This window comes from Methylobacterium sp. WL64 (assembly GCF_008039945.1).
Lineage (GTDB): Bacteria > Pseudomonadota > Alphaproteobacteria > Rhizobiales > Beijerinckiaceae > Methylobacterium.
Genome location: NZ_VRVA01000001.1, coordinates 225,670 through 269,598, shown reverse-complemented (window position 1 = coordinate 269,598; position 43,929 = coordinate 225,670). Strand labels below are relative to the sequence as shown.

Annotated in this window: 38 protein-coding genes and 1 pseudogene; 16 read left to right on the top strand and 23 right to left on the bottom strand. The window is 69.7% G+C overall.

Going from position 1 to position 43,929, the window contains the following annotated elements; translation table 11 throughout:
* The first annotated feature begins 214 nt into the window (after positions 1 to 214).
* The 3 genes from FV242_RS01245 to FV242_RS01235 all read left to right on the top strand — a co-directional run bounded on the left by FV242_RS01245 (position 215) and on the right by FV242_RS01235 (position 3,213).
* On the top strand, positions 215 to 535 hold the full coding sequence (locus tag FV242_RS01245; protein WP_147908755.1) for a hypothetical protein: 321 nt from the start codon (positions 215 to 217) through the stop codon (positions 533 to 535).
* Between the two features lie 151 nt (positions 536 to 686).
* Complete coding sequence (locus FV242_RS01240; RefSeq protein ID WP_147908754.1) at positions 687 to 2,798, top strand: ABC transporter ATP-binding protein/permease; 2,112 nt, start codon at positions 687 to 689, stop codon at positions 2,796 to 2,798.
* Between the two features lie 118 nt (positions 2,799 to 2,916).
* Positions 2,917 to 3,213 (top strand): hypothetical protein, encoded by a 297-nt coding sequence (locus tag FV242_RS01235; protein ID WP_147908753.1) that lies wholly within the window; start codon positions 2,917 to 2,919, stop codon positions 3,211 to 3,213.
* Positions 3,214 to 3,288: 75 nt separating this feature from the next.
* Here FV242_RS01235 and eda read toward each other — a convergent pair whose 3' ends face one another.
* From eda to FV242_RS01220, 3 genes are all read right to left on the bottom strand, one after another.
* Positions 3,289 to 3,909, bottom strand: a complete 621-nt coding sequence (eda, locus tag FV242_RS01230) for a bifunctional 4-hydroxy-2-oxoglutarate aldolase/2-dehydro-3-deoxy-phosphogluconate aldolase (RefSeq protein ID WP_147937653.1) — start codon at positions 3,907 to 3,909, stop codon at positions 3,289 to 3,291.
* 32 nt (positions 3,910 to 3,941) lie between these two features.
* A complete protein-coding gene (gene edd, locus FV242_RS01225; protein ID WP_147937634.1) occupies positions 3,942 to 5,768 on the bottom strand; it encodes a phosphogluconate dehydratase in 1,827 nt (608 codons plus the stop codon).
* 305 nt (positions 5,769 to 6,073) lie between these two features.
* Positions 6,074 to 7,195, bottom strand: a complete 1,122-nt coding sequence (locus FV242_RS01220; RefSeq protein ID WP_147853624.1) for an asparaginase — start codon at positions 7,193 to 7,195, stop codon at positions 6,074 to 6,076.
* 168 nt (positions 7,196 to 7,363) lie between these two features.
* On the opposite strand from FV242_RS01220, the gene FV242_RS01215 reads away from it, so the two are divergent.
* A complete protein-coding gene (locus FV242_RS01215; RefSeq protein ID WP_147937633.1) occupies positions 7,364 to 7,591 on the top strand; it encodes a hypothetical protein in 228 nt (75 codons plus the stop codon).
* 37 nt (positions 7,592 to 7,628) lie between these two features.
* Here FV242_RS01215 and FV242_RS01210 read toward each other — a convergent pair whose 3' ends face one another.
* The 7 genes from FV242_RS01210 to FV242_RS01180 form a co-directional block, all read right to left on the bottom strand.
* The gene (locus FV242_RS01210) at positions 7,629 to 8,642 is read right to left on the bottom strand and encodes an acyltransferase (RefSeq protein WP_147908749.1); all 1,014 of its coding nucleotides are present in this window, start codon (positions 8,640 to 8,642) and stop codon (positions 7,629 to 7,631) included.
* Positions 8,643 to 8,970: 328 nt separating this feature from the next.
* Positions 8,971 to 9,909 carry a DMT family transporter gene (locus FV242_RS01205; protein ID WP_147937632.1) on the bottom strand — a complete coding sequence of 313 codons (939 nt, stop codon included), beginning with the start codon at positions 9,907 to 9,909 and terminating at the stop codon, positions 8,971 to 8,973.
* 73 nt (positions 9,910 to 9,982) lie between these two features.
* Positions 9,983 to 11,251, bottom strand: a complete 1,269-nt coding sequence (locus tag FV242_RS01200; RefSeq protein WP_147908747.1) for an arsenic transporter — start codon at positions 11,249 to 11,251, stop codon at positions 9,983 to 9,985.
* A gap of 51 nt (positions 11,252 to 11,302) precedes the next feature.
* Positions 11,303 to 12,604 (bottom strand): metallophosphoesterase, encoded by a 1,302-nt coding sequence (locus FV242_RS01195; RefSeq protein WP_147937631.1) that lies wholly within the window; start codon positions 12,602 to 12,604, stop codon positions 11,303 to 11,305.
* 20 nt (positions 12,605 to 12,624) lie between these two features.
* Positions 12,625 to 13,950, bottom strand: coding sequence for an MFS transporter (locus tag FV242_RS01190; protein WP_147937630.1), 1,326 nt, complete (start codon positions 13,948 to 13,950; stop codon positions 12,625 to 12,627).
* 147 nt (positions 13,951 to 14,097) lie between these two features.
* Positions 14,098 to 15,507, bottom strand: coding sequence for a sigma-54 dependent transcriptional regulator (locus tag FV242_RS01185; RefSeq protein WP_147937629.1), 1,410 nt, complete (start codon positions 15,505 to 15,507; stop codon positions 14,098 to 14,100).
* Entirely contained in the window at positions 15,492 to 16,955 is a 1,464-nt protein-coding gene (locus FV242_RS01180) for a sensor histidine kinase (protein ID WP_147937628.1), read from the bottom strand. Before FV242_RS01180 ends, FV242_RS01185 begins: the two co-directional genes overlap by 16 nt.
* A 165-nt stretch (positions 16,956 to 17,120) precedes the next feature.
* Between FV242_RS01180 and FV242_RS01175 the strand changes: the two genes are divergently transcribed.
* Entirely contained in the window at positions 17,121 to 17,468 is a 348-nt protein-coding gene (locus tag FV242_RS01175) for an Hpt domain-containing protein (RefSeq protein WP_246691979.1), read from the top strand.
* A gap of 397 nt (positions 17,469 to 17,865) precedes the next feature.
* Here the strand turns inward: FV242_RS01175 and FV242_RS35305 are convergent.
* The 8 genes and pseudogenes from FV242_RS35305 to FV242_RS01135 form a co-directional block, all read right to left on the bottom strand.
* Positions 17,866 to 18,420: pseudogene (locus tag FV242_RS35305) on the bottom strand (HWE histidine kinase domain-containing protein); the annotation flags it as partial.
* Between the two features lie 556 nt (positions 18,421 to 18,976).
* Positions 18,977 to 20,608: an AarF/ABC1/UbiB kinase family protein gene (locus FV242_RS01165; RefSeq protein WP_147908740.1), complete on the bottom strand. Its 1,632-nt coding sequence runs from the start codon at positions 20,606 to 20,608 to the stop codon at positions 18,977 to 18,979.
* A 449-nt stretch (positions 20,609 to 21,057) separates the two neighbouring features.
* A complete protein-coding gene (locus FV242_RS01160; protein WP_147908738.1) occupies positions 21,058 to 22,383 on the bottom strand; it encodes an MFS transporter in 1,326 nt (441 codons plus the stop codon).
* Between the two features lie 149 nt (positions 22,384 to 22,532).
* Positions 22,533 to 23,234 carry a substrate-binding domain-containing protein gene (locus FV242_RS01155; RefSeq protein ID WP_147937627.1) on the bottom strand — a complete coding sequence of 234 codons (702 nt, stop codon included), beginning with the start codon at positions 23,232 to 23,234 and terminating at the stop codon, positions 22,533 to 22,535.
* Between the two features lie 29 nt (positions 23,235 to 23,263).
* Positions 23,264 to 24,103: an NAD(P)-dependent oxidoreductase gene (locus tag FV242_RS01150; protein WP_147937626.1), complete on the bottom strand. Its 840-nt coding sequence runs from the start codon at positions 24,101 to 24,103 to the stop codon at positions 23,264 to 23,266.
* Between the two features lie 15 nt (positions 24,104 to 24,118).
* A complete protein-coding gene (locus FV242_RS01145; RefSeq protein WP_147937625.1) occupies positions 24,119 to 25,414 on the bottom strand; it encodes an MFS transporter in 1,296 nt (431 codons plus the stop codon).
* Between the two features lie 40 nt (positions 25,415 to 25,454).
* Positions 25,455 to 26,516 (bottom strand): lactonase family protein, encoded by a 1,062-nt coding sequence (locus FV242_RS01140; protein ID WP_147937624.1) that lies wholly within the window; start codon positions 26,514 to 26,516, stop codon positions 25,455 to 25,457.
* 13 nt (positions 26,517 to 26,529) lie between these two features.
* Entirely contained in the window at positions 26,530 to 27,837 is a 1,308-nt protein-coding gene (locus FV242_RS01135) for an alpha-hydroxy acid oxidase (RefSeq protein WP_147937623.1), read from the bottom strand.
* A gap of 157 nt (positions 27,838 to 27,994) precedes the next feature.
* Between FV242_RS01135 and FV242_RS01130 the strand changes: the two genes are divergently transcribed.
* From FV242_RS01130 to FV242_RS01120, 3 genes are all read left to right on the top strand, one after another.
* Positions 27,995 to 29,047, top strand: a complete 1,053-nt coding sequence (locus FV242_RS01130; RefSeq protein ID WP_147937622.1) for a LacI family DNA-binding transcriptional regulator — start codon at positions 27,995 to 27,997, stop codon at positions 29,045 to 29,047.
* Between the two features lie 95 nt (positions 29,048 to 29,142).
* Positions 29,143 to 29,814: an aspartate/glutamate racemase family protein gene (locus FV242_RS01125; protein ID WP_147937621.1), complete on the top strand. Its 672-nt coding sequence runs from the start codon at positions 29,143 to 29,145 to the stop codon at positions 29,812 to 29,814.
* Positions 29,815 to 29,817: 3 nt separating this feature from the next.
* Positions 29,818 to 30,615, top strand: a complete 798-nt coding sequence (locus FV242_RS01120; protein ID WP_147908730.1) for a hydroxypyruvate isomerase family protein — start codon at positions 29,818 to 29,820, stop codon at positions 30,613 to 30,615.
* Between the two features lie 12 nt (positions 30,616 to 30,627).
* Here the strand turns inward: FV242_RS01120 and FV242_RS01115 are convergent, their stop codons facing one another.
* The 3 genes from FV242_RS01115 to FV242_RS01105 all read right to left on the bottom strand — a co-directional run bounded on the left by FV242_RS01115 (position 30,628) and on the right by FV242_RS01105 (position 35,274).
* Positions 30,628 to 32,709 carry a TonB-dependent siderophore receptor gene (locus tag FV242_RS01115; protein ID WP_246692556.1) on the bottom strand — a complete coding sequence of 694 codons (2,082 nt, stop codon included), beginning with the start codon at positions 32,707 to 32,709 and terminating at the stop codon, positions 30,628 to 30,630.
* A gap of 317 nt (positions 32,710 to 33,026) precedes the next feature.
* A complete protein-coding gene (locus FV242_RS01110; RefSeq protein ID WP_147908729.1) occupies positions 33,027 to 34,064 on the bottom strand; it encodes a hydroxyacid dehydrogenase in 1,038 nt (345 codons plus the stop codon).
* Between the two features lie 4 nt (positions 34,065 to 34,068).
* The gene (locus FV242_RS01105; RefSeq protein ID WP_147937620.1) at positions 34,069 to 35,274 is read right to left on the bottom strand and encodes an amino acid aminotransferase; all 1,206 of its coding nucleotides are present in this window, start codon (positions 35,272 to 35,274) and stop codon (positions 34,069 to 34,071) included.
* 291 nt (positions 35,275 to 35,565) lie between these two features.
* On the opposite strand from FV242_RS01105, the gene FV242_RS01100 reads away from it, so the two are divergent.
* The 3 genes from FV242_RS01100 to FV242_RS01090 all read left to right on the top strand — a co-directional run bounded on the left by FV242_RS01100 (position 35,566) and on the right by FV242_RS01090 (position 38,261).
* Positions 35,566 to 36,708: a branched-chain amino acid ABC transporter substrate-binding protein gene (locus FV242_RS01100; RefSeq protein WP_147937619.1), complete on the top strand. Its 1,143-nt coding sequence runs from the start codon at positions 35,566 to 35,568 to the stop codon at positions 36,706 to 36,708.
* Between the two features lie 312 nt (positions 36,709 to 37,020).
* Complete coding sequence (gene infA, locus FV242_RS01095) at positions 37,021 to 37,296, top strand: translation initiation factor IF-1 (protein ID WP_007561169.1); 276 nt, start codon at positions 37,021 to 37,023, stop codon at positions 37,294 to 37,296.
* Positions 37,296 to 38,261, top strand: coding sequence for a DMT family transporter (locus FV242_RS01090; RefSeq protein ID WP_147937618.1), 966 nt, complete (start codon positions 37,296 to 37,298; stop codon positions 38,259 to 38,261). The genes infA and FV242_RS01090 overlap by 1 nt, the downstream gene beginning before the upstream one ends.
* On the opposite strand, the gene FV242_RS01085 is transcribed toward FV242_RS01090, so the two are convergent.
* The gene (locus FV242_RS01085) at positions 38,231 to 38,536 is read right to left on the bottom strand and encodes a hypothetical protein (protein ID WP_147937617.1); all 306 of its coding nucleotides are present in this window, start codon (positions 38,534 to 38,536) and stop codon (positions 38,231 to 38,233) included. The two genes, FV242_RS01090 and FV242_RS01085, sit on opposite strands and share 31 nt — an antisense overlap.
* A gap of 163 nt (positions 38,537 to 38,699) precedes the next feature.
* On the opposite strand from FV242_RS01085, the gene FV242_RS01080 reads away from it, so the two are divergent.
* Complete coding sequence (locus FV242_RS01080) at positions 38,700 to 39,305, top strand: sulfite oxidase-like oxidoreductase (protein WP_147937616.1); 606 nt, start codon at positions 38,700 to 38,702, stop codon at positions 39,303 to 39,305.
* Positions 39,298 to 40,017, top strand: a complete 720-nt coding sequence (locus tag FV242_RS01075) for an FAD-binding oxidoreductase (RefSeq protein WP_187278302.1) — start codon at positions 39,298 to 39,300, stop codon at positions 40,015 to 40,017. The genes FV242_RS01080 and FV242_RS01075 overlap by 8 nt, the downstream gene beginning before the upstream one ends.
* On the opposite strand, the gene FV242_RS01070 is transcribed toward FV242_RS01075, so the two are convergent.
* Positions 40,018 to 41,109, bottom strand: a complete 1,092-nt coding sequence (locus tag FV242_RS01070) for a calcium:proton antiporter (RefSeq protein ID WP_147937615.1) — start codon at positions 41,107 to 41,109, stop codon at positions 40,018 to 40,020.
* Between the two features lie 113 nt (positions 41,110 to 41,222).
* On the opposite strand from FV242_RS01070, the gene FV242_RS01065 reads away from it, so the two are divergent.
* The 3 genes from FV242_RS01065 (at position 41,223) to FV242_RS01055 (ending at position 43,797) form a co-directional block, all read left to right on the top strand.
* On the top strand, positions 41,223 to 41,480 hold the full coding sequence (locus tag FV242_RS01065; protein ID WP_147937614.1) for a type II toxin-antitoxin system Phd/YefM family antitoxin: 258 nt from the start codon (positions 41,223 to 41,225) through the stop codon (positions 41,478 to 41,480).
* Positions 41,477 to 41,863: a type II toxin-antitoxin system VapC family toxin gene (locus FV242_RS01060; RefSeq protein ID WP_147937613.1), complete on the top strand. Its 387-nt coding sequence runs from the start codon at positions 41,477 to 41,479 to the stop codon at positions 41,861 to 41,863. Before FV242_RS01065 ends, FV242_RS01060 begins: the two co-directional genes overlap by 4 nt.
* A gap of 149 nt (positions 41,864 to 42,012) precedes the next feature.
* Positions 42,013 to 43,797 carry a DEAD/DEAH box helicase gene (locus FV242_RS01055; protein ID WP_147937612.1) on the top strand — a complete coding sequence of 595 codons (1,785 nt, stop codon included), beginning with the start codon at positions 42,013 to 42,015 and terminating at the stop codon, positions 43,795 to 43,797.
* Positions 43,798 to 43,929 lie beyond the last annotated feature (132 nt).

The window sequence follows — 43,929 nt, the reverse complement described above, 5'->3', positions numbered from 1 at the left end:
GGGCGGGCCGGGCGCGCGCCTTGGGCGTCGGCGGTCACCAAATCTCGAGCGCTTTCCCTGATCCTGGAATCCCATAATCCGGTGATTGCGGCGGTCCAACGGCGAAAGCCGTGTGGTGGCGCATTCCGGTGACAGTCTCGGGCCGCCCGGCCGTGCAGGATGGCGCGATGCCCGAGGACTTTCTTCTCGGGTGCGTACCCGGAACCCGTCCGCGATGAGGCCGCTGGTCCTCGCCTTGCTGTGCGTTCACCTTGTCGCGATGGCGGCCGGGGTGAGCGCGTTCGCCCAATCGTCGCGGTCGTCGCGCCCCGCCGGGCCGGCGCGGATGAGCTGCGCCGAGGCGATGGCTCTCGTGAAGAGCGAGGGCGACGTGGTGATCGCCGGCGGTACCGTGCCGGAGCGTTTCGTCAGCGGCCCGGGCCAGTGCAGCGGCGGCGAGATCGCCGAACTGCGCTTCGTCCCCACCCGCGACAATCCGCAATGCCCGATCGGCTATCGCTGCCGCGAACCGGGCTTCGAGGAGTGGAACTGGTAGCGCGTGACCCGCCGTAGCGTGGCCTCGGCCGGATCGTGACGAAACTTTCACGTGACAGCGGCCGCGAAGTGCCACGTTCTCGCCATGACCCAGGGCCAAGGCCGCCGGGTTGCGTTCCCGAATGAACGCTCACGTTAGGCGGGAGACACGCGTGGCTTCACTCAGGACCGGGCTCGGGATCCAGGCCGTGCTCACGGCCGTGGCCGCGCTGATCCTGCTGGCGCTTCCGGGGATCCCCAGCCCACCGCTTTACGTCTCGCTCGCCGGCTTCGCGATGGCCGGTATCCTGATCGCCGCCAACGGCATCTCGGCCTACCTGAAGGTCTTCGTCTCGGTCTACGGGTTCGGCTACCTGCTGCTCGCCGGCCTGAAGACGAGCGCCGCCATGGGCCTGCTGCCCCCGGTGGTGGCCGCGCTGCTGCCGCCGGACTTCGCCGCCACCGGCGCGGTCGTGTTCGGCGCCATCGTGCTCGGCGTCTCGCATCTCGGTCCGATCCGCGCGATCACCGACATCGCCGACCCGTATTTCGCCAACCGCGACAAGCCGACCAAGGAGATCGGCCTGTTCCGCTGGTTCGGCAGCACCGAGGGCCGGATCGGCCGCAACCTGGTCGCGCTGTCGATCTTCGTGAACTTCGCCGACGTGGCGCTGACCCTGCGGTTCAACTTCTTCTACCGCGACATCTACAACGCGCTGCAGGAATACGACGCGACGGCGTTCTGGTACCAGTTGCTCTGGATCTTCGTCCCCCTGGCGACGCTCAACATCGCCATCGGCATGTTCGACCTATTCGTCGATTCCTCGCTGCACATCCGCTGGCGGACGTGGCTGACCCACAGCCTGTACGAGCGCTGGCTGGGCAACGGTACCCATTACCGCATCCCGTTCACCGACGAGGAAGCCGACAACCCGGATCAGCGGATCCAGGCCGACGTGAACCTGTTCATCCAGCAGACCGCGAGCCTGTCGATTCGGCTGCTGAGCCAGGCGGCGCAGCTCGTCTCGTTCATCGTGATCTTGTGGACCCTGTCGCGCGACTTCGTCGTGCCGTTCACCGATACGGTGATTCCAGGCTTCCTAGTCTGGCTGGTGATCGCCTACGCGGTGGTCGGCACCTGGCTCACCCACCTGATCGGCCGGCCCCTGATCGGGCTCAACTTCCGGCAGGAGCAGGTCGAGGCCGATTTCCGCTTCTCGCTGGCCCGCAACCGGATCTACTCGGAGCAGATTGCGCTGCTGCGCGGCGAGCGTGCGGAGGCGACGCGGCTCGGCTCGCTGTTCCATATGATCATCGACAACTACGTCGGCATCATCTTCCGGCGCATCAAGCTGATCGCCTTCACGTTCAGCTACCGGCAGGCCAGTGTGATCTTCCCGATGGTGCTGGCCGCGCCGTCGTTCTTCGCCAAGAAGATCACGCTCGGCGCTCTGCAGCAGACTTCGCAGGCGTTCTCGCAGGTTCAGAGCTCGCTGTCCTTCTTCGTGGACTCGTACACGACCCTCGCCTCGTACAAGGCCAACACCATCCGTCTCGGCTCCTTCCGCCGGGCGATGAGCAAGGCCGAGGCGCTGGAGACGGCGGGCTATGGTTTGATTCAGGGCAATGAGACCGCCAACGGCGTCACCGCCCGCGGGCTGGTACTCGCCCTGCCGGACGGCCGCGAGATCGTCTCGGCCCCGGAGCTGACCCTGCCGCAGGGCGGCGCCACCCTGGTCACCGGCCCCTCCGGCTCAGGCAAGTCGACGCTGTTCCGGGCGATCGCGGGCATCTGGCCGTTCGGCAAGGGCCGGGTGGACGTGCCGGCCGGGCAATCGACGCTGCTGTTGCCGCAACGGCCCTACATCCCGCAGGGGACGCTGCGCGGCGCCGTGGTCTACCCGAACACCGTCGATCAGTTCTCGGACGATGCGATCCGCGATGCCCTGACTGCGGCCCAGCTGCCGCACCTGATCGACCGCCTCGACGAGACCGACACCTGGGAGCGGCGACTGTCCGGCGGCGAGCAGCAGCGCCTCGCCATCGCCCGGGCGATCCTGGCCAAGCCCGCCTGGCTGTTCCTCGACGAGTCGACCGCGTCGCTCGACGAGCCGTCCGAGGCCAAAATCTACCGGATGCTGCGCGAGCGGCTGCCCGATACCACCATCGTATCGATCGGCCACCGCTCGACCCTCGACGCGTTCCACGACAAGCGTATCGTGCTGGAGCCGCAGGGCAACCTGTTCACGCCCCGGGAACGCCGGGAGCCGCAGCCGGCAGAATAAGTGCCATTTATCCCGGAAGCCCGGGGAAAATGCCCCGCAGAAGTTGCGCCTTGGAGATATTAAGGAACCTGTGACTGCGGGGTTCGTTTGTCATGCGATAAATAAATCGGAGGAACGCATGACCATGATCAAGACCCTCGCGGGCGCCGGCGCTCTCATCTTGATGTCGACTGCTGCTTTCGCGGCGCCTTGCGCGACCGGGACCACCGTGACGCGCGACAAGGAAGCCAGCAAGGCCTCGACCGTGGATCCGAGCGTGAAGACCCCGACCACCCCCGGCGCCAAGGCCGAGTCGCCCGGCACCGTCGGCGCCATGACCAATGCCGGCACCGCGACCTCGCCGTCGGACGTGCAGGCTCAGTCGCAGGGCAAGCCGACCGCTGCGCAGGCCGGCAAGGGCGGCGACGACTGCTGATCTGCTGTTGATCTGACGTGACGACGAACGCCCGCCCGGCCCTGCCGCGGCGGGCGTTCTCTTGAACGAAGACGCTTACGCAGTCCGGCGTAGCTTGGAGGCTGTCCGGGCCGCGCGGGTGGCGGCGTCGCGATCCAGGGCTCCGGGTTTCACGACCCAGCTGCCGCCGACGCACAACACCGACGGAACGGCCAGCCAATCCGGAGCGGTCGCCTCGGTGATGCCGCCGGTCGGGCAGAACTTCACCCGGCCGAACACGGAAGTCAGCGCCTTCAACGCCTTGATCCCGCCCGCCGCCTCGGCCGGGAAGAACTTGAACCGGTCGAGACCGTGGTCCAGGCCGCGCATGATGTCGGCGGCGGTGGCGATGCCCGGCAGGTAGGGCACGCCGTTGGCCTTTGCGGCATCGGTCAGCGGGTCCGTAAGCCCCGGCGAGACGATGAACTCCGCCCCGGCCGCCAGGGCGCTGTCGAGATCGCCGGGGTTCAGGACCGTGCCGGCCCCGACCACCGCCCCCTCGACCTGGGCCATCTCGCGGATCACCTCCAGCGCCGCGGGCGTCCGTAGGGTGACCTCGAGGGCCGTCAGCCCGCCCGCCACCAGCGCCTCGGCGATCGGCCGGGCCTGTGCGACATCCTCGATGACGAGGACCGGGATGACGGGCACGGAGCGCATCAGAGCGTCGATGCTGGTCAGATCGTTCATGATCGGCTTCTCCGGTTCGACGTTCAGAGGCCGGCCGCGGCGAGCATGGCGGAGGCGCCCCGCTCGGCGGTGTCGGCCCCTTGGCGCATGAAAGCGAACAGCTCCCGGCCGGTTCCGGCCTCGGGAACCGGCTGAACGGCCTCCTCGCGGGCGGCCAACTCGGCGTCGTCGACGAGGACCTCCAGGAGGCCCTCGGCGGCGCTGAGGCGGACGATGTCGCCGTCGCGGATCCGCCCGATGGCCCCACCGCCGAGCGCTTCCGGGCTCAAATGGATGGCCGCCGGCACCTTGCCGGAGGCGCCGGACATGCGCCCGTCCGTCACCAGGGCGACCTTATGGCCGCGATCCTGGAGCACGCCGAGCGGTGGCGTCAGCTTGTGCAGCTCGGGCATGCCGTTCGCGCGGGGGCCCTGGAATCGGACCACAACGACCACGTCGCGCTCCAATTCGCCGGCCTTGAACGCCTTAAGCACGTCGTCCTGGTCCGAGAACACCCGGGCCGGGGCCTCGATAGTCCGGCGGCTCTCTTCAACGGCGCTGGTCTTGAACGTCGCCCGGCCGAGGTTGCCGGTCACCAGCCGCATGCCGCCATCCGCCTGGAACGGGTTGCCCGGCCGGCGGATCATGGTGTCGTCCAGGCTCTCCGGCACGGCATCCTGGAAGGCGAGTTCGTCGCCGTCGAGCTTCGGGTCGCGGGCGTGGTCGCGCAGGGACTGGCCGGCCACCGTCAGGATGTCGTCGTGCAGCAGCCCGGCATCGAGCAGGGCCGCCATGACGAAGCTCATGCCGCCGGCGGCGTGGAAGTGGTTCACGTCGCCCGCGCCGTTCGGGTAGACCCGGGCGATCAGCGGCACGGCGTTGGACAGCTGGTCGATATCCTCCCAGTCGATCACGATGCCGGCGGCGCGCGCGATGGCCGGCAGGTGGATCGCGTGGTTGGTCGAGCCGCCGGTGGCGAGCAGGCCGACCGCGGCGTTCACGATCGCCTTCTCGTCCACGCACAGGCCGAGCGGCCTATAATCGTTGCCGTCCGCGCCGATCTCGGTGAGCCGATGGATCGCCGCCCGGGTCACGGCCTGGCGCAGCTTCGTGCCCGGATTGATGAACGAGGCGCCCGGCATGTGCAGGCCCATCATGTCCATCATCATCTGGTTCGAGTTGGCGGTGCCGTAGAACGTGCAGGTGCCGGCGCCGTGATAGGAGGCGGATTCGGATTCGAGCAGCTCCGCCCGGCCGACCTTGCCCTCGGCGTAGAGCTGGCGGATCCGCTGCTTCTCCTTGTTGGCGAGCCCAGAGGGCATCGGCCCCGCCGGGATCAGGATCGTCGGCAGGTGGCCGAAACGCAGCGCCCCGATCAGCAGGCCGGGCACGATCTTGTCGCAGATGCCCAGCAGCGCGGCGCCGTCGAACATGCCGTGGCTCAGCCCCACCGCGGTGGAGAGCGCGATCGTGTCGCGCGAGAACAGCGACAGCTCCATCCCTCGCTGCCCCTGGGTGACCCCGTCGCACATCGCCGGTGTGCCGCCGGCGACCTGCGCGGTGGCGCCGCGCTCCCGGGCGAACACCTTGATCTGATCGGGATAGCGCCCGTAGGGCTGATGCGCCGACAGCATGTCGTTGTAGGCGGTGACGATGCCGATGTTCATCACCGTCCGGCCGTCGCGAAGCGCCGGCTTGTCCTCGCCGGAGGCGGCGAAGCCGTGGGCGAGGTTGCCGCAGGCGAGCGTCGGCCGGTGCACGCCCGAATCGCGCTCCCGGGCGATCAGATCGAGATAGGTCCGCCGGGACTCGCGGGAGCGCGCCACGACGCGCTCGGTGACCGCCGCGACCTCGGGATGAAGCTCGGTCATGCTCGTTCCTCCGTCAGGGTGCCGGCGGATCGCAGGGCCGGCACTGATCCCGGCCGCGACCGCGTCGCACCGGGCTATCTAGGCGGTGCCCGGGACGATGTAACCCGGTTGCGGCGCAGGGCGGCCGAGCGCGGCTGCCGACGATGGCCGTCCCAATCACACCCTCATCCAGAGGCGCGAGCGCAGCGAGCCTCGAAGGATGTCTCCAGGGAGCGCGTCTGACTGGAGGGCTTCTTCGAGGGCGACGCTATGCGCCGCGACCTCCCGTTGAGGTCGCGGGTGGGAAGCTTGGGAATGACGGGTGTTCAATACTCCCAGAAGATGCGCTGCAGCTCCTTGGTGTCCTGCGTCTTGGTCAGTGCCACGGCGGCCAGGATCTTGGCCTTGGCCGGGTTGAGGTCGTGGGCGACCACCCAGTCGTATGTGTCGTCGGGCTGCTCGGCGTTGCGCAGGACCAGGCCGTCCGGCACCCGCGAGGAACGGATCACGATCGTACCCTTGGAGCGGATGTCCTTCAGCTTGTCCACGAGGTAGCCCGCCACCGAGCCGTTGCCGGTCCCGGCGTTGACGATCGCCTTAGCGCCGGCCTGAACCTCCGCGTCGTAGACGCCCGGGATCATGTTGCCTGAGCCGTACACGATACCCACCAGCGGCAGGCTGTCGATCTGGTCGATGTCGAATTCCGAACTCTTGTTGTGGCGCTTCGACAGGGAGCGGAAGAAGTAGGTCTTGCCCTCGATGACCATTCCGAGCGGCCCCCACTGGCTGTAGAAGGCGCTGGGGACGACGTTGGTCCGCTTATTCACGTCGCGGCCGGACTGGATCGTGTCGTTCATCGTGACGGTGACGCCCTGGCCGATCGCCTCCTTGCTGGCCGCGACCGTGACCGCATCGAGGAGGTTGAGGGCGCCGTCGGCCGAGATCGCCGTGCCCGGCCGCATGGAGCCGACGACGACGATCGGCTTGTCGCTCTTCACCACGAGGTCGAGGAAGAACGACGTCTCCTCGAGGGTGTCGGTGCCGTGGGTCACGACCACGCCATCGACGTCGTCCTGCTTCAGCAGGGCGGAGACCCGCTTGGCGAGCTGGACGAGCTGCGCGTCGGTGAAGCTTTCCGACGCAATCTGGAAGACCTGCTCGCCGCGCACGTTGGCGATGGTGTTCACCTGCGGCACCGCGGCAATCAGCTTGTCCACCGGCACCTTGGCGGCCGTGTACGTTGCGCTGTTGGCCGCGTCCGCCCCGGCGCCCGCGATCGTGCCACCGGTGGCCAGGATGACCACGTTCGGCTTCTTGACGGCCGCAGCGGTGCTGGAGTCGGTCATCTCGCGGGCGCCGGACGGGGTGGCCCCGATCGTGCCGGCCAACAACAGAGCCAGGGTCGCTCCGCGCAGGGAACAGGCCGCGCCGCTTCGGCAGGAGATCATCGGGGATCCTTGACGTCTGAAGAAGAATCGCGAGTCGGGCTCGCGTCCGGGATCGTAGACCCCGCTCGCCGGGAGGCAAGTTTCATGCAGCGACGACGCCGGCCGATGGATCCATTTCGTAAGCTTGGGCGTTCCATTGCGACGCTGTTCGTTCGGAGGTGGACCCCAATGCTGCATCTCGCCGGACTGCTCGACGAACTCGAGCGGAGCGAGCCCGCGCGGGCCGCGATGGCGATCCTCGAATCGGCGCTGGCCCGGCGGTCGGTCGAGGAGCAGACAGCGTTCTGGCGGGCCGTCGATCTCTATTACGTCTCGCGCAAAGCACCGCCGGAGCCCGTGGGTGCCGCCTTGGGGGTCGACCTAGGGGCCGAGCCGCAGATGGCTGTCGCCCTCTGAATTGACGCCGCGCGCTGCCCGGTTGGGCTCGATCGCTTCAAGGCGTCGCCAAGCGGTTCACGTCGCCAGCGCGCGGAACTGCCGACCTTCGGTCGAGCAGGCGGTTGAGATAGCGCCGCGCCGGCTGCTCGATCAGGAACAGACTCACGAGCCCCATGGCGATCGCGGGCAGGACCAGGGCCTTGCTGGCCGTCCCGCCGAGCCGATCGTGGAGCACGTAGAAGGGCTGCTGCCACAGGTAGATCGCGTACGACCACGCGCCGAACAGCAGCAGCGGTTTCGCGCTCAGGCCCCGGCGCAGGAGGGCCGGTGCGCTCGGCAACGAGGCCACCGCCAAGGCCAGGAGCGCGGAGCCCAGACTGTACTTGATCGGATCGGGGACGGCCGCGACGTTCAGGGCGAGGCCGGCCAGCGCCAGGAATGCCGGCCGCCACGACGTCCGCGGCGCGCTCCGGCCGACCGTCAGGTAGGCGGCAGCCCCGAACAGTATCGACGCCACCCGAACATCGCTGCGCCAGTAGACCGCCGTGTAATCGCCGCCCAGCGCAGTCGAGACCGCGCCGTTGAGGCTGGCGAGGGCTGCCAGGGCGGCGAGAACCGGGGCCACGGGAAACGCGTGCCGGCGGCTGAGGAGCGCGATCATCCCGAGCAGGATGTAGCCGTGCTCCTCGATGCAGAGCGACCAGATGTGGTCGACATTCGGCACCTCCGGAAACCACAAGTGGTAATAGTTGTAGGTCAGCGTCAGGGCTGCGACGCAGCCGTAGAACTGCTGGTCGTGGCCCGTGGCGAGGACGAGCCCGGTCATCGCCAGCACGAAGCAGATCAGCGCCGGATAGATCCGGGCGGCCCGGCGGAGGAAGAACGTCTTCAACGGCGTGCCGCGTTCGAACAGGATCTCGGCCATCAGGCGGCCGCTGAGCACGAAGAAGAACTCCACCCCGAAACGGCCGAGATTGATGCCGCGGGTCGTGCCGAAGTGGCCGACGAGCACGAGCAGGATCGCGCAGCCGCGCCACCCGTCGAGGAAAGGCCAATGACGCGGGGGCATGGTGCGCCTCTCGAACCTCAGGTTCGACAGTCTGGCGGCGCGCTGCCTTGGCTTTGCGAGATGACCTTAGGGGGTAGGTTCTTGAGGCGCGTGCCACCGGCGGTTCGAAAGGCGTAGGGTCATTGCGAGGCCCGATCCTGGACCGGTGCCGGTCCCGACCCACGCGGATGGGGCCGGGCTTCCGCTGGGCGACCTCGCAAGACGTTGAACGGTCATCGGTTCCGCGTTCGGCGTCGCGGCCCGGGAGGCCGTAGCGGCGGCCCGGGCCCCTGCGGAAGTCGAGCTTTCCGGCGCTCGGGTCAATCCGCGGCCGTTGCTCCGCGCGCGATCAAAACACCGAGATCAGCACGATGCCGGCTGCCATCAGCAAGCCGCCGATCAGCCGACCGATCCCGGCGCGGACGCGCTTCATGCCGAGCCAACCGAAATGGTCGATGGCGATGGAGGTGAACAGGTTGGCGGTGATCAGCAGACCGTTGAAGGCGCCGGCTCCGACCTTGTCGACGAACAGCAGGCCGGCGAACACCGCCACCGCCCCGGCGATGCCGCCCAGCGCGCCCCACCACGGCACCCGGGCTACGTCCGCCCGGGTCGGCAGCGGGGTCGGGCGGAGCAGGAACACGAACAGGAAGACCAACGCGACCGGGATGAATGACACGGTGGCGGCGAGCCAGGGATTCACCAGGGCGCCGCGCAGCTGCGCGTTGAGCACCACGCCGACGGCCTGGAGCGAGCCCGCGACCAGGATGAACGGGTAGAGCAACCGTGCCATCAGGCCGCCCTTGCCCGACTCGGCCTGCTCGTCGTCCGATTTCGGGCCGGTGGCGCGGGCGATGAACACGATGCCGACCACCATCAGCAGCCCGCCGAGCCACGGCATCGCCTTGAAGCCCCCGGCCTTCAGGCCGAACAGGCCGAGGCTGTCGAGCGCCAGGGAGGTCAGGATGTTGGCCGTGATGGTCAGGCCGTTGAACGGGCCGGCCCCGACCTTGTCGACGAAGGCGAGCCCGCCGAACACCGCCACCGCGCCGGCCACCCCGCCGAGCGGCGCGTACCAGGGCATCGTGCCGAGGGTCTCCAGCGTCGGCAGCGGCGTCGGCATGGTGAAGAACAGGATCGTGAACACGATCACGATCGGCATGAACGAGTAGGTCGCCGCGAGCCACGGGTTAACGAGCGCGTCGCGCAGGCGCGCGTTCATGGAATTGCCGAGCGCCTGCAAGGCGCCGGCGACCAGGATGAAGGGATAGAGCAGGGCGGCGTTCAAGATCGGGGTCTCCGGTCGTGGGAGGGCGAGGCGGTTTGGTGCGGCGTCGTCCTGGGAACCGGAGACCGGGCTCTCAGACGAGCAGCAGCGCGGCGAGGGCCAGCACGAGGGCGGGCGGCATCACCAGCAGGCCGAGCTTCAGGAACTGCCAAGCCGACACGTCCTCGCCCTCGCGGCGGATCGCGGTGAGCCAGAGGATCGTGGCGAGCGAGCCGGTGACCGACAGGTTCGGCCCGAGATCGACGCCGATCAGGATCGCGCCCGCGACCTTGTGGGAAACCTCGGCGGCCTGGACCGCAGCCCCAGCGAGCAGGCCGGCCGGCAAATTGTTCACGAGGTTGGTGCCGAAGGCGACGAGGGCGCCGCCCGCCCAGGCGGTGGCGGTGGGATCGCCCTGGGCGTAGCTCTTCAGGGTGTCGGCCAGCAGGGTCAGCACACCGGTCTTCTCCAGCGCCTCCACCAGCACGAACAGGCCCGCCACCAACGGCAGGACCGCCCAGGACACGTCCTTCACCACCTCGACCAGGCCGCCGCGGTTGAGCGCCACCACCAGCAGGGTCGTGGCGAGGCCGGCCACGAAGGTTGGCAGGCCGAGTTCGATGCCGGCGGCCGAGGCGCCGATCAGCGCGCCCGCGGTGGCGATAATGCCCAGGCCCGCGACCTTGCCGCCGAGGCCGAGCTGTACGGCCTCGACATCGGTCTTGATGGTCTGGCCCTTGAGCCGGCTGTTCTGGGTCAGCCGCAGCACCGCGTAGGTGGCGACGATCGCCAGCGCCGAGGGCAGTGCGAACGTGGCGAGCCACTGGCCGAGAGGCGGCATGTCGGTGGCGAACACCACCAGGTTGGCCGGGTTCGAGATCGGCAGCACAAAGCTCGCCGCGTTGGCGATGAAGGCGCAGATGAACAGGTAGGGCAGGGGCTCCGCGTCGGCGGCCTTGGCGGCGGCGTAGACCGCGGGCGTCAGCACCACCGCGCAGGCATCGTTGGACAGGAACACCGTCACCACGGTGCCGACAAGGTAGATCAACAGGAACAGCCGGGTCGGCGAGCCCTTGGCTGCCCGCACGGCGAGGCCGGCGAGCCAATCGAACAGCCCCTCCTTCCGGGCGATCTCGGCCAGCAGCATCATGCCGACCAGGAACAGGTAGACGTCGGTGCCCTTCAAGACGCCGTCGAGGGCGACATGCCAGGGCAGGAGGCCGAGCACGACCAGAAGGGCGGCGCCGAGCACCGCCCAGATCGCCTCCGGCCACGAGAACGGGCGCACGATCACGCCCAGGGTGGCGAGCGCGGCGATGCCCCAGGTCGCCAAATTCGGTGTCAGGCTCAATCCAGCGAACACGTCTAACGATCTCCCCCCGGAGGCGTGGCGAGGCTCACCACTTGGTCACGATCACCACTTGCGGCCGTAGCGGTTGGGTCCGAGCTGGTCGCCGCGGATACCCTTCCCGACCCAGCTCTGGATCCGGCCCGCGTCGCTACCCGGATTTTCCGGCATCGGCGGCGCGGCCGCATGGTCCGAAAAAGCGATTACCGGCTCGATCACGTCGGTGTCGACGTAGTCCGGGCCGTGCCCGGGCCAGCATTCATGCACCGCCTCGACCTGGATGCTGCGTCCGCCTCCGTCCCAGGACAGCGCCGCCGCATAGCAGCGCGCCCCCTCCGCCCGGTGCATCAGGATCCACGGGCCTGTATCGACCCGGCAATGGACGTAGCGCGGCGGTGCGTCCGAGAGCACGACGGCCCGGACGGCGATCCGCCCGTCGGCGTCGAGCGCCATGCCGCACGTCACATCCGTCGTCGGCAGCGTGGCGACGCGGCGGTCGGCCGGGCTTGTGATCAGCACGAACGGCGCGGTCCGGTCGAGGGCGCGGAACCGCCAGCTCGTCACCGGCCCATCGATCGCCGCGACCGCGTAACCGACCGAGCCGTCCTCGTTCTGCCCGACCGAGCGGGCGGCGGCGTAGAGGGTCCGGCCATCGGGTGCGAGCTCATTGTAGTGGGTGTGGCCCATCTCCACGAGGCGGACCCGGGTCGCCCAGACCAGACCTCCGATATCGAGACGGTCATCGGGCTCGCGCAGGTCGTCCGGATAGGCGTGCATGAACACGGCACACGGTATTTTCTTGTCGGCCGCGTCGGTGAGCTGATCGCTCAGCCACTGGGTCTGGCAACCGCCGAGCCGAAAATCGAGGCCGATGCCTTTCCGGCTGAAACCGGGGCTGATCATGTCGACGAACAGGCAGCGCACGCCCTGGATATCGGCGCTGGCGCAGTAATGCGGGATCGGCAGGACCGGCCAGGTCTCGGGACAGCCGGACGGCGGCTGTTCCAGCTCCCAGGTGATCGGTTCCGGCAACCGGGCCCCCAGGCTCGCCGCGAAGGCGTGGAACGCGTCCATCCGCCCGTGCTGGCGGTCGTGGTCGCCCGGGATCAATCGCAGCGGCAGGTGCGGATGCCGGTCGAGCGCGTCCTTCAGGATGCGGTATTCCGCGGCATAGCCGTTCTCGGCCAAATCGCCCGGCAGGTAGACGAAGTCGAACAGGTCCTGGGGGGCGATCGTCGCGATCTGATCGAGGATCGCGGCGAGGTCGCGGGCATTCTGCGCGTCGGGATCCTGCAGGTGCAGGTCGCCGACATGCAGGAAGACGAGCGGCTCGCGCGCAGGCGAGGACTGGTGGTCGGGGGCGGACATCGGAGGTTCCCGTCGGCGGTTCAGACGGCCGCCGGTACGGCCGGCGGAAGGCCGGAGCCGCTATCCGGTGTGCCGCTCGCGGCTTCCCCGCCCCGTGTCTCGGGCATCAGCGTCAGGTAGAGGACGAAGCCGAGCCCGGCGATCGCGGCCAGCGCCAGGAAGGCGGTGGAATAGCCGGCCGACACGATGATCAGTCCGGCCAGCGTCGCGCTCACCGAGGCGCCGACCCCCTGGGCCGTGGCCACCGCCCCCTGGGCTGCGTTGAACCGCCCGGCGCCCCGGGTCAGGTCGGCGACGACGATCGGGAACAGGGCGCCGTAGATGCCGGCCCCGACCCCGTCGAGGAGCTGGACGCCGACCAGCCAGAACGGGTTGTCCGAGAGCGTGTAGAGCACGCCGCGCAAAGCCAGCACGCCGAAGGCCGCCAGGAAGATCGGTTTGCGGCCGATGATGTCGGCCCGGGCGCCGACGAACACCGCCACCGGCACCATCACGCATTGTGCGGCGACGATGCACACGGCGATCAGCGACGTCGCGTGGTCCTTGCCGGAGAGATGGGTCAGCAGCTGCCCGACCGAGGTCAGCATCGCGGCGTTGGACAGGTGGAAGATCGCGCAGAGGACGGCGAACAGCATCAGCGGCTTGTTCTGCAGCAGCGTCTTGAGGCCGGAGGGCTGTTCGTCCGCCTTGGCCTCCGCCTCGGTCATGCCGCGGGCGAGGTCGTCGTCGATGGCATCGGCCGGGACCAGCAGCATGGCACCGATCGAGAGCGCGGCCAGCACGCCCATCAGCCAGAACACCACGATCGGACCGAAGAAGTAGGCCAAGCCGCCGGCGATGGCCGCGGAGGCGGCGTTGCCGGCATGGTTGAAGCCTTCGTTGCGGCCGATCCGCTTGGCGAACATCTTCGGGCCGACGACGCCGAGCGTGATCGCGGCCAGCGCCGGCGGGAAGATGGTGCCGGCCACGTGAGCGATCGATTGCGTGGCGGTCACGAGGTAGAAGTTCGAGATGAACGGCAGGATCAGGCAGCTCGCCGTGACCGCGATGGCACCCCCGATCACGATCGCCCGCTTGTGATTGGTGGCATCGATCAGCGCGCCGGCCGGCGTCTGCGCCACGAGACCCAGGATGCCCGCGATGGTCATCACAAGGCCGGTGGTGGCCTCGTTCCAACCCTGGTCCGGCCCCCGGACCGCGATCAGGTAGATCGCCAAATAGGGCCCGAGCCCGTCGCGCACGTCGGCGAGGAAGAAGTTGAGGGCGTCGAGGCCGCGCAACGCCTTGGTGGAGGGAGTCCGGACGGTCGCGCCGCGCGCCGCCGCTCCGGTATCGGTCCTGTCCATCCTGATCCTGGCCCCCGCCCGAATACCGCCGCGGCCGGACCCTGTCTGGGACGGCACGTGACGAGCTTGACGCCCGCTTAATCCATCTGTTCCCTGTAATTGTTCGAGAAGACTCGTTCGGGGACGATTCTCAGGCCTGTGAGTGGTTTACCCACCCTTGGCCTCGCCGGATGCGTCGGGATTCGCGACATCAACCGTCGCTTCTGCCGACAGGTCTGTTCCCGGAGCGGCGAGCCCGTAGCGCTCGATCTTGGCGTAGAGGAGCTGGCGCTGGATTCCGAGGCGGCGAGCGGCCCGGGCCCGGTTTCCGTCCGCTTCGCGAAGCGCCACGGCGATCATGGTCCGCTCCAGGCGGGCGACGGCGCCGGGCAGGTCGCCCGCGAGCCAGTCCGCCGGCCATCCCTCCGGGGCGCCCCCATCCCCGGAAAGCGGTGCGGCACGCGCCGTCGGGAGATCGATCGCGTCGGCCGCGATCACCCCGCAGCGCACCAGCACCGCGGCACGCTCGACGGTATTGCGCAATTCGCGGACATTGCCCGGCCAGCCATAGGCCAGCAGCCGGGACGCGGCGCCCGCGCTCAGCCGCTTGCCCGAGGGACCGAGAAAATGCTCGGCCAGCGGCACGATGTCGGCCAGGCGCTCGCGCAGGGGCGGCAGCAGGATCGGCACGACGTTGAGGCGGTAGTAGAGGTCGGCCCGGAACCGGCCCTGGTCCACCAGCACCGGCAGGTCGCGGTGGGTCGCGGCGATCAGGCGGACATCGACGCGCCCCGACCGGCCGCCGAGCGGCGTGACCATGCGGTCCTGGATCACCCGCAGGATCTTGGCCTGCATCGGCGGGGGCATGTCGCCGATCTCGTCGAGAAACAGCGTGCCGCCTTCAGCCTGATGGAAGGCGCCGGCCCGGTCGACGACCGCGCCCGTGAAGGCGCCGCGGACATGGCCGAACAGCTCGCTCTCCAGCAGGTCGGGTGGGATCGCGGCACAGTTGACCGGCACGAACGGCCGTCCCCGGCGGGCGGAATAGGCGTGGAGCGCGCGTGCCACCTCCTCCTTGCCGGTCCCGGTCTCGCCCTGGATCAGCACCGTGGAGTCGGTGTCGGCGACGAGACCGATCGTCTTCTGGACGCGGCGCATGCCGACACTCGAGCCGATCAGGCCACCCTCGAGATTGCCGTCGTCCGGATCCGGCCTGACGCTCGAGAGCATCGCATCGAGGGCGGCGGCGAGCTCGGAGCGCCCGACCGGCTTGGTGAGGTGGTCGTGGGCGCCGAGGCGCATCGCCTCGATCGTATTGGCCGGGCTCGCGAAGGCGGTGAGCACCGTCACGGGCGGCCTGGCCTTCAGGGCGCAGATCCGCGCCAGGGTCTCCATGCCGTCGAGGTCGCCCGGCATCCGCAGGTCGAGCAGCACAGCCGAAACCGGCTCCGTCTTCATAAGCGCCAGGGCCTCCGCCCCGGAGGCGGCCGGCAGGGGCCGGTGGCCGAGATCGGCCACGGTCTCGGCCAGCCCCTCGCGCAGGGCGGAATCGTCGTCGACGATCAGGATGGTCGCCATGGCAGGTCCAGCACGAAGGTGGTCTCGGGCGCGCCATCGATCAGCCTGACGGCGCCGCGATGCGCCAGAGCGATCTCACGCACGATTGCGAGACCGAGGCCGGTCCCGTCCGGCCGTCCGGTCACGAATGGCTCGAACAGCCCGGGGCGGATCGCGGGATCGATGCCGGGGCCGGTGTCGCTCACCCGCAGGTGCAGACGCACCGCGCCCTCGACCGCCACGCGTTCGGCAGTGAGGCGGACCCGGCCCCCCGGGGGCGTGTGCTGGAGCGCGTTGAGCAGCAGGTTGTCGAGGGCGCGGGCGATCTGGGCCCCGTCGATCTGCGGCCGGTCCGCTCCGCGCAACGCGTCCCCCTCGATCGCGATCCGCACGGCCCCGGCGCTCGCCAGATCCTCGTGCAGGCGCGCGCAATTGGACAGCAGCGCCGCGATGTCGGTGGGGCTGCGGGTGAGCGTGCGGGCCTGGGTGAGGTTCAGGAGGTCGCGCAGCAGGTGATCGACCCGGGCGATCTGGCCGAGCACGCTCTCCAGGGCCACGGTGGCCCGCTCCGGGGTGCCGCTGGCCAGGGCGTTCTCGGCCTTGAGCCGCATCGCCGCGATCGGATTGCGGATCTCGTGGGCGATACTGGCCGCGAGGCGCCCGACGGCCGCCAGGCGTTCCGCGGCCACGACCCGCGCCCGCGCCTCGCGGAGGCGCCCGCCCGCGGCGTTGAGCGCATCGACCAGCCGGTCGAGCTCGCGCTCGCCGGTCCGTTGCAACCGCGGCAGGTCCTCTCCGTCCGGCGGGGGCGCGGCCAGGGCGGCCTCCAACCGGGCGATCCGGCCCGAGAACCCGTACAGGAACCATCCGAGGAAGGCGGCCGAGCCCAGCACGGTCACGGCCAGGAAGCCGAGGCCCGCCAGGAAGCGTGTGTAGGCGGGCCCGTCGTTGACGTGAGCGCGGCCCATCGTCCAGGCGGTCAGCCCGGGTTCGGGTCCGTGCAGCGGGCAGCCCTGAACCAGTAGAACCTGCGTGCGGCTCGGCCGGCGGAACGCCACGGCGTGGTCCACCCGCAGGGCCTGGGCGTTCACCCCCGCGATGCTGTCGCGCTCGGCCTCGGGGAGGTCGGTCTTCGGCCCGGTGCCCTCGTAGGTCGGGTACGCGTAGGCGACCGGGCCGTCCGCGGCACTCCAGACACCGCCCTCGATGCCCGGGAAGAGTTCGAGCGCCGCCCCGACGGTGCCGCCGAGCTCGCTTCGCGGGATGGTACCCTTGGTGCGGCGGGTGAGAGCGGCGTAGCGGTCGATGATCTCCCGGCAGGCCCGCCCGACCGCGACCTCCGCCTGCGCGACCTGGACGGCCGTGGATTGGCTGTAGAAGCCGAACATCAGGTAGGCGGTGGCCGCCGCCGAGGCCAGCAGCAGGATCCAGAGGGCGAGCAGCCGGGCGCGCAGGCTATAGGCCGTCACGGCGCAGGGTCCTCCGGGGCGACCGTCGCCCCCGCTCAGCCGATATCCGGGTGGGCACGCTGTGGAAACGGTGGCACATACCGGTGTGATCGGAATCGGCCGCTGGACCTCGCGGCAATAGCGCGCTTTTGTCGAAGCGTTCCGCAAATCCGCTGCCGGAGACGGATGGTGTCACAGTCCCGCGTCGATCGGTCCGCGCTCGACGAACTCGAAGGTGTCATCGGCACCGAGAAGCTCGCGCGCCTGCTCGATCGCTTCGCCACCAGCCTCGCCACGGCGTTCGACGGCGCGGACCAGGGCGAGGCCGACTACGCCCGGGAAGCCCATACCCTGGTCTCGATGTCGGGGATGCTCGGCTGCTCGGACTTGTCCCAGGCTTGCCGCACCTTCGAACAGGCCGCGAAGCTCGGCGGCGGCGACCTCGCGGGGCAACTCGCACATCTCCGAAGCCTGCGCGACGAGACCATCGCGGCCCTGCGCGATCTGCGCGAAGCAACCCCCGCGGACCGCTGACCGTCAGCCGGCCGTCACGGCGGCCAGCGGCGCCTCGAAGGTCAGCACCGCGCCGGTCGGCGGGTAGCTCAACCGCGCCGTCCCCCCCGAAGCTGTGGGCCAGGCTGCGGGCGATCAGCCGCGTCCCGAACCCTGTCCGGGTCGGCGGTTCGACCAGCGGGCCGCCGACCTCCTCCCAGCGGAACCGCAGGGTGGCGCCGTCACCCGAGCCTGCGATGTCCCAGGCGATCAGCACCTGCCCGGTGGGCACCGAGAGCGCGCCGTACTTGGCGGCGTTGGTGCCGAGTTCGTGCAACATCAGCGCCAGCACCATGCCGTGGCGCGGGCCCAGGGTGAGGTCGTCGCCCTCGACCCGGAACCGGCCGGCGACGCCGTCGCCGTGCAGGGACACCGCCCCCTCGACCAGGCCGACCAGGGAGGCCGCCGCGAAGGAGCCTTGCAGCAACACGTCGTGGGCCTGGGCCAACGCCAGCAGCCGCGCGGCCAGAGCTTCCCCGGCCGCCTCCAGCGAGCCGGCGTTGCGCAGGGTCTGCGCCGCCACCGCCTGGACCATGGCCAGGGTGTTCTTCATTCGATGGGACAGCTCCTGCATCAGCAGGGTCTGGCGCGCCTCGGTGAGCTTCAGCTCTGTGATGTCCCGGGACGCGGCCAGGATCCGCTCGGGATGGCCGCGCTGGCCGCCCACGGGCGTGACCGCGATGTCCCACCACGTCACGGAACGGCTGGCCTCCAGCTTGGCCTGGAAGCGGCTCGCGCCGCCGAGGCGCGCCTTGTCCAGGGCCACTGCCACGGCCTCGCGGTCTTCCTCGCGGGTCCAGATATCGATCCAGGGACGACCGATCGTGTCCGCTGGGGTCCGGACACACAGGCAGGCCGGGCCGTTCTCGCCCGCGGTGATCACGCGCCCGTCGCGGTCGAGCACCTCGAGGACATCCGCGGCGGCCTGGAGCATCCCGGGGGCGGTCAGCTCACCGGCCCAAGACGGTGCCGACCACGCGGCGGCATCCTCCAGGGCGTGGTGGTGCAGCGATTGGCCCCCAGAGGCGTGGCGCGGCTCACGGCCGAGGCGACCGGCCTCGACGCGGCTCGCGGCCTCGATGATGCGGCCGAGGCGCCGGCTGCGCTGCCGTTCCGAATCCGCCTGGCCGGTGGCCTGCATCAGCAGGGCCCTCAGGCGGATGTTCTCCGCTTCGAGCGCGACCAGGCGTCGATCCGACCCGTCCGCGCGCGCCAGCATGAGGCCCGCATCCATCGCTCGCCCCCCATCTCAGCGTCCACCCCCGCGGCGCGCGCGCCATGGGGGACCCACCGAAGACGAGGTGCGGCGACGCGATGTCGAGGCCCGGAGGCGCCGGCGGATCGAACCGCTTCTGGTGGCGCACCCCGCTCGCAACCTCGCGAATCGAAGGGTTCTCGACGCTAGCACGAGATTCCGGATAATCAAACGAACTGTGTATTCGGCGTGGTCCGACAACTAGTTTCGCCGCCCACTAAGGCGGCGAAACCGATCACTTGTTCCGCATCAGCAGAACCAGCCAGCCGATGCCGAGGATGAAGATGACGAGGCCGATCGAGACGAAGACCGGCGTGCCGAGGTCGATCAGCCGAGGCGCCAACTGGGTGGCGAAGGCCGCCACCACCAACGCGACCGCGACCCGGGCGGCGGCCCGCTCGATGCCACGGGTGACCTTGTCCAGGCCCTTGATCTCGATCTCGACGGTGACGCGGCCCTGCTTCAGACGCACCAGCATCAGGTGGATCAGGGTCGGCAGCTCCGAGGCCGCGCCATAAAGGCCGACACCCAGGGCCTCGGCCTTCTGCTTGAGGGCGCCCAGCGAGAACTGCGTCTGCATGCTCGCCTTGACGGTCGGTCCGGCCGCCGCGAACAGGTCGAAATCCGGATCGAGGTGGCGCATCACGCCGTCGGCGGTGACCAGCCCCTTGAACAGGATCGCCAGGTCGGTGGGCATGGCGAGGTCGTTCTCGCGGGCCATGTTCATGAAGTCGGTGAGCACCAGCCCGAGGTTCAGCGGGATCGAGGAGTGGCTCTCGACGAAGGACGTGGCCGAGACCTGAAGCTTCGTGAGGTCCGGATTGCTGGTGCCGGTCCAGTCGAGCAGCACGGCCATCAGGCCGTCCGCGTCCTGCTTGAGCATCGCGCCGATCAGCACCAGCAGCTGCGAGCGCCGCCGCTGCGACAGCCGGCCGATGATGCCGAAATCGATGAAGCCGATCTTGTTGCCCGGCATCGCCAGCATGTTGCCGGGGTGCGGATCGGCGTGGAACACGCCCTCGATCAGCGCCATCTGCAGGAAGGCGTCGGTGCCCTTCTGGGCGAGCAGTTTCTTATCGAGCCCGGCCGCGCGGAGCGCCGCATCGTCGTTGGGCGGGATGCCGTGGATGAAGTCCTGGACCAGCACCCGCTCGGAGCAATACTCCCAGTGGATCTTCGGGAAGACGATGTCGTCGCGGTCCTCGAAAATCTGCGCCAGCAGCTCGCAATTGCGCGCCTCGTTGAGCAGGTCGAGCTCGCCGTTCAGGCCGTCGGCGAGGTGGCGCATCTGCTCCCGCGGCTGGTAGCGGGCCATGTCCGGCCACTCGTTCTCGACGATCCGGGCGCCGTGGGCCATCAGGCGCAGGTCCGCCTCGATGATCTTGCGCAGGTTCGGACGCAGCACCTTGACGATCACGTCCTCGCCCGTGTGCAGGCGCGCCCGGTAGACCTGCGCGATCGACGCGGAGGCGATCGGGTTGGTGTCGAACTCGGCGAACACCTCGTTGGGCGGGGCGCCGATATCCTGCTCGAGCTGCGGGCCGATCTGCTCCCACGACACCGGCACGACCTGGCTGTGGAGCTTCTGCAGCTCCTCGGTCCAGGTCGGCGACAGCAGGTCCGGGCGGCTCGCCAGCACCTGCCCGAACTTGATGAAGGTCGGGCCGAGCGCCTCGATCGCCCGGCGCAGGCGCTCGGGCTCGGACAGCCGGGTGACGTCGACCCGCGGCCGGCGGCGCGGCAGCAGCGGCAGGTAGCGCAGGCCGAGGCGGTCCACGACGCGCGTGACGCCGAAGCCGATCAGGATCGACGCGATCTCCGACAGCCTCTGACGGTCGCGGGCGGCAACGAAGGCTGTCTTCAGCATGAAGGGGGCGATCCGGTCGGACACGATTGGGCGTCCGGACAGCACGAGCATAAGGACTTTTTTGCGGTCGCGAGGCCCGGGCGCCTCCTGAAGGCGACAATAGAACCGCCTCTGGAAACATCCCACGGGCGTCAGCCCCGGGTAACGTCAAACGGCCGGTGATCGACCGCACGTCCGTTGGAGCGGACCCCGAGGGCCGACTTTAGATCAGGGCGCGCTCCCAATCCTGCCGGCCATGAAGCACGTGAACGATCCGGATTGCTGCGCCGTCCTCGATATCGGCGATCATTAGCGCCGCGTGCGTTGAAGCCGCATGGGCGGCTTCAACGCACGCCGCTCCCGGGCCATACGGGGATCGGCGGCCAGCATCCGGAACGTGTCGAACAGGCCGTTCCGATCGCGCTCGGCTTGGGTCAAGCCGAGACGGAGTGCGTCGGTCGCGCCCGCCGTCAGGTCCGGGGCGCCGCGGCCGGGATGGGCGCGACACCGGGCGACCGGCGGGCGTCGCCGAAGCGGGCGTTGACTACCAGCAGCGTCACCACCACGGCGGAGAGGGCGAGCGCGGCCAGGAAGTACAGGCCGGCCTCGAAGCTGCCGGTGGTCTCGCGGATCCATCCGACCATCGACGGGGCGACGAAGCCGCCCAGATTGCCGATGCAGTTGATCAGCGCGATTCCGCCCGCCGCCGCGCTGCCGCTCAGGAACACCGACGGGAGCGCCCAGAACGGCGCCTTGGCCCCGTAAAGCCCGGCGGCGGCGAGCGCCATGAACGCCACCGCCCAGAGCGAGCCGGTGGCGAAGCCGGCGAGCGCCAGCCCAGTCGCGGTAAGTCCGAGGGCTGTGGCGAGCGTCACCCGGCGGTCGTCGTACCGGTCCGAGATCCAGCCGACGGTGAGGCCGCCGACGACGCCGAAGATATAGGGAACGGCGGTCATCAGGCCGGTCTGCATGTCGGACAGGCCGGTGCTCTTGAGGATTTGCGGCAGGAAGAACGCCAGGCCGAGATTGGCGCCGGTGTTGGCGAAGTAGATGAAGGACAGCGCAATCAGCCGCGGATCCGAGAGGGCCGTGCGCAGGCTGGTCCCGTGGGTGCCGGCGACACTGCTCTGCTCGGAATCGATCAGAGTCTGCAGGGCCGTGCGGTCGGCCGGCGCGAGCCAATGCGCGTCCTTGGGCCGGTCCGGGATCAGGGCCAGGAACACGAAGCCGAACAGGGTGGTGGGAATGCCCTCCAACAGGAACAACCACTGCCAGCCCTTGAGGCCCAGGGTGCCGTCGAGCTGCATGATCGTGGTGGAGAGCGGCGCGCCGATCGCGAGCGAGACGGGGATTCCCACCGCGAAGGCACCGAAGATGCGGGCGCGATACGCCTTCGGGAACCAGTAGGTGAGATAGAGGATCACCCCCGGGTAGAACCCGGCCTCGGCCGCGCCGAGCAGGAAGCGCAGGACCAGGAAGCTGGTCGAGCCCTGTACGAACATCATCGCGGCCGAGAGCAGGCCCCAGGTGATCATGATCCGGGCGATCCAGCGCCGGGCGCCGACCTTCTCGAGGATCAGGTTGCTCGGTACCTCGAAGATGAAATAGCCGATGAAGAAGATCCCGGCACCCAACCCGAACACCGCCGGCCCGATGCCGAGATCGGCGTTCATCCGCAGGGCCGCGAAGCCGACGTTGATCCGGTCGATATAGGCCATGACGTAGCCGATGAAGAGTAGCGGCATCAGCCTGAAGAACACCTGCCGGACGATCCGGTCCTGTTCGCTGGCGATCATGGTTTCCTCGTTTTTGTGCTATTTTGTATTTGCATCGTCATCGCGAGGGTTGGCGAAGCGACCCGGTGCAGCGCGCGATCTTCGAACGATGCTCGTCCCTGGTCTGCTTGACTGCGCCCGCGATGACGCTGGGCTCGTTTCGAGCCTTCTCAGAATGCCGGCTCGAGGCCGCTGGCGCGGTAGGCGTCGGCGGCCTCCGGCGTGGTCAGCCCGGCCAGGAAGCGCAGGGCGCTGGCGCGGTCGGTGGCGCCGCGCAGGAGCGCGGCCGAGAAGGTCGTGACCTCCTGAACAGGCTCCGGGAACGGCCCGACCACCTCGATGCCCGGCACGACCATCAGTTCGCTGATCTGCTGGACCGCGATGTCGGCCTCGCCCGAAACGAGCTTTTCCGCCGTGAAACCCTGGGGGATGATCGTCGCCCGGGCGTTCACCGCCTCGGCGAGTCCGAGCCGCGGCAGCAGGCCAGCGAAGTAGATGCCGCTGGCACCGGTGCGCGAATAGGCGACGGAGCGCGCCTCCAGCAGTGTCCGCTTCAGCGCGTCGACACCGCCGATATCCGGATGCGCCGCCCCGGCCTTCACGGCGATGCCGTAGCGGGAGCGCACGGCATCGACCCGGGTGTCGGGCTCGACCTGTCCTGCGGCGATCAGCCGGTCCATCGCGTCGGACAGCACGAACACCGCGTCGGCGGTCTCGCCCGCCTCCAGCGCCTTCATGATCACCGCTGTCGGCGCCCAGTCGATCGCCGCCCGGCCGCCCGCCGCCTCGAAGGCGGGGACGACATGAGCGTCGAAGGCGCCTCGCACCACCAGGGCGCATTTCAGCCGGGTCGTTTCCTGGTCGTCCGCCATGCCGGCTCCGGTCGTCTCGAGGTCTGTCATCACCGGGCCGGCGGCGCGGCGCGGGAATAATCGAGGGCGGTGAAGCCGCCGCCCTGGTAGCGCTCGATCACAGGGTCGCCGCTGATCTTGCCCTCCAGGGCCGGGGCGTAGGAATCGGCACTGTCCTGAGGCGCCCAGCCGATGGTGTCGCGCCCGTCCCGGCGCCACCACGTCATGCGGCTGTTGTTCGAGGCGCCCCAGATCACCACCGATCCTTTCGGTCCGAGGGTCGGAGCCAGGGTGGCGCGGGTGATCAGCCGGGTCAGGTCGGCGTAGGACAGCCAGGTCGCGAGCATCCGCGCGTCGGTCGGCTCCGGGAAGCAGGAGCCGATGCGCAGGAAGACGCTCTCGACCCCGTGCTTGTCCCGGTACAGGCCGCCCATCATCTCGCCGTAGGCTTTCGACAGGCCGTAATAGCCGTCCGGCGCCAACGCGCAGTCGTCGTCCAGCACCTCGGTTCGCTCATGGAACCCGATCGTGTGGTTGGAGGAGGCGAACACCATGCGGGCGCGCTCCCGCCGGGCCGCCTCGTACGCGTGGTTGAGCCCGCGGATGTTCGGGCCGATCACCGTCTCGAACGGGTGCTCCACCGAGATCCCGCCGAAATGCAGGATCGTGCCGCAGCCCTCCGCCAGGCGCAGGATCGCCGGGCCGTCCTCCAGGTCGGCAACCTGGAAGCGCGCGCCCTCCGGCAGCGGATCGGGAAACGGCACCCGGTCTGTCAGGCGCAGCGTCCAGCCCTGCGCGCCGAGCGCCTTCGTCAGCACCCGGCCAAGCGCACCGGAGGCGCCGGTGAGGAGGATGGGCTTTTCGGGGATCGTGTCGGTGGGGGCGCTCATCGGTTCGCTCCGGGATCAGGCGGTTTTCACCGCGTTGAGAGGCGAGGCCGCCTGCGGGTCGTGCGGGCGCTTCACGAAGACCGCCATCGCGACGACGCCGGCCGCGGCAATCACGGCGGCGATCACGAAGGCGCTGGCGTAGCCGCCGAGATACTGCACCGCGAATCCCGTGGCGGTCGGCCCGATGATGCCCGAGATGTTGCTCAGCAGGTGGACGAATCCGCTCACGCCGCCGACCCGCGCCTCCGGCACCAGTTCGTGGATCGTCGCCCAGCACGATTGCACCGAACTCGTCAGCATCAGCACCGCCAGCGCGATCAGCGCGACCGCCGTCGGGGCGTTCGGTGCGGCGTTGACGGTGATCAGCGCGATGCCCGCGATGGCGAGCGGCACGATCGTGGTGATCTTCCGCGCCGCCAGCTTGTCGTCCATGCGCTTGTACAGGAGGTCGGCGACGATGCCGCCGCCGACATAGCCCACGAACCCGCAGGCCCAGGGGATCGAGGCTACGAACGCCATCTGCTGCACCGGCATGTGCAGGGCGTCGGTGAGGTAGCTCGGGAGCCACGAGAGGAAGATGTAGAGGGTGTAGTTCACCGCGAACATGCCGAGACCCAGCGACAGGGTGCTCGGCAGGAACAGGTAGCCGCGCAGCGACCGCTCGTGGTCGGAGGCGGCGAGATGCGACACGGCCCGGCTGCGCTCGACCAGTTCGATCTCCTCCGCGGAGACCCGGGGGTTGTCCCGGGGCCGGTCGGTCATGAAGATCCGCCACGCCACCACCCAGAGCAGGCCGACGGCGCCGATGGCGACGAACGCCACCCGCCAGCCGTACTGGATCGCCAGCAGACCGACGACGGGCGCCGCGATGGCACTGCCGACGGTCTGGCCCGAGAAGGTGACCCCGATGGTGCGCGCCGTTTCCTCTCGGGGAAACCACGTGGTGATGGTGCGGTTCGTGGTCGAGTTCATCGGCCCCTCGGCGAAACCGAACAGCGCGCGGACCACGAACATCTGGGCGAACCCGGTCACCGCGCCAGTGAGCATGCACAGGACCGACCAGGAGGTCGCCGCCCAGGTGTAGACGCTGCGCGGGCCGTAGCGGTCGGCGAGCTGGCCGCCCACGAAGGCGAACAGGGCGTAGCCGAAGAAGAAGGTGCTGAAGATCACCCCCAGCTCGGAGGGCGACAGGTTGAGGTCCTGCTTGACGAAGGGCGCGGCCACGCCAAGCGCGGCGCGGTCCATGTAGTTGATGATCCCGGCGATAAACAGCAGAGCTGCGATCAGGAACCTGTAGCGTTTGGAAAACATCGGGCTTCCTCCGGATTGTCCATTTTTTGTTTTGTATTTTTTACAAGAACGCGATCGTGCAGGGGCTCGAACTCTGGCGTGAGCCCGTCTGGGTGAGATCCCCGGATCCGGGGTCGATGGTGAATTCGGCCAGGCTGTCGCCCTGCTCGTTGGCGACCAGGAGGCGGACCCCGTCCGGCGCCAGCGTCATGAAGCGCGGGTCCCGGCCGCCGGATGGCGTCCAGCCGGCCGGTTCGAGGTGGGAGTCGGCCACGCGGAAGCGCGCGATCCCGTCCTGGCCACGGTTCGAGGCGTAGACGAAGCGCCCGTCGGGCGTGACCACGATCGCCGCCGCCGTGCTCGCTCCGAAGAAATCCGGCGGCAGCGTCGGGACGCAATGGAGCGGCGTGAGCGTCCCGGACGGCGCATCCCACCGGCAGGTGGCGACGGTGGAATCCAGTTCGTTGACCAGGAAGGCGAGGGCCCCGCCGGGATGGAACGCGATGTGGCGCGATCCGGCGCCTGGGCGCAGCACGGCTTCGGAGGCGATCTCCAGGCGGTCGCCGCCGATCCTGAGGATGAAGACCCGGTCGAGACCCTTGTCGGGCACCAGAACGTGGCGCCCGTCCGGCGACAGGACCACGTGGTGCGGGTGAGCGCTGGCCTGCTCGGTCCGGTGCGGGCCGGGCGCGCCGGGCATCGGGAGAACCTGCGCGGCCGGTTCCAGCCCGCCATCGGGCCGCACCGGCATCAGCGCGACCGAGCCGCTGGCGTAGTTCGCGACGATCAGGAACCGCCCGCTCGGGTCGAGCGCTTGGTGGACGCTGTTGGTGCCGCCGGTCTCCGCGCTGCCGAGGCTCCGCAGGGTGCCGTCCGGCGTGACCGTGAAGGCGGTGGCCGCCGCGCCGTCGCCCTGGACCGTGTAGAGCGCACCGCGGGTGGGATCGGTGACCAGGAAGGACGGGTTGTCCAGCCCGTCGACCCGGCCGAGATGGGTCCAATCGTCGAGCCCGGCTCCAACACGGTAGACGTCGATGCCCTGGCCACGCGCCCGGCGCCGCGCGGTGGTGAAGCAGCCGACGAAGGCGAGGCCGAGGGGGGAGCGGGGCGCGTCGTCGGTCATGCCGGTCTCCGGATCAGCTCCGCCGCAGGACGCGGCGCAGGAAGTCCGGGTTCAGCTCGGACAGGCGGTTCACCCCGATCAGCGCCATGTCGCGGTTGAGCTCCTCCTTGAGGATCCGCATGGCGTGCTCGACGCCCGCCGCACCGCCGAGCGCCGCGCCGAACATGAACGGCCGGCCGAGCAGGACGAAATCGGCGCCGAGCGCCAGGGCCTTCATCACGTCGGTGCCGCGGCGGATGCCGCTGTCGACGATGATCTTCAGGTTGCCCTTCCGGGCGGCGATCTCGGGCAGCACGTCCAGGGGTGCGATGGCGTGGTCGAGCTGGCGGCCGCCATGGGTCGACAGGATCACGCCGTCTGCGCCGCAGTCCTTCGCGATTTCAACATCCTCGGGGGCCAGGAGCCCCTTCACGACGAGGTTGCCGGACCACCGCTTGCGGATCGCCTCCAGGTTCTTCCAGGAGAGCTGGTCTCGCGCGATGGTGTTGCGCACCGCGCCCTGCGACATCATCGGGGGGCCGCGCTCGGCCTCGGTGTTCTCGAAATGCGGGGCGCCGTGCTTCAGGAATGTCCGGGCGACGGTGCCCAGCAGCCAGCGCGGATGGGCCGCGCTCTGCCACGCGACCTTGGGCGTGACCTTGATCGGCATCGAGAAGCCGCTGCGGGTGTTGTGCTCGCGGTTGCCCAGCGTCGGGGTGTCGGCCGTCACCACGAAGGTGCGATAGCCAGTGGCCGCGACCCGGTCGAGCAGGCGGTCGATCCGGGTCTGGTCCCCCGGCAGGTAGCCCTGGAACCAGGCCTGCGGGTTCTGGGCGTACACGTCCTCCAGTTTGATCAGCGAGGAGGCGCTGAGGATCATCGGCAGGTTCATCCGCCGGGCCGCCTCGGCGAGAACGATGTCGCCGCGATAGGCGATGAACGCCGCCCCGCCGAGCGGCCCGACCCCGAAGGGGGCCGCGTAGGTGTGGCCGAACAGGTCTGTGACGGTGTCGCGGCCGGAGGTGTCGCGCATCAGCCGCGGCACGAGCGCATAATCAGCGTAGGCACCGCGGCTATGGGCGAGCGCCGCCCCGGTCTCGGCCCCGCCGGCCACGTACTGGAAGATCATGTGCGGCAGCAGCCGTCGGGCCTGGCGCTCGAAATCGTCGAGTGCCAGCAGGTCGCGGAACCGATAGGGCGTGACCGCGTCGCTGCGCTTGAGGCTGGTGACGAGGGCCTGCGGGCCGGCGATGCCGGGGGCCGCGGTATCGGCCTGCCCCACCGTGGAGGCCTCGCGCTCGGGAGCCCCCAGGCCGGAAGCCGGCTGGTCGAACGTCGCCATCCGCTCCTCCCTGGTTTTCAGCGGACCCGGATGTCTGCGGGCCGGCAGTCGATTTGAAAGCGCTTTCAGATAGCCAGCAACGTTCGGGAGTGTCAATATACTGCCGGTCCAGGCAACGCTTAGGCTCGGACGCGTACCGGGGGAGAGTCGAATTTCCGTGTTGGATGGGCCGGGTGAGATCCTCGAACCGCCGTCGCGCAGCCCGGTGGCGCGGGACGTGGCCCATCGCGCCGGGGTCTCGACCGCGACGGTCTCCCGGGTGCTCAACGGCTCGGCCGGGGTCCGGGCCGACAAGCGGGACGCCGTGATGCGCGCCGCGCAGGATCTCGGCTTCGTTGCCAACGGCGCCGCGCGGGCCCTCTCGACCCGCCGGTTCATGGCCGTCGGGGCCGTGGTCCCCAACATCGAGAACGAAGCGTTCGTGCGCGTCCTGTCGAGCTTCCAGGAGCGGCTCCGACAGGCCGACTACACCCTGGTCGCCGCCAATGCCGGCTACGACCTCGAGGACGAGCTGCGCGAGGCGACCTTCCTGCTGGAACGCGGCGTCGACGGGCTGATGCTGGTCGGCGACATCCACCACCCGGATCTCCATGCCCGCATCGCCCGGCATGGCATCCCGATGGTGCAGACCTTCAGCCTGTCGCGGGAGCGTCCCTGCGTCGGCTTCGACAACGCCGCTTCCGCAGCCCGGGCGGCGAACTACCTGATCGATCTGGGCCATCGCCGGATCGGGGTGATCTCCGGCCTGCGCAAGGACAACGACCGCGGCGGCGCCCGCGTCACCGGCATCGCGCAGGCGCTGGCGGCGCGCGGCCTGACGCTCGCCCCCGGGCACGACATCGAGATCTCCTATGGCATCGGGGGCGGCCGCGACGGCTTCCGCCAGATGCTGGCGGGCGGGCGTCCGCCCACCGCGATCATCTGCGGCACCGACCAGATCGCCTTCGGGGCGATGATCGAGGCCCGGGCAAGGGGGCTCGACGTACCCGGAGACCTTTCGGTGATCGGCCACAACGATTCCGATTTCGCACCCTTCCTCGACCCGGCGCTGACCACCATCCGGATCCATTCCGCCGAGATCGGCCACGCTGCCGGGGACCACCTGATCGCCCGGATGCAGGGCCGCCCGATGGTGCGCCTGACCCAGATCGACGCCGAGCTGATCCTGCGCGCCAGCACGGCGCCGCCGCGCAAGCAGAACCTCGATTGAAGCGGATCAGCGATATCTTGCCACCGTTTTGAAATCGCTTACAACACCGTCATCGCCAAACGGACGCCCAACCGCGCCGCATCCCGGGAGACAACATGGCCCCGCGCATCGTCCTCCTGCACGCGACACCGGTCGCGATGGCTCCGATCCAGGCGGCCTTCACGGAGCGCTGGCCCGAGGCCGAGACGGTCAACCTGCTGGATGACGGCCTGTCCCTCGACCGGGCCAAGGAACCCGGCGAGATCTCGGAAGGGATGATCGACCGGTTCGTCCGGTTTGGGCGCTACGGTCACGACATGGGCGCCGACGGCATCCTGATCACCTGCTCGGCCTTCGGACCGGCCATCGACCGGCTGATCGGGTCCGTGCCGGTGCCGGTGCTCAAGCCGAACGAGGCGATGTTCCGGGCGGCGATTGCGCAAGGCGAGCGCATCGGCATGCTGGCGACCTTCGGCCCCTCGATCGGCACCATGACCGATGAGTTCGAGGAATTCGTCGGCCAGGCCGGCCGGCCGGCGAGCCTGCGGACGATCCTGGTGGACGACGCCATGGTGCGCCTGCGCGCCGGCGACGCCGAGACCCACAACCGGCTGATCGCGGCCCGCGCTTCGGAACTGTCCGACTGCGACGCGATCATGCTGGCGCATTTTTCGACCTCCCGGGCGGCCGAGGCCGTGCGCGCGGTGGTCGACGTCCCGGTCCTGACGGCGCCCCACGCGGCGGTGGACCGGATGCGCGCGATGATCGAGACGGCTGGGAGGGCCTGATCCATGAAGCTCGGTACCTTTTCCGACCGCCTCAGTGGCCATTGCGGGTTCCTGTTCACGGAGCGGCCGCTGGCGGAGCGGTTCGCCGCCGCGGCCCGAGCCGGGTTCCGGGCGGTGGAGCACCCCAACCTGTTCGCGACCCCGGCCCGGGACGTTGCGGCCTGGCTCGATCGGGCCGGCGTGCCGCTGGTTCAGACCGGCTTTCCGGCCGGCGACGCCTCCAAGGGGGAGAAGGGCTTCGCGGCCCTGCCGGACAAGGTCGCGTATTTCCGCTCCACCATCGAGCCGACCCTGGACTATGTCGCGCAGCTCGGCTGCCGGATGGTTCACCCGATGGCGGGCGTCCGGCCGGCCGGCGCTGAGCCCGCGCGGCTGTGGGACACCTATCTCGACAACCTCGCCTTCGCGGCCGACGCCGCCAAGGCCCGCGGCATGACGGTGATCGTCGAGCCGATCGGCCCGGGCTCCATCGCCGATTACGTGATCGACGACCCGCTCAAGGCCGTGGATGCGATCCGTGCCGTGGGCCGGGACAACGTCAAGCTGCTGTTCGACGCCTATCACTGCGTCTGCCTCGGCCATGACCCGGCGGCGCTGATCCGGGCACACGCACCGCTGATCGCCCATGTCCAGATCGCCGACAATCCCGGCCGGCACGAGCCCGGCACCGGTACCATCGCGTTCGACCCGATCCTCGAAGCGCTGGAAGCCGTTGGCTATGCCGGCTTCATCGGCTGCGAATATCACCCGGCCGCGGGCACAGAGGCGGGCCTCGGCTGGATGCGCGCAGCCTCGGCGTAGGGCCGGTGGCCGTCAGAACCGCGCTGCGACGCCGCCCATGATGGTGCGCGGCTGGCCCGGGGTGGCGTAGCGGTTCTGGAAGGCGCTGTCGTAGTAGATCGCGTCGAACAGGTTGTCGACGTTGAGGTAGACCCGGACATCCGGCGTGATCTGATAATACGATATCAAGTTCACCACCGTGTAGGCGGGCATCGTGAACGTCGACACGGCCGTCCCGGCGACGCGCTGGCCGACCACGTTGAGCCCGCCCCCGAAGCCGAGCCCCTTCAGGGCGCCGCCCTGGACCTCGTAGACCGCCTGCATGGCAAAGCTGTTGGCAGGAATGTTGGCCAGTCGGGTCCCGACCGGGATCGTGTTGTCCCGCGCCACCGCCGCATCGACATAGGTGTAGGTGCCGATCACGCGCAGGCCCGGCGCCAGCTCGCCTGCCAGGGTGAGATCGAAGCCGCGGCTCTGCACCACGCCGGCGGCGACGTTGAAGGCGGAATCGACCGGGTCCGTGGTCGGGACGTTGGTGCGCCGGATGTCGAACACGGCCGCGGTGGCGTTGAGCCGCCCTTCGAGCAGGCCGACCTTCACGCCGGCCTCGTAGCCCTCGCCGCCGTCGAAGGCGAGGGGCTGGCCGCGCCGGTCGAAGCCGGTGCTGGGCTTGAACGAGCGCGCGTAGTTTCCGTAGACCGCAACCGCGTCGGACAGATCGTAGACCAAGCCGAAGCGCGGCAGCGCCTCCGTGCCGCGCAGGTTCGTCGTGCGGTTATTGAGATAGGACGTCGAGTCCTGTCCGACATCCTCGACCCGGACCCCCACCAGGGCGTGCAGCTGAGGGGTGACGTCGATCTGGTCCTGGACGTAGCCCGCGTAGCTCTCCGTGTGCTGCAGGAAGTTGGTGATGGTGGGCAGGCTGCGCGGCAGCGCCTGGCCATAGCGCGGCGCCAGCAGGTCGAGCAGGAACGGATAGGTCGCGGCGTTCGAGCGGTCGAAGATCTCCCGGTAGCGGTAGCGGTCGTATTCGAGGCCGAGCAGCAGCGTGTGGTGCAGGAAGCCAGTGTCGAACTTGCCCGCCAAGTTGACCTGCACATCGGTGTCGGACCACGTCAGGTCGCGCCGTTCCAGGTTCCGGCGCAGGTTGCGGCCGTCCGGCAGGAAGCCGTTGGCGGCCGCGCCGACGCCCCAGCTCTTCAGGGACCCGCCGAGCACCTGCGCGCCGGCCGTGAGCACCCAGTCCTGGTCGAACCGGTGCTCGATCCGCAGCTGGCCCAGGGCGTCCTGGACCACGCTCTGCGGCAGGCCAGGCTCGCCGAGGAAGCGGGAGCGCGGGACGTTGCGCAGTCGGCCCTGGAGGGGGACAATGCCGCGATCGAAGGTCGTGCCGGTGCTGACGAAGGCGCCTTCCAGGGTGATCGTCGTGTCCGCGCTGGGCTTCCAGGCAAGGACGGGGGCGACGTGGTAGCGGTCGCCGCTCACGAAATCGCGAAAACTGCCGTTGTCCTCCACCGCGCCGGTGATGCGGGCGAGCACCTGGCCGTTTTCGTCGAGCGCCCCGGTGGCGTCGAAGGTGCTGCGCTTGGCGCCGTAGCTGCCGTACTGCGTGCCGATCGCCAGCGATCGCTCAGCCAAGGGCTGCTTGGTGACGATGTTGAAGGTGCCGCCGGGATCGCCGCGTCCGTACAGGAAGGCCGACGGACCCTTGAGCACTTCGATCCGCTCGATCGCGACGACGTCCGGCGCGTTCGGGTAGCCCCGACTGATCGGGAATCCGTTGCGATAATAGTCGAACACGGAGAAGCCGCGGATCGTGACTTCGGTCAGGCCGAGGCCGCCGAAACTGTTGGCGCGGCCGACGCCGGCCAGGTCGAGGGCGGTGTCGATCCGCGTGGCGGCCGCGTCCTCCAGCACCTGCCGGGTTACCGGCACGACCGTCTGCGGGACGTCGCGCAGGGGCGTATCGGTGCGGGTGGCGCTGATCGTGGTCGCGGGGGCGTAGCCCTCCGGGGCCCGGGACGGACCGCCCTGACCGGTGACCGAGAGTTCTTCGAGCTGGACCTCGTGATTCGCCTCGAATGCAGGTTCTGCCTGAGCCCGATCCGAGCTCATCACAGCAGAGTAGCCGATGATGAGCGCCGACGCAGCGAACTTTGCGCCCCGACAAGAAGTAATCGGTCCGGATTGTTTGAAGGTTTTCGCCACGTTCTCAAGCCAAGCTGCGTTCAGGCTGCCGGTATGGTTTCTGTGAACCAAAACGGTCAAGCTTGATCGCGGGCCTGTGCCCGGCGTAAAACTTGGAATGACTTTGAACTAGCTGTGGGATATCTTACGAGCGCTCAAAACTGCCCGCAGGCAGGGCCGGCGCGTTGCTGTCGCGCAACATCGCGGGCGGGCGGTTCGCGCGTGGCTTCGACGCCGCGGTCTGGCTACGGAGCCCCGAACAGCCGCGCCCGACGCTCCAGCACGGCCGGCCAGACTTCCGGGTTCACCAGGCGGGGCGGGGTCTCACCGCGCAGAAGGCCGATGATCTGCTCGGCGCCCCAGGAGGCCACGTTCCGGCGCGCCTCGTGGGTGACGCCGGCGGTGTGGTAGGTCGCCACCACGGTGTCGAGCTGCAGCAGGCCGGAATCACGGGGCGGGGGCTCCGGTGCCCACACGTCGAGGCCGGCCCCCGCGAGATGGCCGGCCGTGAGGGCATCGGCCAAAGCCGCCTCGTCGTGAACGCCGCCCCGGGCCGTGGTGATGAACAGCGCGCCGGACTTCATGGCCGCGAAGGTCGTGGCGTCGAAGCTGCCCCGGGTCGTGTCGTCGAGCGGGCAATGCAGGGACACGATGTCGGACTCGGCGAGCAGCCGCGCGCGATCCACCGGCTCTGCGCCGCGCGCTCGGATCTCGTCGGCCGCGAGCAGCGGGTCGTAGGCCAGGACCCGCATGTCGAACCCGCGGGCGAGCTTTGCGACCTCCCGGCCGGTATGGCCGATGCCGACGAGCCCGAGGGTCGCGCCGCCGATCTCGTGGCCCATCAGCGATTCCCGCGAGAAGCCCCGTTCCGTCCGCAGCAGCCGGTCCGAGACGCAGATCTTGCGCGAGACGGCGAGCATCAGGCCGATGGCAAGTTCCGCCACCGAGCGGGCATTGCCGCCGACCTGGTTGACCACGGCGACGCCCGCCCGGGTACAGGCGGCCGCGTCCACCGTGTCGAAGCCCGCCCCGCCGGACGACACCGCCAGCAGGTTCGGGCAGCCGGCCAGAAGGCCGTCGGTGACGTGCCAGCGGCGGGGCAGCTCGTCCCGTGCCGGGGAGACGTGGAAGACATGCGCCTGCGCCAGCAGGGCCTCGAGCGTTTCCGCCGGGCCCTGCAGGTCGCCGACCTGGAGGTCGATATCGGGCTCGGCCCTCAGCCGCGCATCGAAGACCGGGTTGATCCAGAGATTGAACCGGCAGACGCGCTTGAGGGCCGCCATCGGGTCAGCCCTTCACAACGGCGTCGATCGCATCGACCACGTGGTCGATGTTGTGGGTGTTGACCGCCGCCACGCAGATCCGGCCCGTCTCCAGGGCATAGACCTCGTGCTCGGTGCGCAGGCGGGTCGCCTCCTCGGGGCTCAGCCCGGTGTAGGAGAACATGCCCTTCTGCGTCTTGATCGCGTCGAAACCGCGCTCGGGGTGGCGCTGCTGCAGGCTGTCGGCCATGCGCACCCGCATGGAACGGATCCGCTCACGCATCTCGGCCAGCTCCCGCTCCCAGTCGGCGCGCAGCTCCGGATCGGTCAGCACCATCTCGACGATGGCCGCGCCGTGGGTCACAGGGTTCGAGTAGCTCGCCCGCACAAGCCGCTTGGCCAGGGACTCGACCTTGGTCTTCAAAGCCGGGGTCTCGGCGACGATCGTCAGCGCGCCGACGCGCTCGCCGTAGAGCGAGAACGACTTCGAGAACGACGAGGCGACGAAGAACTCCTGGCCCGACTCGGCGAACAGGCGCACCGGTGCGGCGTCCGGATCGAGGCCGTCGCCGAAGCCCTGGTAAGCGATGTCGAGGAACGGGATCAGGCCGCGCTCCGCGAGCAAGGGTGCGAGGTCGCGCCACTCGTCGGGTGTCAGGTCGGCGCCGGTCGGGTTGTGGCAGCAGGCGTGCAGCACCACGATCGAGCCCTTGGGCAGCGTCTCGAGGTAGGCGCGCATCGCCGGGTAGTCGACGCCGCCGGTCTCGGCCGAGAAATACGGGTAGTCGACGACGGTGAAGCCGGCCTGCGTGAACAGCGCCTTGTGGTTTTCCCAGCTCGGGTTGCTCACCGCCACGGTGGCGCCGGGATTGAGCAGCGCGAGCACGTCGGCGCCGGTCTTGAGGGCGCCGGTGCCGCCGATGCTCTGGAGCGTCGCGGTGCGGTTCTGCGTCAGGATCGGGGCGCCCGCACCGAACAGCAGGGCCTGGACCGCGTCGCGGAACGGCTTGGTCCCCTCGATCGGCCGGTAGGTCTTCGGCAGACCCTTCTCGATCCAGCGCTTCTCGGCGGTCTGCACGGCGCGCAGGCGCGGCACCTTGCCCTCGGCATCCGTGTAGACCCCGACCACAAGGTTAAGCTTTTTCGTGCTCGTGTCGGCGTTGAAAGCCTCGAACAGGCGCATGATCGGGTCGAGCGGCGCGTCCTGGATGCCGGCGAACAGCGAGGTCATGATCGTCAATCGTCCCAGAGGGTCTTCGATGCGGCGCGAGCGGGCGGATCTGTCCGAAGTCGCGGGTCGGCCGACGCCCTTATTTCCCACATCGCGCCTGCCCGCCAGCGCTTCCGCGCGCAGCTGCATCCCGATCCGCTCAAGGATGAATGGATTTTGAAACCGCAGGCCGCGAACGCGTTTGGGTTCGCCTCCTCTGTCCGCGAAAGCCCGTGGCCAGCTTGTCGGACCGGTGCGCGGGCCCTGCGATGCACGCTTCCCGCCCGGCGCGACTGCCCATAACGTGTGGCGATGAAGCAGATCCTCGCCCCGATCGTCGCCGTTCTCCTGGCCGCGGCACCGGCCGCCGCTCAGGCCCCGGTGCGGATCGGCCTGTCGGCGCCGCTCACCGGGCCGGATGCCGCCTTCGGCCAGGGGCTGCGGCAGGGCGCCGAGCAGGCCGTCGCCGACCTGAACCGCGCCGGCGGCGGCCGGCCGAAATTCGCCCTGGTGCCGGCCGACGATGCCGGCGATCCCAGGCAAGCCCTCGCCGCCGCGAAGAAATTCGCTGCCGACGGCGTGCGCTTCGTGGTCGGGCCGCTCGAATCCGGGGCGGTCGCGGCGGCGGCCCCGGTCTACGAGGAGGCCGGCGCCGTGATGGTCGCGCCCGGCGCCACCTATACGCCCCTGACCGGCCGCGGGTTGTGGAACCTGTTCCGGCTCGGCCCGAGCGACGCGCAGCAGGGCCGGGCGGCGGGGAGCTATCTCGCCAAGGCGTTCGCCGGCCGGCGGGTCTCCATCGTCAACGATCGCTCGACCTACGGGCGCGGCCTCGCCGAGGCGGTGGCGGCGCGCCTGAAGGAGGCCGGCACCCCGGAGGTGCTGTTCGACGGCTTTCCCCGCGGCACCCGCGACCTCTCCGATCTGGTCGGACGGCTGAAGGCGGCCCGGGTCGAGGCGGTGTATTTCGGGGGGCTCGCCCCGGAGGCCGCCACCCTGGTCCGCGCCCTGCGCGAGGCGTCCATCGGTGCTTCGCTGGTCGCGGGCGACGGCATCCTCGATCCCGCGTTCGCGGCTGTCGCCGGTGCGGCCGGGGAGGGGACCGTGATGACCCTGCCGCCCGATTCCCCGCGCCTGCCCGAGCCGAAGGGCGGCAAGGCGCCGGCGCGCAGCTCCGAGGCCGACAGCGTCGCGGCGTCGGGCTACGCGGCGGTGGAGGTGCTGGCGCAAGGCTTGGAGCGCGCCCGTGCGGCGGACCCGAAGGCCGGACGCGTTCCGGACGGCCGCAAGGTCGCCGAGGCCCTGCACGGCACCCAGCCGGCGCGCACGATCCTCGGGCCGGTCGGCTTCGACGAACGCGGCGACCGGATCACCGGACCGGTCACCCTGCGGGTCTGGCGGCGGACACCGGACGGGCGCCTGGACTACGCCGGCAACGACGTCTCCGGTCCGTGAGGGCGGGCCACTCGGGAGCGCGATCCGGGGACGTGCCGGACGCGGCATTCCGGAGATGCCCTCCGGTTTTTTCGAAAAGATGAGGCCAAATCAGCGTTTGCGCGCATCATCCGGGGCTCGATATCCAGTCCGAAGCGCACGGCGTGACTTGCCGCGGGATCGTACGACGACTAAATGCGGGCAGCGTCGCTGAGCAGGCGCGGACCGTCCGTCGGATCGGATCCGCGCCCTGTGGCGTTTCCCGAGCTTGATGACAGCCGTAGAAGTTTTGCCGGAACGCCTGCTGCCGGACGGTCCGACTGGAGAAGGTGCATGGCGAAAGAAGAATTGATGCAGTTCGACGGTCTCGTGATCGAGATCTTGCCGGACGCGCGCTACCGCGTACAGCTCGACCAGGGCCACGAGATCGTCGCCTACACGGCCGGCAAGATGAAGAAGAACCGCATCAAGACGCTGGCGGGTGATCGGGTCACGGTCGAGATGTCGCCCTACGACCTCGAGAAGGGCCGCCTCGTGTTTCGTCATAAGGACGAGCGCTCCGCGGGTCCGCGTCCGCAGGTGCGGGGCGGTCAGTTCCGCCGCCGCTGATGGCTGAGCGCGCGACCCGGGGTTCCTCGGTCGCGCCGGCCTATCTGCTCCTCACGCTCACGGCGCTGCTCTGGGCCGGGAATGCGGTCAGCAGCCGCTGGGCCCCCGGCCACGTCTCGCCTCAGGTGATCACGACGCTGCGCTGGGCGGTGGCCTGCACGGCGCTCGCGCCGTTCGCGGCCCGCAGGCTCGTCGCGGAATGGGCGCTCCTGCGGCCCCACTGGCTGCGCATCCTGCTGATGGGCGGCCTCGGCTACACAGCCTTCAATTGCCTGTTCTACGCCGCCGGCGTCCATACCGGCGCGGTCAACCTGGCGCTGTTCCAGGGGGCGATCCCGGTCCTGGTGATCCTGCTCAACCGCGTGGCCTACCGGGTGCCGGTCACCGCCGGCCAGATGATCGGCGTGTTCCTGACGCTGATCGGCGCCGGCATCGCCGCGACCCACGGTGACTGGTCGGTCCTGACGCGCCTCGATTTCAACCGGGGCGATGTCCTCGTGTTCGGCGCCTGCCTGCTCTACGCGGGCTACACGATCTTCCTGCCGACGCGTCCGAAGGTTACGGCGCTGGCGTTCTTCGCCGCCATGGCGATCGCCGCCTTCGTGACCTCGCTGCCGCCCCTCGCCGTCGAGTGGGCTACGGGGCACGCGGTCTGGCCCGGGCTGGCGGGCTGGGCGATGGTCGCCTTCGTTGGCCTGGGCCCATCGCTGATGGCGCAGCTGTTCTTTATGCGCGGGGTCGAGCTGATCGGCCCGAACCGGGCCGGCCTGTTCGTTAACCTCGTGCCGATCTTCGGCGCGGGTCTCGCCGTCCTGCTGGTCGGCGAGCCGTTCGGGGCGACTCAAGCCGTCGCCCTGGCCCTGGTGCTCGGGGGGATCGCCTGTGCCGAGCGCCTGAAGCCGGCGCCGGCCGCAGGGGCGACCCCCGAAGCCGCCTATTCGCAGACGCGGACGCGCCGGATGTAGACGTCGCCGTAGGGGTCGATCGTGCGGCGGCGCTCGAAGTGGCAGACCGGACCGTAATCCTCTTCCACGTAGACAGGCGGCGGGGCGCGGTAGACCGGCCGGCCCGGATAGTAGCCATTGTTGGCCGACGACGCGATGGCGCCGCCGACTGCGAGGCCGTCGAGCACGCCGAGGGCCGCCGCGCCGCCGGCGCCGATCCCGTCACGGGCCTGGGCGGCCGGCGAGAGGGTGGCGAGGCTCCCGACGATGAGGCTCGTCGCGAGAAGGTACTTCATGACATTCCCCCTGATGGGTGCGATTCGGTCAGGCGTAGGCTGACTACCACACCTCAGCTTTGGGGCGTTTGTTCGGCCGCACATCACGACTTGACGTGGGGTGTTCCGACGCACCAAACCCGGATCGGACGCATCAAAACAACAACCGCGAGCGGAGGCCGGCATGGTGACACGGGGCTTCGTCGGGCGCAGGCAGCCGCCCGAGACGGGCGCGCGCATCCCGCCCGGCCAATATCTCACCGAGGATTTCCCGATCCTGCAGATCGGCCCCAACCCGACCGTGGATCCGGCCACCTGGCGGTTCACGCTGCGCGAGGGCTCGCGGCCGATCAAGACGTGGAGCTGGGAGGACTTCGAGGCTCTGCCCCGTACCACCTGGCAGGGGGACATTCACTGCGTCACCAAGTGGTCGAAGTTCGACACCGCCTGGGAGGGCGTGAGCTTCGACGACCTGCTGGCCGATGCCGGCATCGCGGCGCCGACCGGGTATCTCCTGGCGGAATCCTACGACGACTACACCACCAACGTGCCGGTGGCCGACCTCGTGAACGGCCAAGCCATGGTGGCGACGCGCTATGCCGGCCAGCCGATCCACCCAGATCACGGCGGCCCGGCACGGCTGCTCGTGCCGCACCTCTATTTCTGGAAGAGCGCCAAGTGGGTGAAGGGCCTTCGCTTCACCCAGACCGACACCGCCGGCTTCTGGGAGCTGCGCGGCTATCACATGTACGGGGATCCCTGGCGTGAGGAGCGCTACACCGGTGACTGAGCCGATCGTCTTCCGCTGGCACCAGGCCGAGATCACCGCGATCGCGCCCGTCACCCCGCAGGTGAAGAGCTTTCGGCTGCGCTGTGACATCGCTCAGGCCTACCGGGCCGGCCAGCACGTCGATGTCCGCCTGACCGCCGAGGACGGCTACCAGGCCCAGCGCAGCTACTCGATCGCCTCGGCGCCCGACGGCAGCGGCACCCTCGAGCTGATGGTCGAGGCGCTGCCTGACGGCGAGGTCTCGGGCTGGTTCTCGGAGGCCGCCGAAGTCGGCGACCGGGTCGAGTTGCGCGGGCCGATCGGCGGCTCGTTCTCCTGGGACGGTCCGGACGGCGGCCCGCTGCTGCTGGGGGCCGGCGGATCCGGCGTGGTGCCACTGCTGGCGATGCTGCGCCGGCGTGCGCTAGTCGCTCCGCAGATCCCGGCGGCCCTGATCTACTCTGCCCACACCCGCGCGGGGGCGATCGCGTTGCCCGAGCTGGAGCGCCTTGCCGGCGACGGAACCGGATTCTCCCTGCACATCACCACCACCCGGGATGCCGGTGGCCGGCGGATCGACGCCGCCCTCGTGGCCGGCGCCCTGACGCGGCTCGGACGACCCGAAAAGGTGTTCCTCTGCGGTTCGAACCGATTCGTCGGCGCGGCCTCCGACTTGATCCTGGCGGCGGGCGTCCCTGCGGGCGTGATCCGGACCGAGCGGTTCGGGAGCTGATCAGGGGCTGAAGATCAGGACGAGGTAGACGAAGAACACAACGAGGTGCACGGCGCCCTCCAGGACCGTCGTTCGCAGGCCCGAGAAAGTCTGCGTGCTCAGGATCAGCGTGACCGCCAGCAGCGTCCTCTCGGTCGGCTTGAGGCCGAGCACCACGGTCTGGCCGGTCAGCAGGCCGATCGTCAGGATCGCCGGCACCGTGAGGCCGACCGTCGAGGTCGCCGCGCCCAGGCACAGGTTGATCGCTCGCTGCAACTCGTTGCGCGCGATGGCCTTCAGCGCCGAGATCGCCTCCGGGGTGAACACGATGGCGGCGATCAGCACGCCGCCGAGCGCGGAGGGCGCACCGAGCGCCGCGATGCCGTGGTCGAGGATCACCGCGAGACTTTTGGCCAGCAGCACGATCGGAACGACGTTGGCGAGCAGCAGGACGACGTGCTTCGCCATCGCGCCGCGCGAGGTCGAGCCCGAGGTGGACCCGCTGTCCGCCTCCTCTTCCGCATCCTGGAAGAAATCGCTGTGCCGGCTGGTCTGGATCAGCAGGAACACCCCGTAGAGCGCCAGCGTGAACACCGAGAAGGTCACGGCCTGCAGGGTGGTTAGGGTGCCGTCGGCGGTCGAGCTGGTGAAGTTCGGGATGATCAGCGCGACAGTCGTCAGCGGGATGATCACCGACAGGAAGGCCGATGCTCCCTGCAGGTTGTAGCTCTGCTGGTGGTGGCGCAGGCCGCCCATCAGCAGCCCGAGGCCGACCACGCCGTTCAGCACGATCATCAGCACGGCGAACATCGTGTCGCGACCGAGCGTCGGCGCATCCTTGGCCGAGAGCATCACGGCGGAGATCAGCGCCACCTCGATGATCACGATCGACAGCGTCAGCACCAGGGTGCCGAGCGGCTCGCCGAGGCGATGCGCCAGCTCCTCGGCCTCGTGCACCACCCCGAAGGCCGCCCAGACGATGACCGCGAGCAGCCAGGCGAACAGGCCGCCCGCGAACCAGGGCTGCGACAGGTCCCCGAGCCAGGCCTTCCCGAACCACGCGAAGGCGAGAACCGTCGCCCACGCCACAGCCAGCCGCAGGGCTCCCGTCATGATCTTGGTGGTCCCCGGCCGGATCGTTTTGGTGGTGTCGCGCAAGGTGTTAGACTACCTCATAGGCGATTCCTGTGACGTGACCAGCGGTGGCGTCGAGATAGGGGAACGCGATGCGCATGTCCGTGACAGATGCCAACGCGCAGCTCACGGAACTCGTCCGCCGCGCCGACTCCGGCGACGCGGTGATCCTGACCCGCCATGGCCGGCCAGTCGTCCGCATGGTGGCCGTGGAGCCGAAGCCAGATCGGACGGTGCGCCGGGCGCTCATCGATGCGATTCAGGTCGCCGCTTCCGCCAAGCTCACCCCTGGCCCGCGCGCCGCCCGCAGCCAGGATTGCCTCTACGACCCGGACGGCCTGCCCGGATGATCGCGAATGACACCTCCGCGCTCATGGCGATCCTCCAGAACGAGCCGGAGGCGGAGCGTTGCATCGCCCTCATCGAGCGCGAGGACAGGCTCGTGATGTCGGCGGCGACGGTCGCCGAAGCGTTGATCGTGTCGGAGCGCCGGAACGTCGGCGACGAGATGGGCCGCCTGATCGACGGGCTCGCCATCGAGATTGTGTCGGTCACCGCAGCCTCGGCCGGACGCGTCGCGGCATGCTATCGGCGCTGGGGCAAGGGCCTGCATCCGCCCGGTCTGATCTTCGGAGATTACTTCGCCTACGATGTCGCCAAGGAACACGGCTGCCCACCGCTGTATGTCGGTGCGGATTTCAGCCGGACCGACATCACCGCACCGGTCTGCTGACGCGCAACCGGCCCATGCCGTGGTGGGAGTGGTCATCGGGCCCCGTAGGCGCTACCTTGTCGAGACCCGAATAAAGTCCGGTGCCTGATTCCTCCGCCGCGCGATGGCGCGCTGCCGGGCGCGGCGCGGCCGTTGAGAGTTTCCGAAACTTGCCCTTCCCGACCCTGCCCGCCCCCCTCGCGCGGGCCCTGTCCGAGCGCGGCTACGCCGATCCCACCCCGGTCCAGGCCGCGGTGCTGGAAGCGGCGGCCGGCGCCCGCGACCTCCTCGTCTCCGCCCAGACCGGCTCCGGCAAGACCGTGGCCTACGGTCTCGCCATGGCCGACATGCTCTTCGGCCGAGGGGCGGATGAGGAGGCCGGCGCGTCCGAGATGCTGCCGCCCGCGGGCGCGCCGCTCGCCCTGGTGATCGCCCCGACGCGCGAATTGGCGCTCCAGGTCCAGCGCGAGCTGCTTTGGCTCTACGCCCCGGCCGGCGGTCGCGTCACCGCCTGCGTCGGCGGCATGGATCCCCGCCGTGAGGCCCGGATGATGGCCGACGGCACCCATATCGTGGTCGGCACCCCGGGCCGGCTGCGCGACCACCTCGAGCGCCGCAACCTCGACCCGACCAACCTGCGCGCCGTCGTGCTCGACGAGGCCGACGAGATGCTCGACCTCGGCTTCCGCGAGGATATCGAGTTCATCCTCTCGGCCACCCCGCCGGAGCGCGCGACCTACCTGTTCTCCGCGACCCTGCCGAAAGCGATCGAGGCCCTGGCCGAGCGCTACCAGCGCAATGCCCTGCGGCTGGCGATCAAGGGCGAGAGCAAGGGCCACGCCGACATCGCCTACCGGGCGGTGCGGATCATGCCGCGCGAGACCGAGCACGTGGTGCTCAACCTCCTGCGCGAGGCGGACGCGCCGACCGCGATCGTGTTCTGCAACACCCGCAACGCGGTGCGCCATCTCCAGGCGAGCCTCACCGAGCGCGGCTTCTCGGTGGTCGCGCTCTCGGGCGAACTCGGCCAGGGCGAGCGCAACGCCGCCCTCCAGGCCCTGCGCGACGGCCGCGCCCGGGTCTGCGTCGCCACCGACGTGGCGGCCCGCGGTATCGATCTGCCGTCGCTGAGTTTGGTGATCCACGCCGACCTGCCGCATGACGCCGAGGTGCTGCAGCACCGCAGCGGGCGCACCGGCCGGGCCGGGCGCAAGGGCACCTCGGTGCTGCTGATCCCGAACTCCCGCCGCCGCCGCGCCGAGCAGATGTTCGCCACCGCCAAGGTCAGCCCGGAATGGTCGGGGCCGCCCTCGGCCGACGACATTCGCAAGCTCGACGGCGAGCGCATGCTTTCCGACCCGCTCTTCTCCGAGCCGCCGGCCGAGGAGGATGTCGCGCTCGCCGGCGCCCTGCTCGCCGGCAAGACGCCGGAGGAACTCGCCGCCCTGCTGGCGCGGGTCTACCGCACCCGCCTGCCGGCGCCCGAAGAGGTCGGCGATCCCGGCGAGGGCCGTGCGCCGCGCGGCGTCAGCGAGCGCCCGCCCTACGACCCGATGAACCCCGAGCAGATCGCCGCCCTGGGTCCGGCGGTGTGGTTCCGGCTCAATCTCGGCCGGCGCGACAACGCCGACCCGCGCAGGCTGCTTCCGATGCTGACCCGCCGCGGCGGTATTGGCCGCCAGGAGATCGGCGCGATCCGGATCTTCGACCGGGAGACCAAGTTCGAGATCCGCGGCAACGCCGCCGCGCGCTTCGCGGAGGCGTTCGCCCGCAACGGCTCGCCGGAGATTCAGGTCGAGGCCTTGGCTGGGGATGCCGGCCCGGCCGAGCGCAAAACCAGCCCGAGTGGCCCAAAGGGGTTTGCCAGCCCGCGCGCCGGCAAGCACCAGCGCCAGGCCGAGCGGTCCGGTCCCCGGCCCGATCACAAGCCGGGCCGGAACACCGGCCGGAGCTGATCCGGTCGAAAACCTGAACGGGGGCGACGCTGCGCCCCCGGACGGCCTTGGAGCGCCGCCCCGAACGCCACCCGCCCCGCGATCCGCAAAGACGATGCGGATCGCGGGGCGGGCGTATCGATCCGGTTCGGT

What these genes read in the sequence shown, in the direction of transcription:
- FV242_RS01245 (WP_147908755.1), top strand. Translation starts at nt 215, where the DNA reads ATGAGGCCGCTGGTCCTCGCCTTGCTGTGCGTTCACCTTGTCGCGATG.
- FV242_RS01235 (WP_147908753.1), top strand. Translation starts at nt 2,917, where the DNA reads ATGACCATGATCAAGACCCTCGCGGGCGCCGGCGCTCTCATCTTGATG.
- edd (WP_147937634.1), bottom strand. Translation starts at nt 5,768, where the DNA reads ATGACCGAGCTTCATCCCGAGGTCGCGGCGGTCACCGAGCGCGTCGTG.
- FV242_RS01220 (WP_147853624.1), bottom strand. Translation starts at nt 7,195, where the DNA reads ATGATCTCCTGCCGAAGCGGCGCGGCCTGTTCCCTGCGCGGAGCGACC.
- FV242_RS01215 (WP_147937633.1), top strand. Translation starts at nt 7,364, where the DNA reads ATGCTGCATCTCGCCGGACTGCTCGACGAACTCGAGCGGAGCGAGCCC.
- FV242_RS01210 (WP_147908749.1), bottom strand. Translation starts at nt 8,642, where the DNA reads ATGCCCCCGCGTCATTGGCCTTTCCTCGACGGGTGGCGCGGCTGCGCG.
- FV242_RS01195 (WP_147937631.1), bottom strand. Translation starts at nt 12,604, where the DNA reads ATGTCCGCCCCCGACCACCAGTCCTCGCCTGCGCGCGAGCCGCTCGTC.
- FV242_RS01190 (WP_147937630.1), bottom strand. Translation starts at nt 13,950, where the DNA reads ATGGACAGGACCGATACCGGAGCGGCGGCGCGCGGCGCGACCGTCCGG.
- FV242_RS01185 (WP_147937629.1), bottom strand. Translation starts at nt 15,507, where the DNA reads ATGGCGACCATCCTGATCGTCGACGACGATTCCGCCCTGCGCGAGGGG.
- FV242_RS01175 (WP_246691979.1), top strand. Translation starts at nt 17,121, where the DNA reads ATGGTGTCACAGTCCCGCGTCGATCGGTCCGCGCTCGACGAACTCGAA.
- FV242_RS01165 (WP_147908740.1), bottom strand. Translation starts at nt 20,608, where the DNA reads ATGCTGAAGACAGCCTTCGTTGCCGCCCGCGACCGTCAGAGGCTGTCG.
- FV242_RS01160 (WP_147908738.1), bottom strand. Translation starts at nt 22,383, where the DNA reads ATGATCGCCAGCGAACAGGACCGGATCGTCCGGCAGGTGTTCTTCAGG.
- FV242_RS01155 (WP_147937627.1), bottom strand. Translation starts at nt 23,234, where the DNA reads ATGGCGGACGACCAGGAAACGACCCGGCTGAAATGCGCCCTGGTGGTG.
- FV242_RS01150 (WP_147937626.1), bottom strand. Translation starts at nt 24,103, where the DNA reads ATGAGCGCCCCCACCGACACGATCCCCGAAAAGCCCATCCTCCTCACC.
- FV242_RS01145 (WP_147937625.1), bottom strand. Translation starts at nt 25,414, where the DNA reads ATGTTTTCCAAACGCTACAGGTTCCTGATCGCAGCTCTGCTGTTTATC.
- FV242_RS01140 (WP_147937624.1), bottom strand. Translation starts at nt 26,516, where the DNA reads ATGACCGACGACGCGCCCCGCTCCCCCCTCGGCCTCGCCTTCGTCGGC.
- FV242_RS01135 (WP_147937623.1), bottom strand. Translation starts at nt 27,837, where the DNA reads ATGGCGACGTTCGACCAGCCGGCTTCCGGCCTGGGGGCTCCCGAGCGC.
- FV242_RS01125 (WP_147937621.1), top strand. Translation starts at nt 29,143, where the DNA reads ATGGCCCCGCGCATCGTCCTCCTGCACGCGACACCGGTCGCGATGGCT.
- FV242_RS01120 (WP_147908730.1), top strand. Translation starts at nt 29,818, where the DNA reads ATGAAGCTCGGTACCTTTTCCGACCGCCTCAGTGGCCATTGCGGGTTC.
- FV242_RS01115 (WP_246692556.1), bottom strand. Translation starts at nt 32,709, where the DNA reads ATGAGCTCGGATCGGGCTCAGGCAGAACCTGCATTCGAGGCGAATCAC.
- FV242_RS01110 (WP_147908729.1), bottom strand. Translation starts at nt 34,064, where the DNA reads ATGGCGGCCCTCAAGCGCGTCTGCCGGTTCAATCTCTGGATCAACCCG.
- FV242_RS01105 (WP_147937620.1), bottom strand. Translation starts at nt 35,274, where the DNA reads ATGACCTCGCTGTTCGCCGGCATCCAGGACGCGCCGCTCGACCCGATC.
- FV242_RS01100 (WP_147937619.1), top strand. Translation starts at nt 35,566, where the DNA reads ATGAAGCAGATCCTCGCCCCGATCGTCGCCGTTCTCCTGGCCGCGGCA.
- infA (WP_007561169.1), top strand. Translation starts at nt 37,021, where the DNA reads ATGGCGAAAGAAGAATTGATGCAGTTCGACGGTCTCGTGATCGAGATC.
- FV242_RS01090 (WP_147937618.1), top strand. Translation starts at nt 37,296, where the DNA reads ATGGCTGAGCGCGCGACCCGGGGTTCCTCGGTCGCGCCGGCCTATCTG.
- FV242_RS01085 (WP_147937617.1), bottom strand. Translation starts at nt 38,536, where the DNA reads ATGAAGTACCTTCTCGCGACGAGCCTCATCGTCGGGAGCCTCGCCACC.
- FV242_RS01080 (WP_147937616.1), top strand. Translation starts at nt 38,700, where the DNA reads ATGGTGACACGGGGCTTCGTCGGGCGCAGGCAGCCGCCCGAGACGGGC.
- FV242_RS01070 (WP_147937615.1), bottom strand. Translation starts at nt 41,109, where the DNA reads ATGACGGGAGCCCTGCGGCTGGCTGTGGCGTGGGCGACGGTTCTCGCC.
- FV242_RS01065 (WP_147937614.1), top strand. Translation starts at nt 41,223, where the DNA reads ATGCGCATGTCCGTGACAGATGCCAACGCGCAGCTCACGGAACTCGTC.
- FV242_RS01060 (WP_147937613.1), top strand. Translation starts at nt 41,477, where the DNA reads ATGATCGCGAATGACACCTCCGCGCTCATGGCGATCCTCCAGAACGAG.